The organism is Streptomyces sp. NPDC001568 (assembly GCF_042893755.1).
GTDB lineage: Bacteria > Actinomycetota > Actinomycetes > Streptomycetales > Streptomycetaceae > Streptomyces.
Genome location: NZ_JBIAVF010000002.1, coordinates 55,294 through 109,307, shown reverse-complemented (window position 1 = coordinate 109,307; position 54,014 = coordinate 55,294). Strand labels below are relative to the sequence as shown.

The following is a 54,014-nucleotide window of genomic DNA, read 5'->3' as shown; positions in this document are numbered from 1 at the left end:
GATGCCCCTGTTCAACGCGGCGTTGGCGGCGGGCAGTCACTACCTCGACATGGCCATGTCCCTCTCCCGCCCGCACCCCGAACACCCGCACAGCGAGTGCGGGGTGAAGCTCGGGGACGAACAGTTCGAGCGGGCCGAGGAGTGGGAGAAGTCGGGCCGGCTGGCGCTCGTCGGCATGGGTGTCGAGCCCGGACTCTCGGACGTCTTCGCCCGTTACGCGGCCGACGAACTCTTCGACGAGATCGAGGAGATCGGCATCCGCGACGGGGCGAACCTGGCCGTCGAGGGCTACGACTTCGCCCCGTCCTTCAACATCTGGACGACGATCGAGGAGTGCCTGAACCCGCCCGTGGTGTACGAGCGCGAGCGCGGCTGGTTCACCACCGAGCCGTTCAGCGAGCCCGAGGTCTTCGACTTCCCGGAGGGCATCGGTCCCGTCGAGTGCGTCAACGTCGAGCACGAGGAGGTCCTCCTCATCCCGCGCTGGGTGGGGGCCCGTCGGGTCACCTTCAAGTACGGCCTCGGTGACGACTTCATCGGCAAGCTGAAGACGCTCCACGCCTTGGGCCTTGATTCCACCGAGCCGGTCACGGTCCGCGGCGGGGACGGCCCGGTCCGGGTCTCGCCGCGCGACGTGGTCGCGGCCTGCCTGCCCGACCCGGCCGGCCTCGGCGACCGGATGACCGGCAAGACCTGCGCCGGCACCTGGGTCAAGGGCGTCAAGGACGGCCTGCCCCGTGAGGTCTACCTCTACCACGTGGTCGACAACCAGTGGTCCATGCGCGAGTACGGCTCCCAGGCCGTCGTCTGGCAGACCGCCGTCAACCCGGTGGTGGCCCTGGAACTGCTGGCGACCGGCGTGTGGTCCCGGCCGGGCGTCCTGGGCCCCGAGGCGTTGCCGCCCCTGCCCTTCCTCGACCTGCTCACCGCGTACGGCTCGCCCTGGGGCATGCGCGATCAGGCCGCCACCATCCCGACGACGCCGGGTCGGTGAGGCGCGCGTAAGGATTTCGTCATCGTTGTCCGGTGGCCGTGCCGTCCGCCCACCCCGTTGAATGGGGGAAACGATCAGCGGGTTCGGCAGGGGAGCGGCAGTGGTGAACGGCAAGCGGCGCGGACGGTTCTTCATCGGAGGCCTGGTGACGGCCCTGGTACTCCTGGGCGTGGGCGTGTACTGGTTCCAACCGTGGAAGCTCTGGCAGGACGACCGCGTCGACGAGGCCCTGCCGACGGCTCCGAAGCCCGCACCGTCCGCGTCCGCCCCGCCGTCGGGCGGCGCCGCCCCTGCCGCCCCGACGCTGCGGACCGTGGCCCGGGGGGACCTGATCAGTCACGAGCACGCCACCACGGGCACCGCGAAGCTCATCCGTCTCGCGGACGGCTCGCACACGCTCCGGCTGGAGGACCTCGACACCAGCAACGGGCCGGACCTGCGGGTGTGGCTGACGGACGCCCCGGTGAAGGAGGGCACGGCCGGCTGGCGGGTCTTCGACGACGGCAGGCACGTCAGCCTCGGCAAACTGAAGGGGAACAAGGGCGACCAGAACTACGAGGTACCGGCCGACCTCGACCTTTCCGAGTACAGCAGCGTCACCATCTGGTGCGACCGCTTCGACGTCTCCTTCGGCGCCGCCGAACTGACCAGGGCCTGAGGCCTCCGAGCCGGAGCCGGTCGGTCAGGGGCCCGCAGGCGCGTCCTACAGGGCGAAGCGCACCCCGGTGAGTTCCTCCGAAAGCGTCCACAGCCGACGCGCGGTGGCTCCGTCGTGGACGGCCCGGTCCCGGGTTCGCAGGGCGGGCCGGCCGCGGAGCTGGAACGGTCCGTCCGGTGCGACGTAGCTGCCGCCCGGCAGGTCGGGGACGGTCGCCGCGTACAGGGAGGTCATGGATCCCTCCGCCGTGGGGCGGAAAGCGATCTTCAGGAGGATGCGGGTGAGGCGGTCGTAGGCGCGGCCTCGGGCGCGGTGGGCGCCGCCGGTGAGCACGTTCGTCCGGGTCAGGCCGGGGGCGACGACCATGGACCGCAGGTCCGATCCGGCCGCTTCGCAACGGCGTTGGAGTTCCATGGCGAAGTAGAGGTTGGCGCGCTTGGACTGGACGTAGGCGAAGGCGGACCGGTAGCGGCGTTCGGCGTTCAGGTTGGTCAGGTCGAAGCGGGCGAAGCGCTGGCCCTCGCTGCTGACGGTGACCACGCGGGGGTCGCTCGAAGCCAGCAGGTGCGGCATCAGGAGGCCGGTCAGCGCGAACGTGCCGAGGTGGTTGACGCCGAACTGGGACTCGAAGCCGTCGGCGGTTCGGGAGAACGGCACCATGGCGACGCCGGCGTTGTTGATCAGCAGGTCGATGCGCGGCGGGTTCCACCTCTCGACGAAGTCCCGTACGGACCGCAGGTCGGCGAGGTCGAGCACGCGCAATTCGGCCCGGGCGCCGGGCACTTCGGCACGCAGTCGGGCCACGGCGTCGCAGCCGCGTTCGCGGTCCCGGCAGGCGAGGACGACGTGGGCTCCGCGGCGGGCGAGTTCGCGCGCGGTGACGTAGCCGATGCCGCTGTTGGCGCCGGTGACGACGGTCAGCCGGCCGCTCTGGTCGGGGATGGCGTCGTGGGACCAGTTCGGGGCGGTGCGGCGCGGACGCCGCCGGGCCGGGGACAGGAGGGTGAAGGAGGTCGCTGCGCGTACGACACGGGTCACGGCGGTCTCGTTTCGTTGAGGTTCGGGTGCCGGGCGGCAAGAGCGACAGGGCCGTATCGCAACCATTCGTTGCGATAGGCTCAGGGTGTCGCACATTCGGCCCTCAAAGCAACCAGGAGTTGCAATGGATTCCGCAGGATCCTCCCGACGCCGGACTCCCGCTGTCGGACGGGGCAGCAGGATGCGTGCCGCGGTGCTGGCGGCGACCGTCGACGAACTCGCGGACTCCGGTTACGCGGCACTGACCGTCGAGCGCGTCGCCCAGCGCGCCGGCGTCCACAAGACGACGATCTACCGCAACTGGCAGCACCAGGACCGCCTGGTGGTCGACGCGTTGGCCGGTCACTTCGCCGACGACGTCGCGATCCCCGACACCGGATCGGTCGAAGCCGACCTGCGCGAGCTCGCCCTGTCGCTTGTCGCCACCCTGAACTCCGCCGTTGGACGTGCCCTGTTGGGCGCTGTCCTGACTGACGCCGCACGCGTTCCACAGCTCGCCGAGATCAAGAAGACGCTCTTCGAGGACCGTTTCCGTCGAGCGGAGCCCGTCGTCACTCGGGCCGTCGACCGCGGCGAACTTCCCGCGGACACCGATCCCGTCGAACTCCTCAAGACCCTTGCCGCGCCGGTCTACTTCCGGCTCGCGTTCATCGGTGAAACGGTCGACGAGGCAACCGCCGAGCGTGCGGTGCGGGTCGTACTGGCCGCCGCTCGGGCCCGCGCCCTGTCGCCGATGGACTGAACGCGTCCGCGGATCCGCTCCGCGAGGAGCGGGGGACGTCCAGGAGGGCCCCGACGGCACCACCCGCACCCCGAGCTCCGACGACGCGTTCCGCGCCGCCGGCGTTCCCCCCCCCAGCGCTCCTGGCGGTCGTCGTCCTCCCGTGGTGGGCCCGGAGGCGCACCTACCCGCAGGCCCGATCGGCCGCCATCCTGCCCGCCCGACCACCGGGGTCTGCCCGACCCGCGGACCTCGGGGACATCGTCCGTCACCGCCGGTCCAGCGGTTGCGGAGGGGGCCGGGGGGCGACAGCGTGGAGCCGCAGGGACCCCATCCCATCCTTCACGAGGGAGTCGCCGTCATGGGCGGTATGCAGGACAAGCGCCAGGAGCCGGGCAAGGGCCGCGAGGAGCAGGAGCAGGAGCGCACCGGCCGCCCCGGGCAGGAGCGCACGCGCCGCCCCGAGCAGGACCCCGTCCACCCCGGTACGAGCGCGGTGAAGGCCCGGGGCAAGAGCCCCGAGGAGCTCAAGTACCCCCGCCAGGACGAGAACCCGCGCGAGCGCGACGAGGACGAGAGGCGCGACGGGGAATCCTGACCCGGCACCACACGCCCCACCGTCACCCCGTACGCGGGACCCGGGACCCGGCCGGGTCCCGCGTCCCGCGTACGGGCTCCGGGACGGCTACCCGGTCGCCGGTTCGCCGGGGGTGAAGGTCACCGGCAGGCTCTGCGGGCCGCGCAGTCCGCCCGGGCGCCAGGGGATCTCGTCCGCCGGTACGGCGAGCGCCAGGTCGGGGAGCCGGCGCAGGACGGTACCGATCGCGATCTGGCCCTCCAGCCGGGCCAGCGGGGCGCCCAGGCAGTAGTGGATGCCGTGCCCGAACGCGAGGTGGGCGTTGTCCTGCCGGGTGATGTCCAGGCGCTCGGGATCCGGGAAGCGCGCCGGGTCGCGGTCGGCGAGGGCCGAGCCGATCAGTACGGTCGCGCCGCGCGGCACGGTCACGCCCGCGATCTCGACGTCCTCCCGCGCGAACCGGGCGATGCCGGGGCTGACCGGACCGTCGTAGCGCAGGAACTCCTCGATCGCGCCCGGCAGCAGCGACGGATCGGAGCGCAGCAGCTCGAACTGGTCGGGGTGGGCGAGCAGGGTGGAGATGCCGCCACCGATCAGGTTGACCGTGGTGATGTAGCCCGCCGCCAGCAGCAGGAACACCATGGCGACCAGCTCGTCCTCGGTGAGCCGCTGTTCCTCGTCCCGGGCCGCGACGAGGTCGCTGAGCAGGTCGTCCGCGGGGCGGTCCCGCTTGTCCCGGATGAGCTCGGTGACGTAGGCGCGCATGTGCAGCCACGCCTCGTTCACCACGGCGGGATCCGGCGGCCCCGCGCCCCGCATGATCATGCGGTCGGTCCAGTGCTGGAAGTCGTGACGGTCGTCCACCGGCACCCCCAGCAGCTCGCTGATCACCGTGACCGGGAGCGGCAGCGCGAAGTCCGCGACGAGGTCGGCGCGGCCGGTCGGGACGACCGCGTCCAGCAGCCGGTCGGTGATCTCCTGGATCCGGGGCCGCATCCCGGCCACGCGACGGGCCGTGAACGCCTTGGACACCAGGCGGCGCAGGCGGGTGTGGTCCGGCGGGTCGCTGCGGAGCATGTTGCTCAGCATCGACTCGCGCTCCGTGCCGGGCAGCTGCCGCAGCAGCCGGGTGTCGGCGGCGTCGCGCACGTCGCTGCTGAGACGGGAGTCGGACAGGGCCGCGAGGCCGTCCTCGTAGCGGGTGACGAGCCACGCTTCCAGGCCGCCCGCGATGACGGCGCGGCGCACGGGGCCGTCCTCGCGCAGGTGCCGGTACAGCGGGAACGGATCCGCGAGGAAAGCCGGGTCGGCATAGGGCAGAGGGACCGGCTGCTCAGTCATGTTGCCTCCCGAGGTCAGTCATGTTGCCTCCCGAAGGGTGTCTTCCGGTTCAGCGGGCGCATCGGTGGGGGCGCCCGGGCCGTGGGCGCGGCGGCTCAGCGGAGCGACTCCTTCGGGGGTCGCTCGCGCAGGGCCCCGTAGGCGAGGAAGTACGCCGGGACCCGGTTCAACCACCGGGAGTCGGTGATCAGCTCGGTCATGCGCTTCGCCCGCCGGGGATCGCCGAACGCGGTGCGGCCCGCCAGCAGCGGTTCGATGACCTGGCGGTGGGCGAGGCGCTGGAGCCCCTGGGTGGCGACCGTGGTGGGCATCCGGCGCTGCTGGACGCGGCGCACGTCCCGGAGTCCCACGGCGCCCTCACGCAGCGGCCGTACCAGGTGGCGGGCGGCGGCCACCGCGTCCTGCACGGCGAGGTTGATGCCGATGCCGAAGACCGGCGACATGGCATGGGCGGCGTCACCGATGCACAGCAACCCGGGTCGGTGCCAGCGGCGCAGCCGTTCGAGCCGTACGTCGAGCAGTTTGACCTCGTCCCAGGAGGTGAGGGCGTCGGCCCGGTCGGCGAGCCAGGGGGCGGCCTGCGCGAACCGGGCGTTGAAACGCTCCAGGCCCTCGGCCCGTCGTTCGACATCGGTCCCCTTGGGGATGAGCGCCGCGCACTGCCAGTAGTCGCCGCGATCGATGAGCGCGGTGAAGAACCGGTCTCCCACGCCGCCCACCAGCCCGCTGGGATCGTCCTCGCGGCGCGGCAGGCGGAACCACCAGGCGTCCATGGGACACGGGAAGCCCTCCAGCCCGAGCTCGGGCAGCGCCCTGGCCAGCGAACCGCGACCGTCGCAGGCAACCGTCAGGTGGGCCCGGATCTCGCCCGCCTCGCCGTCAGCGGTCCGGTACCGCACGCCCGTGACCCGTCCGCCCTCGATCAGGAAGGACGTCGCCCCGGTGTTCATGCGCAGGTGGAAGGAGGGCTCGCGGCGCGCCTCGTCGGCGAGGAGGTCGAGCAGGTCCCACTGCGGCACCATCGCGATGTAGTTGTACGGGCCGGGCAGCGCCCCGATGTTCCCGACCATGACGAGCGAGCGGTCCGGTCCGAGGGGCAGCTGGACGGAGGTCACCCGGCGCTGCGGCAGCCGGGCGAACCGTTCCGCGAGCCCGATGTCGGCCAGCAGGGACAGGGTGGACGGGTGCACGGTGTCCCCGCGGAAGTCGCGCAGGAAATCGCCGTGCTTCTCCAGCACGGTCACCTCCACCCCGGCCCGGGCCAGCAGCAGCGCCAGCACCATCCCGGCCGGCCCGCCTCCCACCACGCAGCACGTCGTGCGCTCCACGGCCACCACTCCCTTCGCGGGGACCGGGCTGGCCCCAGAGGACATATACCGCAATTGGGGCTGCGGGACCCGTAAGCCGGAGAGTCCGACCGGCCCGGCCCGGGCCCGACCACATGGGGGCCGCGGGCCTCCCGCCGCGGGTACGCAGTCCAGGCGTGCCGGGGTGCGGCGTGGGTAGGCGCCGGGCATCCCGGGCCCTCGGGACCGCCTGCGTCAGCGCGGGCCGTGCCGCCGAGGGCGTGGGGAACGGACGTGGCCGTCGAGACGAGGAGGACCCATGTCCGCACACATCCCGGACCCGGAGCCGTCGGACCCTGCCCCGCGACCCGCGGCGCCGCCGCCCACCGCCGGCGGGGTGCCGCCGGGTGAGACCCCGCCGGGGGAGTCGAGCACCGGCTCGGGGGCGGGGCCGTACCGGCCGCTCACCCGCGGCTGGGGCATGGGGCCGCTCGTGGTGATATGCCTGCTCGCGTTCGCCTGCGCCCTCTTCTTCCTGGCCTACGCGGTCTTCCTGGACCTCTGAACAGCGTCGTCCGTCAGGTCAGGGCCCGAGCCCCCGGACCGGCAATCGGTCCGGGGACGGCCGAAGGCCGTGCCGCGTGCCCGATCCCGGCGGACACCGGCATATGTTTCACGAGCACCCCCGCATCAGCCTCGACACGCTCAGCCGGACCCCCCCCGCTGCCGCCTCGCAACGAAAGGGCGACGAATGTCCGAGCCCGGTCTTCGGACCCAGCAACCTGCCCCTGCGGCGACCCGGTCGGCGAAGCCGTCCCCGGGACACCACGCGGTCGCGCGGGCCCTGGGCCTGCTGATGGCGTCGACGCCGTGCACGGCCCGGCACGCGCGCCTGATCCTCGCGACGGCCGCCGACCTCGCCCAGGTCTCCGTCCCCGAGCTGGCGGGCGCGATGGCGACGGCGCCCGGCGACGGCCCCGCCCCCGCACCGGGACGCGTCGTGCGCGCCCTCCACCGCGCGGTGGAGGCCGCCCGCACCCCCGCCACGCCGACGACGCCGGACACCGGACCGCCGCCCAGCCGGACCCGGACCGAAGAGGTCCTCTCCCGGTTGCGGGGCTGCCAGGCCCGCCTCACGAACGCCCCGCACGACCCGGGCGCCGTGCGGGCCATGGACGACGCCGCCCACACCCTGTGCGTCCTGATGGGCCGCCCCAGCGCCCACGAAGCGGTGCTGGCGGCGGAGCGCCGGCTGGCCGGAACGACCTGAGGCCGCCCCCCGTGCCTGCCTCGGGCCGCGCTCAGAACGTCAGCCGGAACAACGCGCCCCCGCCCGGAGCGGGCTCCGCCGTCAGCTCCGCGGCGTGGGCCCGCGCGATCTGCCGGGCCATCGCCAGGCCCAGCCCCGAGCCCGGCAGGGCGCGAGCCGCCCCGGCCCGGTAGAAGCGGTCGAAGACGTACGGCAGGTCCTGCGCCGAAATCCCCGGCCCGTGGTCGCGGACGGTCAGCTCCGCGCCCCGGCCCGGACCGCCCGCCACCAGCTCCACCTCCACGGGCAGACCGCCCCGGCTGAACTTGGCCGCGTTGTCGAGCAGGTTCCCCAACAGCCGGCTCAACCGCGCCGGCACCCCCGGCACCACGACCGGCCCCTCGGGCACCCGTACCCGGAACGGGACGTCCGGCCAGTGCGCCCGTGCGGCCTGCGCGCAGTACTCCACCAGCGCGCCGAGACGGACCTGCTCCACCAGAGGCTGCGGCTCCTCGTCGCGCGCCAGCTCGATCAGGTCGTTCACCAGCCCCGTCACCTCCCGCAGCTGCCGGCCCAGCGCGGCCGACGCCCGCTCGCGCTGGTCCGGCGTGAGCCGGTCGCCCCGCGCCAACAGCTCCGCGTTGGTGCGCAGCGCCGTCAACGGGGTGCGCAGCTCGTGCGAGGCGTCCGCGACCAGTCGACGCTGGGCGGTGACCGACTGCTCCAACTCACCCAGCATGGTGTTGAAGCTCCCGGCCAGCCGGGTGATCTCGTCCTCCCGTCCCGGTGGCGGCAGCTCGATCCGGTGCCGCGGGTCCCGGGTCGCGGCGATCCGCTCGGCCGTCGCGGTGAGCCGGGTCACCGGCGCCAGCCCGGTCCGCGACACCCAGTGGCCGAGGAACGCGGCCAGCAGCACCCCGGCCGCCGCCGTCGCCACGAGCCACCGTGCGGCGTCCTCGATGCCGTCCTCCACCGTGTCCGCCCGCAGCGCCACCTGGAGCGCCCGCCCCTTGGCGTAGTCGGTGGTGAGCATCCGGGCGGGATACCCGGACACCGTGATGTTCGTGTAGAACGGGGCCCGCCGACCGGCGGCGACCTCCCGCGCGGCCGCAGCCACGGGCAACAGTCCCGGCGTACGCGGGTCGCCGGCGGGGGTGGCGGCCACCACCTCCGCGCACGCCGGGGCCGCCAGGAAGCGGCACTCCCCGGCCAGGGTGCCCGGCGCCGCCCCCGGTTCGCGCTGGGCGGCCAACCGCGCCGCCTGGGTCAGGCTGAGGTCGAGCTGCTGGTACAGCGCCGACCGGACCACGACGAACGCCGCCGCGCACACCCCGACGGCCACGAAGGCCACGGCGGCGGTGACGGCCAGCGCGAGCCGGGTCCGCAGGGGACGCCGCCTGCGCCAGGCCCCACCGAGCCGCCGCCGGCCCGCGCCGCTCACGCCGCGTCCAGCCGGTAGCCGACCCCGTGGACGGTGTGGACAAGCCGGGGCTCCCCGCCGGCCTCCAACTTCCGGCGCAGGTAGCCGACGTAGACGGCCAGCGAGTTGGAGTCGGGCCCGAAGTCCCGCCCCCACACCAGCTCCAGGATCGACTCGCGCGGAAGCACCTGGCCCGGGTGGCGCAACAGCAGCTCCAGCAGGGCCGCCTCGGTACGGCTGAACTCCAACGGCCGCCCGCCCCGCCGCCCGGTCCGGGTCGCCGGATCCAGTACGAGGTCGGCGAAGCCGAGCGGGGCGTCGCCCGCCGGCCCGGGCGAGGCCCGCCGCAGCAGCGCCCGTACCCGGGCGACCAGCTCGTCCAGCGCGAACGGCTTGACGAGGTAGTCGTCGGCGCCGGCCTCCAGCCCGTCGACCCGTTCGCTGACGGAGTCGAGCGCGGTCAGCACCAGGACGGGCGTACGGTCACCCAGCGCCCGCAACCGCCGGCAGACGGCCAGGCCGTCGAGCACCGGCATCATCACGTCGAGGACGACCGCGTCGGGCTCCCACACCGCCACCTGCGAGAGGGCCGCGAGGCCGTCGCCCGCGCCCCGGACCTCGTACCCCTCGACGCGAAGGCCGTCCTCGACGGCCGCCCGGACCTCGGGCTCGTCGTCGACGACGAGGATCCGCGGCCCGGGGGCGCCGCCCACGCCGCCCGCATCGCCGGTGGTGCCGGGGTGGCCCGTGTTGTCCGAACTGTTCATGGGGAACAGCCTGCCAAAGCCGTCTGAGAGAACCTCTTAGAACGTTCTTAGGGCGCACCGGGAGTGTGCGGCCATGACCACACCACACACATCCGCGGCACTCTCCGTCGTGATCGGTGCGGGCGGCACCGGCGGCCACATCTACCCCGGCCTCGCCCTCGCCGAGGCACTGCGCGCCGCCGTGCCGGGCGCGGTGGTCTCGTTCATCGGGACCGAGCGGGGCCTGGAGACCGAGCTGATCCCCGGCGCCGGATACCGCCTGCACACCGTCGACATGATCCCCTTCGACCCGGCCCTGGGGGCCAAGCGCTACCTGCTGCCGGCCGCCCTGCTGCGCTCCGCGCACCAGGCCCGCGCCGTGATCCGCGGCCAGGGAGCCCAGGTCGTCGTGGGCATGGGCGGCTACCCCAGCGCGCCCGCCGTCCTCGGGGCCCGCCTGGCGGGGCTGCCGGCCGTGATCCACGAGTCCAACGCCGTCCCCGGCCGCGCCAACCAGTTCGCGGCCCGCCTCACCCCGCACGTCGCCGTGGCCTTCGACCGCAGCCGCGGCCACCTGTCGGGCGGCGCCCGGGCGCTCACCACCGGCATGCCGATCTCCGCGGCCCTCGCCGGCCTCGCCGAGCTCCCCGGAGCGCACCGGACGGCCCTGCGGGCCGATGCCCGGCGCGCGCTCGGCGTCCCCGAGGGGCGGCGGCTCGTCGTCTTCAACGGCGGCAGCCTCGGCGCCGTCCGCCTCACCCGCGCCGCGATCGCGCTCGCCGGGCTGTGGCAATACCGGGACGACGTACAACTCCTGGTCAAGACCGGCCCGGCCGCGCTCCCCGACACGGTCGCCGACCTCGCCGCCTCCGGCGGGCAGCGCATCGCCCGGGCCGTGCCGTACCTGGACCGGATGGACCTCGTCTACGCGGCCGCCGACCTCGTGGTGTGCCGCGCCGGCTCGGCGACCGTCGCCGAACTGGCGGCCACCGGCGTCCCCGCCGTCCTGGTGCCCTACCCGTACGCCCCCGGCGACCACCAGACCCACAACGCGCGGGTCCTGACCGACGCGGGCGCCGGACTGCTGCTGCCCGACGCCGAAACCACCGCCGAACGCCTCGCCGGCCTGATCGGCCCGCTGTTGGCCGACCCGGCCCGACTGACGGCCATGGCCGGCGCCGCCGACCCCGGCCCGCACGCGCGGGCCGCCGAACTGCTGGCCGCGGAAGTCCTCCGCGTCGCCGGCTTCGTCCCCACCCCTCACCTGGAGCGCATATGAACCCGAACAGCTGGACCGGCCGCACCGTCCTCGTCACCGGAGCCGAAGGCTTCATCGGATCGACGTTGGTCGACCTGCTGGTGGCCCGGGGCGCGCGCGTACGGGCCTTCGTGCACTACAAGCCGTACGCCGAGAAGGGCCACCTGGCGCGCCACCTCGCCGACCCGGACGGCCCCGTCGAGATGTGGGCCGGTGACGTCCGGGACGCGGGCCGGGTCAGCGACGCCGTCGCCGGCTGCGACACCGTCCTCCACCTGGCGGCGCTGATCGGGATCCCGTACAGCTACGCCTCACCGGGTGCGTACGTGCAGACCAACGTCACCGGCACCCAGAACATGGCCGAGGCCTGCCGCCGCCACGGCGTACGCCGCCTCGTGCACACCTCGACCAGCGAGGTCTACGGGACGGCGCTGACCGCCCCGATCTCCGAGAGCCACCCGCTGCAACCGCAGTCCCCGTACTCCGCGTCGAAGATCGGCGCGGACATGATGGCGCTCTCCTTCCACCACGCCTTCGAACTTCCGGTGACGGTGGTGCGCCCGTTCAACACGTACGGACCGCGCCAGTCGGCGCGCGCGGTCATCCCCACGATCCTCGCCCAACTCCACGCGGGCTCCCGCGAGATCCGGCTCGGGTCGCTCACCCCGACCCGGGACTTCACGTACGTCACGGACACGGCCGAGGGTTTCCTCGCGGTGGCCGAGTGCGACCGGGCACTGGGCGAGGTCGTCAACCTCGGCACCGGCGAGGAGATCTCCGTCGGTGATCTGGCCCAGGCCCTGATCAAGGCCTCCGGCCGGGACGCCGAGGTGGTCGTCGACCCGGCCCGACTGCGGCCCTCGGGCAGCGAGGTCCAGCGCCTGCTGTCGGACAACCGCCGGGCCCGCGACTGGGCCGGCTGGCGCCCCCGGGTCGGCCTGGAGGAGGGCCTGCGCCGCACCTCGGACTGGGTCGCGGCGAACCCCACCCTCTTCGCCCCGAACCGCTACGCGGTGTAGCTCGGCGACGGGGCGGGCGCCGGCGGCCGCCCGCTGCCCGAACCCGGGCGGCCCGAGCCGTGCGTCGTGCCGTGCTCAGAGGGGCTTGAGGCGGGTGCGCAGGAGGCAGAACTCGTTGCCTTCCGGGTCGGTCAGGACGTGCCAGCCCTCGGAGCCGCTCTGGCCGACGTCGGCGGGCCGGGCCCCGAGGGCCAGCAGCCGTTCCAACTCGGCGTCCTGGTCCCGGTCGGTGGGATTGACGTCGATGTGCAGAGGGAGTTTCCCGGACCGGGGATCGGTGCTGGGGCTGAGGACGAGCGTGGGCTGCGGTCCGCCGAAGCCGATGCCGGGCGGCCCGATCTCGATGCTTCCGTCGTCCTCCCGATTGAGTTCGACGTAGCCGAGGACCTCGCTCCAGAACGCGGCGAGCCGCTCCGGGTCGGCAGCGTCGATGACCAGCTCACTGATGCGGGATGCCATGCCCGTCAGTCTAGGTGGGCGGCGCCGACGCGCACGGTGGGGTTCCTACGACCGCGCAACCGTCGGAGGGACCCACACCGTGCCGCGGGCCTCGTACTCGAGCATCGTCTCGACCCCCGTCGCCGCATCGGCGCCCAGCTCCCGGCGTACCAGCCACAGGGCGAGGTCCAGGCCCGAGGTGATGCCGCCCGCCGTGACCAGGTCGCCGTCGTCCACCACGCGCGCGTTCTTCAACAGGCCGCCCTGCCGCTCCAGATCGGGGCGCGCCTTGTGATGGGTGGTGCAGGGGCGGTTCCTCGTCAGGCCGGCGGCGGACAGCAGCATGACGCCCGTGCAGATCCCGCTGATGGTGAGGCCGCGCCGGGCCGCCGAGGCCAGGCTCCGCGGGAGCGTGCCCTTGGCGATCTCGGCGGGAACGCCGGGGCCGCCGGGGCGTGCGTATCCGCCACCGGGTACCACGATGACGTCCGCCGAGCGGGGAGCCCAGGCGTGCTCGACCTCGACCCGTGTGCCGTACGCGGCCCGGACGGTGCCCGGGCCGGAGACCGTCACGTAGCGGACGTCGATCGTGCGGTCCGTGAAGAACCGGGCTGCGGCGAAGACCTCGTAGGGGGCGGCGAAGTCCAGTTCCTCCACGCCGTCGAACATGACGACGTGCACGCGCAGCGGGCCGCCCGCCTCGGCGGCGGAACGCGGTGCGGCGCTCGCCGCCGCGGCCGTGGCCGGCCCGGTGGCCGCGCCGACCGCCGCGGCCGTGGCGCCGATCGCGGTCGAGGCTCGGAGTAGGTCCCTGCGGTTCATCCGGTCGTCCCGTTCCGATCGCGGTTGCCCCGGCCGCCCGCGTGGCGGAGGGGGCCGGGCGGGCGCGAAAGCCCACCCGGCGCGGGTCAGAAGTCGGACCGCGGGGCGGGGGAGTTCCCCGCGCCCGTCGTGTCGTACGCCACATCCGCCCGGGGAGTCATCACGGCCCCGCCCTGCGGTCGGACGTCGGTCAGTCGTCCAGGGCGTCCAACACCTGACCCAGGTCCACGAACTTGAAGCCGGTGGCGGTGCGCGGACCGTCCTCGGGGCTGTCGTGGCCGTCCTGGACCACGAGGAGGCCGCGGGGGAACGCACGGCCGAGGGGCTGGTTCAGGGCCGCGGCGCCGTCGCACTCCTCCGATCCGTCGAGGGTGCGGGAGCGTGCGGTGATCCGTACGCCGCCCTCGTACTCGTGCCCGTCCTCGCGCTCGCGGTCGTAGAAGGCGAAGGTGTCGTCGCCCTGGCTCGACGCCATGAGGTAGCCGTCACCGTCGCCCTCGTCGACGATGGTCAGCCCCTCCACGTCCGCGGACAGGCGACGGCCGCCGAAGCCCGGGTCGGCGCCCGCCGTGCACTCCTCGGTCTCCTCGTCGAATGCGGCGGGGACGCCGTACTCGCGGACCCGGTCCACCAGTACCGGCGCCGAGGTCAGATCGGCGGGCATCCGCCAGATGCCGACGTCCTCCTGGCCGGCGTAGAGCGTGCCGCTCGCCGGGTCGACGACCATGCCCTCCACCTGCGGGCGTTCGCCCGGCTCGCCGCAGGGGGTCCAGGACGTCCCGTTCGGCAGCCGGAAGGAGGAGGGCAGGTCCAGGGTCCGTACCAGGCGGTACCCGACCGTGCCGCCGGCGGAGGCCGCCAGTTCGAGGAGGGCGACGCGGGTCTCGTGGCGGCGGCTGACCAGGGCGTAGTCACGGCCGGTGGCCCGGTCCGTCCAGGTCGCCAGGCCATAGGCGGTGCGCTGGTCGTTGATCTCCTCCTGCGAGCCGGAGAAGACCGGGGGGACGGTCGGCGCGGTGACGTCGGTCAGCGGGCCTCCGGGCCGGTCGCGGTCGATGCGGTAGAAGCGGAGCCGGTCGTTTCCGCGGTCGGTGACGACGGCGAGGTCCGCCCGCCCCGTTGACAGGCGCATCCGGTGGATCAGGTCGACGTTGTTGAACCGCCCCGGCGCGTCATCGGGGCCCGGCCCGCTCGGCGCGGGCAGTGCCTGCACCTGGCGCGCGCCGAGGTCGTAGACGCGCAACCCGCCCTCCTTGGCCGTGGCGACGACCAGGCTGCGGCCGGGGTCGGCGCTGTTGCGCCAGATGGCGGGGTCGTCGGCGTTGGCGTTGCCGCCCTCCTCGTCGTCGAACAGCGTGGCGGTCTCCGCCACCGCGGTGACCGCGGGCAGCGAGCCGCTCCCGCGGCCCTGCGCCGCGGCCGGAGCGGCCGAGGTGAGACCGGCGAGGACGGCGAACGCCGCGGTCAGCGCGAAGGCGGCCGTGACGGGGCGGGCGGGACGAGTACGACGAGGGCGATCAAGGCGGTGAAGTTCCACCGGGCGTCTCCAGCGGTTGGTCGGACACGTACGGGCCATGGCGGCTGAAGACTGGAGCCCTCGCGTTACGGGCGCGTTGTCACCGGGCGACGGACAGCCATGCACGACATGAACATGACGTGCGGCCGAACCGCCCCGACCGGCCGGGTCGCCCGAGCCCGCGTACGAACCACGGAGGCTCCGCGCCCCCGTGGTTGCCGTCCGTCCGTCCTCAGTACGTGTGTCCGACGTGGGCGAGGGCCTGCTTCAGCAGCACTCCGTGGCCGCCGGGCATCTCGCTCTGCACGGCCGGGGAGGCCGCCTCCTGGGGGCTGAACCACACCAGGTCGAGCGCGTCCTGACGGGGGCGGCAGTCGCCGGTCACCGGGACGATGTAGGCGAGGGACACGGCGTGCTGGCGCGGGTCGTGGTACGAGGTGATGCCGGCGGTGGGGAAGTACTCGGCAACGGTGAAGGGCTGGAGGGACGAAGGGATCCGGGGCAGGGCGACCGGGCCGAGGTCCTTCTCCAAGTGCCGCAGCAGCGCGTCCCGGACCCGCTCGTGGTGCAGGACGCGGCCGGACACCAGGGTCCGGCTGACCGTCCCGGCCGGACCCATGCGCAGCAGCAGCCCGATGCTGGTGACTTCGCCGCTGTCGTCCACGCGTACGGGCACGGCCTCCACGTACAGGATCGGCATCCGGGTCCGGGCTGTTTCCAGTTCGTCGGTGGTCAGCCAGCCGGGCGTGGTTTCGGTCGTGTCAGACATTGCTTGAGCATACGTTCCTGGTGGGGCGCCCGCAGTAATCGGGGCCGGTTCGCACAAGGCAGTTCGAGCGGCGTTCGGTCGCCGCCGAGTTCGGTCCTGACGGAGCGGCAGCCGCCCGCGCCATTGGTCGCGGGCGGGCCGACCGGCGCCCGTGGACGGGCGACCCGGCCCGGCGTCAGCGCGCCGCACTCCTCGCGATCACCAGCAGACCGGAGCGGGCCAACGCCAGCAGCGCCGCGCCGCCCTCCTGGGGGCCGGCGCCGGCCGCCGCTGCCGCCCGTGCCCCGGTGCGGGTGCCGTCGCACATCCGGAGCAACTCCCTGGTGCCGGAGTCGAGTCGGAACGCCCGGACCGGCTCCTGCCACGTCCGTTGGAGGGCCACCGGGACCGCTGTGGCGGGCACCACCGCGGGTGCGTCCGGCGCGGTCACGTCGTGGTCGAGATCGAGGACGACGACGGTCGCCGGCACCACCGGCACCCCGTGTTCGACTGCGTCGGCGTCGAGGGCGGCGACCTGCCGCGGCCCGGTCTCGTACCAGTGCCGTGCGGCCCGCACCGCCACCTCGTCCCGGCCGAGCCGGTACCGCTCCAGTTCGAACCGGCCGAACGCCAGCAGGCCCGACGGGAGCCGTCCGGCGGCGAAGTCCAGGAACGCCGTCGCGGACCGCACGGCCCCGACCGGGTCGTCCGGGTGGGCGGGACGGACGGAGCCGGTGACGTACTCCCGCAGCACCGAACGGTGTCGGGCGATGACCTCGGCGACCGTCCCGGGCAGGGCGAGCCCGATCACCACCCGGTGCTTCTCGGCGACGTCCCCGGCCACCATGGCGTACACCGTGTCCGGGACGCCGCTGATCAGCGCGAGGTCCTCCTCGCCGAGGCCGTACCGCCGGCGCACCGCCTCGGGGTCCGCCCGCAGTTCGGCGACGGTGAGCGCGGGGCCGGTCAGCAGGGCCGCCAGCGCGTCGACGAGGGTCATCGGCCGGCCACCCGTCCGGCAGGGAGCACGGCCGCGAGCCCGGGCGCCCGCCGCGGCGCTCCGAACCCGACGATCCGCCGGGCGCGGGCGAGTTCGGCGGTGAGTTCCGTGAAGTCGTCGGGAAAGTCCTGGTCCCGTTCCACCAGGGTGGCCCTGAGCTCGGTCCGGCCGGCGAGTTCGGCCAGGAGCTGCCACACCCGCTCCGGAACGGGCGCGCTGTGGCTGTCCCGAGCCGTGCCGTCCGCGCTCTCGATGCCACCCGCGAGGTGCACCTGTACGACCCGCTCCAGCGGGATCGTGTCGAGGAACTCCCCGACGTCGTAATGGTGGTTGCGGGAGTTGATGTCGAGGTTCGTCAGGTCGAGGAGCAGCCCGCAGTCGCAGTGTTCCATCAGCTCCGTGAGGAACTCGGCCTCGGTCAGCGGGTGCGGCAGGTCGAGGTGGTAGGTGATGTTCTCCAGGATCAACGGCGCGCCCACGGCGGCCTGGACCGCCTGCGCGCGACGGGCGAAGTTGCGGGCGACGCCCCGACTGCGCGGCAGGGGTGTCAGCGTGCCGACGGAGACCCCGCCGGCGCGGGTGAAGCACACGTGGTCGCTGAACCACGGGGCGTCGATCTCCTCGACGAGGGCGGCGAGCGCCTGTACGTAGTGCGGATCGGGTTCCTCCGGCGACCCCAGCGACAACTCCAGTCCGTGCGGCACGAGGGGGCGGTCGCGTCGCAGTGCGCCCAGCGACTCGCGCACGTCCGGCGGAGCGAACAGGTAGTGCTCGGTGATCACTTCGAGCCAGTCGACGGCCTCGCCGGCGGTGGCGACATCCGAGGCGAGCTCCTTGCGGTATCCGAGTCCGGAACCGAGACGGGGCAGGTGTGCGGGCATGGTCACTCCTCAGGCGTGGCGGCGGTCTGCCGGTGCTCCTGGTCCCGAGGCTAGGCAGCCCGGCCCGCCGGCTCCGTCCTGCGAACGGTGGAGCGGGGGGACGGTGGAGCGGGGGGATGCAGGAGAGGGGGGACGCAGGAGCGGCGCCGACGCGGGGCCGGTCGATCCCGGGCCCCACGGATCGCGGTGCGCCCGCGTTCGTCCCCCCGGGTCGTCCCATGGGAGGACAGCGGGCCGTCCCCGTGGTTCCTAGCGTGGGGGACGCCGCTGCTGGTGAGCCACCGGGTCGCCGGGCGGGGGCGCGGGTTCCGGCGGACCGCCCTGCCGGAACCCGGAGCCGGAACGAAGACACCCATTCCGATCGGAGCACACCATGACCACCATGACCGCAGGAGCCCGCCCCACCACCACCGGCGCGACGGAGTTCGGATTCGCCCTGCTGCCGGCCGCGGCCGGAGCACCCTCCCAGGCCTGCCAGAGCTGCGAGGACTGCCTGACCGTCGTTCCGGCCGAGACCCCCGCCCACTCGGCGGCCGCCCGGCCGCGCCGCTGAGAACACGCGCCCCGCAGGGCGGTGGGACCCGCGTCCCGCCGCCCTCGCGCCATGCCCGCGGCCGCTTCCGCGCCCCCTCGTACGGGACGTCGTCCCCCGGCTCGTCCAGCCGGACGACGGGGGCGCCGCGGGCCCCCGCCTACCGTCGAGGTGAGCCCCCGCGGCCACCGGAGCCGACCGGGTACCGGCCCCCGCACCGGTCGCCCCGCACCACGCGGCCCCCTCCAGACACCGCCCCCACCAGGTACCACCCGGCATCGAGGACCCGAGGAGCCACGTCGTGATCACCGCATCGCCGTTCCGCCCGACGAAGGCAGGCGCCGCCCCCCGGCGCACCACAGCTCCCGCTACCACCTCCGTACCGGATCCCGTGCCGGCCGTCGAGGCGAGGGGCCTGACCAAGACGTACGGGGACCTCACCGCGGTCCGCGGCGTCGACCTTCGGGTGCACGCCGGCGAGATCTTCGGATTCCTCGGGCCCAACGGAGCCGGCAAGTCGACCACCATCGGCATGTTGTGCACGCTCGTCGAGCCCACGGGCGGCACCGCCACCGTCGCCGGACACGACGTCGTCCGCGAGCGGGCGGCGACCCGCCGGCAGATCGGCCTGGTGTTCCAGGAGTCCACCCTCGACGGGCAACTCACCGTGGAACGCAACCTCCGCTTCCACGCCCAGATGTACGGGGTCGCCCGTACGGCCATCGACCCGCGCGTCGAGAGGGTGTTGGGCCTCGTGGGCCTGACCGACCGGCGGGGCAGCAAGGTCAAGACCCTCTCCGGCGGCATGCAGCGCCGACTGGAGATCGCCCGCGGGCTGCTCCACGCGCCGCGCGTGCTGTTCCTCGACGAACCCACCGTCGGCCTCGATCCGCAGACCCGCCGCCGACTGTGGACCTGCATCCGCGACCTGCGGCGCACCGAAGGCGTCACGATCTTCATGACCACGCACTACCTGGACGAGGCCGAGGTCTGCGACCGCATCGCGATCATGGACCACGGACGGGTCGCCGCCATCGGCAGCCCGGCGGAGCTGAAGGCCGAACGCGGTGCGGACCGGGTCCGGTTCACCACGTCCGACCCCGAGGCGGCGCTGGCCGCGCTCGGGGAGCGGTTCGGGCTGCGCGGGCGCACCGAGGAGGACGGCGCGGTCGTGGTCCTGGTACCGGACGGGCCGGGCTTCCTGCCCGGACTCGCCCGCGGGCTCGGTGTCCCGGTCCGCTCCATGGAGGTCTCCCGGCCCTCGCTCGACGACGTGTTCCTCGCCTGGACCGATCGCGACGGGCCGCCGGAGAACGGCTCCGACCCCGATGGCGACGCGGGGCCGCGACGCGGACCCGGGGCCGCCCGGCTCGCGCAGGCCGAGCGCCGCCGGAGGACCCGATGACCGCCGTCGGGTACGTCGCCGCCCCCCTCAGCCTCGCCACGCCCGGCCTGGGCCTGCGCGGCCACCTGCGGACGGTCCGCGTCGTCTGGCACCGCGACATGCTCCGCCTGGTCGCCGAACCGGTCCGGATCGCCACCGCCCTGCTCCAGCCGATGCTCTTCCTCTTCGCCCTCGGCGCCGGCCTGGGAGCGCTGACCCGGCCCGTGTACGGGATGCCCTACCAGACCTTCCTCTACCCGGGCGCCCTCGCCATGCCGGTGGTCTTCGCCTCGATCGGGGCGGCCGCGTCCATCGTGTGGGACCGGGAGTTCGGGTTCCTGCGCGAGATGTTGGTGGCGCCGGTGAGCCGGACGGCCATCGTCACCGGAAAATGCCTCGGCGGGATGACCACCGCCCTGCTCCAGGGCACGATCGTGCTGGCCCTCGCCGGCGCGGTCGGCGTTCCGTACGGCCCGAAGCTGATGCTGACGCTGTTGGGCGAGATGGCGCTGCTCGGCTTCACGTTCTCCTGCTTCGGTGTGCTCGTGGCGGCCCGCATGCGCTCCGTCCAGTCCTTCATGGCGTTCACGCAGATGGTGGTGCAACCCCTGTTCTTCCTCTCCGGCGCGCTCTTCCCGCTGTCGCGACTGCCCGGCTGGCTGTCCGTCATCACCCGCTTCGACCCGCTCGCGTACGGGGTGGACCCGCTGCGCCGGGCGGTGTTCGCCGCCGCGGGCGCCACGGCCGCCGCACCCGGAGTCACCTGGGGCGGCTACCGGGTGCCGGTCTGGATGGAACTCCTGCTCGTCCTCGGCGCGGGCCTGCTCATGCTGTGGGCCGCGGCCCGGCTGTTCCGGCGCGGGTGACGGGCGCGGTGGACCGGCGCGGTGGACCGGCTTGGTCCACCGGCCGGGGTGGCCGGCCGGGGTGGCCGGCCCGGTCGACCGGCCCGGGGGTGACGGGCCGGGCGGTTCGCCACGACCTGATCGACGCGACCCGAATCGCCCCGCCTCGCCCCGACAAGGCCCGAACGGACGACGGCCGTTCGGGCCAATGCACGCTCCACTCGAAGGGGGCCGGGGCAACCGCCCCGGCGCACACCGGCCTTCGGGCCCGACCGCGGAGGTCGCACCATGTCCACCCTCCCCACCACCCGCCCCGACGACGCGCGGCCGCTCGCCTGCCTGCGACCGCGCCGCCACGGCCCCCCGCCCGACGCCGGTGAACGGACCGCCGACGTCGTACAGGCCGAGGCCCGCGGCCTGCGCTGCGCCCATCTCCTCGGGCTCCACGCCGACATGCTCGGCTTCGGCGGCGATCCCACCGTCTTCGCCTGCACCCTGCGCCACGCCGACGGCAGCGTGGCCGGCCGGGGTCTGGGCGCCGGGAGCACGGGGACCGCGCGGACCGGCGCGCTGCTGGAAGCCCTGGAGGGCCACGCGGCGCGACGCCGGCAACCGGGCAGACGAGCCGGCGTGCCAAGCCGGGCTCCCGCTCGGGGCCCGGCCGTCGGAGCCGTCGGCGGCACCGGGATCGGTTGCACCGACGCCGAGGCGCTCCTGCACGCGGTGAACGAGGCCGTGGAACGGATGGCGGTGGCCCGCTTCCTGGCCGCCGCCGTCCCCTACGGCCCGAACGCGGGCCCGGCGACGGTGCCGGTGCTGGACCGGGCGACGCTGCCTCCCGGCCTGGCCGACGTCGTGGACCGGACGGAGCACCGGATCGGCGCCCGGGTGGACATCGCGGCGATCGAAGCCCCGGTACCCGTCTTCCTGGCGTACGCGGTGACCACTGCGGGGGAGCCGCCGCGCCTCGGGCTCGGCACCTCCCTGTCGCCGGCGTTCGCCGTGCGGAGGGCCTGCCGGGGACTGCTGGAGGACACCCTGCCCGCGGGTACGGCCTGGGGACGCCATCCGACGGTGGTCTCGGCCGACGCCGCGCACATGACGACCGTACCCGCCGGGGCCCTGCCGCCCTGGGCGGCCGTCCTGCCCCTCGGCGAGCGGGACGGATCGCGGTACGGCTGCACGGGACGGGGCGACGGCGGGCGCGCGGAACCGATGCCTTTCGTCGCCGACGGCGCACCCGCCTCCCCGGCGGCGCACCTGCGACGGATCGTGGACCTGCTCGCCGACCGGGGCATGTCGCTCCGCGTGGCGACGCTCACCGACCTGCCCGCGGGACTGGAACTCGCCCACACCCTGCTCGTCGCACCCCGCACCCCGATCCGATCGGTACCCCGGCCCGCCCCGCCACCCCCGACCGGCGCGCCACCGGCCACCCGCCGCGTGCGCACCGGTCGCGAATCCGTCGGGTGAGGCCTGACGCCCCACGCGCCCCTGCCCCCTTGGAAGCCGCGGCCCGACGGGCCGGTTTTCCAAGGGGGCGGGCAGCGCTTCAGCCGCTTGTGCGGGCGGCCGAACCCAGCCGGCGGACCTCCGCGGTGACCACGTCCACGATCTGCTCGGCCTGAGCGTCGGTGAGCACCAGCGGCGGGGTCAGTCGGATCATCCCGGCGGCGTGCGGGATCAGGACCCCGGCCTCGGCGGCCCGGCCGGGCAGGGCCCGTGCCCGTTCCACCACGGCGGGGTCGGCGCCGAAGTCCACGGCGAGCATCAGGCCGCAGCCGCGCACCTCCCGTACCCAGGGCAACTCCTCCAGCGGGCGCAGGGCCGCGAGCATCCGGCCGCCCGTCCCGGCGGCCCGCCGCGCGAGCCCCTCGCGTTCGATGACGTCCAGGTTGGCCAGCGCCACGGCGGCGCCGGTGGCGTGCCCGCTCGCGGTGAAACCGTGCCGCAGGGGGAACCCGTCCAGCATGTCGAGGACCCGTCGGCCCACGAGTACGGCGCCCATCGGGAGGTAGCCGCTGGTCAGGGCCTTGGCCGTGACGACGATGTCGGGGTTGATCCCGTGGCGGGGAGAGGCGAACCAGTCGCCGGTCCGGCCGTACCCGGTGGCGACCTCGTCCGCGATGAGCAGGATGCCGTGCGCTTCCAGCACCCGGCGGACCGCCGGCCAGTAGCCGGGCGGCGGGACGACGTTGCCGGCCACCCCCATGACGGGTTCGCCGATGAAGGCGCTGATCAGGCCGGGCCCGACCCGTTCGATCGCCCGCTCCAGCTCGCACACCAACATCGGGACCGCGTCCGGACCCAGCGCGTGCGGGTCCGGCCGGGTCAGTCGTACGGTGTGCCGTGACGGCGGGCCGAGCCCCTGGTGCACCTCCGCTCGGGCGGTGACGGCCAGCGCCCCGGCCGTGGCGCCGTGGTAGGAGCCCTCCAGGGCCAGGACGAACGGCCGGTGCTGCCCGCTGTGGTGGAAGTGCGCGAGCCGCGCGAGCTTCAGCGCCGTCTCGACGCCCTCGCTGCCCGAGCTGGTGTAACTGACGCGGCTGCCGGGCGCGGGGGACAGGTCGGCCAGCCGCCGGGCCAGCAGCAGGGCCGGCTCGTTGACCGGGCCGGCGTGCAGCGGGTACGAGGACAGCTCCCGCATCTGGGCGGCGGCGGCCTCGGCCAGTTCCTCCCGGCCGTAGCCGACGGCGCACTGTCCGAGGCCGGCGAGCGTGTCGATCAGGGCCCGCCCCGCGCTGTCCCACAGCACGGCCCCCTTGCCCCGCACCAGGCACAGCCGGGCCGCGGGGGAGCGGCCGACGACGGCGTTGGGAAGAAGGATCGGGTACCCGGTGGCGCGCACCGGGGCCGGGACGCTCACGACCCGGCTCCGGACGCTGGTGCGGGTGCGCAGGCGCAGACGTGGGAGGACGAGCGCGGGTACGGGGCCGGCGTGGACGATCCGGACGGGCCGCGGTGGGCCGTGGGTCCGGGAGTGGCGTGCGGCAGCATGGGGGCCTCCTCGCGTGGCGCTGTGCGGAACGCCTTCACGGTAGGCACCCGCCCCACGACGCCAGGTCATGCGTTCGAGCGATCCGACGGACGACGCGAGCGGCGTACCGCTCGGCAGGCGGATCCGTCACACGACTGCGTCACCCGCCTGCGTCACCCGCCTGTGTCACACGACTCCGTCAGACGAATCCGTCATGCGGACCCGGAAGCAGGACCTCCACCCCGCGCCCCCAGGGGTCCGCGACCACGACCAGCCCCGCCGCGGCCAGGGTGCCCAGCGCCTCGGCGCCCGCGTCCCGCGACACCTCCGCCGCCTCGAGGACCTCCTCGCCGGTCCGGCTGCCGTCGCACAGCCGCATCAACAGGGCCGTGCCCGCCCCCACGCGGTACGTCAGGACCGGCGCGCTCCACCGGCGGTGCAGCAGTACCACCGTCCGCCCGGCGGGGATCTCCGCCGGCGCCCCCACGGCCGTCACGTCGTGCTCGAACACCTCGACGCGCACCGTCGCCGGCGCCATCGGGTACCCCCGCAGAACCCGCTCCGGAGTCCGTCGCAGGGCCGCGGCCTCCCCGGGGGCGATCTCCTCCCAGCGCCGCGCGGCCGAGGCCGCCACCCGGTCCTGGAGGAGTTCGTACTGGCGGAGTTCCAGGCGGGCGAAGTCCCGCAGGTCCGCCGGGAAACGTGCGTCGGGGGAGGCGAGGAAAAGCCGGCCCTCCCGGGCCGCGTCCAGCGGATGGTCGCCGTCCGCCGTCCGCACCGTGCCGGACAGGTAGGACTCCAGGGCGGCCGCGTGGTGGCGCTCCGCCTCCCGGACGGTCTGCGGCATCGCCACCCCCAGGACGACGCGCGCCTTCGCGCTCACCTCGCGCGCCATGGCCTCGTACGCCGCCTGCGGAACGGCCGCGAGGATGCCCAGCTCCTGCTCGGACAGGCCGTAACGGGCGGCCAGCCGGTCCGGGTGCCGGCGCAACTCCGGGCACAGCCGGCCGGGGGCGGCGAGCAGCGCCGCGAACGCGGCCTGCACGCTCATGTCGCCGTCCCCGTCCGTGCGCCTGCCCCCGCTGCCGCGGGACCGGCTCCGCCCACGGGCGCGCTGCCGAGGGGGAGTCCCACGACCGGTCGCGGGGGTGTCAGGGGCTGCTGCTCGTACGCCGGTGCGCACAGGGGACGTTCGGTCATGGGAGTGCCGCCTTTCGGGGATTCGGCGTGGGCCACTGCCGCGCGTACCGCGGTACGGAACCCGCACGGAGCGCCGTACGGGCCGCGCTCGCGGCACCGGACCAGCTCAGCACGCCCCCACCCCCGTCCGGTGTCCTGCGAACGGTCGATCCGCCGGCCCGTCGGGAGATCGCGGGGGCCGCCCCGAACCGGGAGCGGCGCCGGGCCGGCTCGTCCGGATCCCGCCCGACCGGCGAGGTCCGAAAGGGACGGCCCAGGTGTCGTCCCGCGACGGACCGTCCGGAGGACAGGACGCCCGGAGCCACCCTCCTAGCGTGAGAACAGGCGTCCCACCGGACGTCGACCTTCCTACGAAGGAGCCCGCGATGAACGCGTCCGCCCCCACCCCGCACCGGTCGTACGCACCGGCCGCCACCCTGCCCCTCACCCTCGAACTGTGCCCCGGCCGGCGCGCCGACAGCGGTGACAAGCGGCTCTGCTACAGCCCCAACTGCGGCTGCGCCGCCAAGAACAGCGCCGAAGGCCCGCGCCGCGCCGCCTGAACCAGGAGCCCCGTCGGGCCGCTCCGCGCCGTGCGCGGCGCGGCCCCGGCGCGGACGCGTTCCCCACCGAAGGGCGGCATCCCCGTGAGCCAGAACCTCCTGCACCGCATCCTCGACTACGAGAACCGTGCCGACCCGTACCCGCTCTACGAACTCCTGCGGCCCACCCCCGTCCACCAGGAGGCCGACGGCCCGTACGTGATCAGCGCCTTCCGGGACATCCAGGACCTGCTCCACGACCCCCGGGTCAGCTCGGAAGCCCGGAACCTCGCCACCACGGCCGGTGATCCGCTGTCCGAGGCGGAGGCCGCGACCGGATCCGCGGACGCCGGTGAAAACCCCGCCGGAGCCGGGTCCGGACAGCTCCCGCCGAGCTTCCTGCGACTGGACCCGCCGGAGCACGACCGGCTGCGCCGCGCCACGATGAGGCAGTTCGGGCCGCCGCACACCCCGCACCGGGTGAACGACATGCGCCCCGAGCTGGAGGCCGCGGTCGACGACCTCATCGACCGGATCGGCGCCCGGGGGGACCCGGGACACATCGACGTGGTGAGCCAGTTCGCCTACCCGTTCCCGGTGACCGTGATCTGCCGTCTGTTGGGAGTGCCCCGCGAGGACGAGGCGCGCTTCCACACCTGGGCGGACGCCATCGCCGCGAGCCTGGACCCCGACCCGGACGAGCCCGACCCCGCGCGGCGTCAGCACGCTTCCCGCGACGCGCGGCTCGCACTCGGCGGATACCTCGCCGAACTCATCGAGGAACGCCGGCGCCGACCCGGCGACGACATGCTCTCGCAGCTGGCCTCCGCCACCGGCCCGGACGGCCCCCTGAGCACCATCGAACTCCTCACCACCGCCGCTCTGTTGCTCATCGCCGGACACGAGACGACGGTCAACCTCATCGCCAACGGCACCCTCACCCTGCTCCGCCACCCCGAGGCGCTCGACCGGCTGCGGAAGAACCCCGGCTACGCGGCGCCCCTGGTCGAGGAACTGCTCCGCTACGAGCCTCCGGTCCAACTGCTCCCGCAGCGCACCCCGCTCACCGACATCGAGGTACGCGGCACCACCATTCCCCGCGGCGCGTCGATCTGGCTCGTCCTCGCCGCCGGCAACCGGGACCCGGAACGGTTCGCCCGACCGGAGCGCTTCGACCCCGACCGCAAGGACCTGTGCCACCTGGGCCTGGGCAGCGGCATCCACAGCTGCTTCGGCGCCCCGCTGGCCCGGCTGGAGGCACAGATCGCGCTGACCCGCCTCGCCACGCGCCTGGAGCGCCCCCGCCTGCTCGCCGATCCGCCGCCGTACCGCCACAACGCCGTACTGCGCGGCCCGCGCCGGCTCGACATCGCTTGCGACGGCGTCTGCCCCTGACGACACCGGCCGGTCGTACGTCCTCCGCTCACGGGGCCACGGCTGCTGCGAGGTCACGTGTCCCGGATCGGCCCGGCCCCCGCGGCCGGGCCGATCGGGCGAGGCGGCGTTCATCCTGCCGGAGGACCTCCTGGAGGAAGCCGCCGGGCCGCGTCCGTTCCTAAGGTCGAAGAAGTCCGCGGCAAGCAGGCCCGCCACAGGTACGGGGCCACCCGGCTCCGCGGACGGCGTCGCCACCGGCGGAAACCGCCCGCACCCGCAGCCCGGGAAGCGCGCGAGCCGCCGCCGCGGAAGCCACGAACCCACCCCGCCCAGGAGCGTCCGTGCCATGTGCACCGTCCGCAGCACCCTCCGCAGCCCGCTCGCCGCGCTGACCGGCCCCACCCGGGCCCTGCGCACCGCCGCCGCCGGGAAGGGAGCCCTCGCCTCCCGCGATTTCCGACGGTTCCTCCTCTCCCAGTCCGCGGCCGGCGTCGGGACGTGGGTGCAGCGCACCGCGCAGGACTGGCTCGTGCTCCAGCTCACCGGCAGCGTCGCCGCCGTCGGACTGGTCGTGACCGTGCAGTGCCTGCCGGCGCTGCTCTGCGGCCTGGGAGGCGGCGCGATCGCCGACCGCTACCGGCGCCGCCCGCTCATGCTCCTGTGCAACGCGGTCAGCGCGACGCTGGCGCTCGTCATGACCGCACTGGTACTGACCGGCACCGCCCGGATGTGGTCGGTCTGCGTACTGGCCGGACTGCTCGGACTGGTATCGGCCCTCGAGGGCCCCACGCGGCAGGCGCTGATTCCCCAGCTCGTGGCCCCCGAAGCCCGCCGGAGCGCCACGGGCCTGGCGTCGGCGGGCTTCCAGCTCGCCCGGATCGTCGGCCCCGCCCTCGCCGGCCTCGTCATCGCCTGCCTGGGGGTCGGCTGGACGTTCCTGTTCTGCACGGGCCTGACGCTCCTGTGCGCCGTCACCCTGCTCACCGTCCGGCCCGCCGAGAGCCGGAACCACGCACCTGCCGGCGCCCGCACCCCGTCCGCGAGGGCAACCCACCGGCACGGGTCCACCGGGGCAGGGCGCCCCGCGCCGGGCGGCATCCGTGAGGTGGTGGCCCACCCGAAGCTGCGCTGCGTCCTCGTGCTGAGCGGACTCATGGGGCTGGTCGGGCTGAACTTCGCGGTCCTCCTGCCGGCTCTGGCGACCACCGGCTTCGGCGCCGCACCGGAATCGTTCGGCATGCTGAGCACGATGCTGGCCGTCGGCGCGCTCGGCGGCGCCCTGCTCGCCTCACGACTGCGTACTTGTCCGCTCAGGACGCTGGCGGTCAGCGCCCTGGCGCTGGCGGTCCTCCAGACGGTCGCCGGGTTCTCCCCGTCGCTGCCGGCCTTCGGCCTCGTACTGGTGCCGATCGGCGCCGCCGCCCTGTGCTTCACCACGACGGCCAGTACCGCCCTCCAGTTGGGCGCCGGCCCCGCCCTCCAGGGCCGGGTGGCCGGACTGGGCATGCTGTTCACCCTCGGCTCGGCCGCCATCGGCGCACCCCTGACCGGCGCCCTCGCGCAGACCCTGGGCCCCCGGACGGCGTTCTGGCTGGCCGGAGCGGGCTGCGCGGCCCTCGCCGGCACGGCCTTCGCCGCCGCAGCCCGCCACGGCCGTCGGCCCCTGCTCCCGTCCGCCCCCACCCCCACCCCGCCCCCGGCGTTCCCCGTGTTCGCGCGCCCGACCCCCGGACCCGTCCGGTCCCGGCGCGCGGTCGCCGGGGCCTGAACCGCCGACGGACGGGGCGGCGCTCCACCGGGCGCCGCCGAGGGACCGGACGGAGAGCGCTCAGGGGGTCGGGGGATGCGCGGTGAGCCAGTGCCGTGCGATCTGTTCGCGCGTGGCGATCCACGCCCCGCCGCGCGACGCGACGTGGTCCAGGAAGCCGTCGAGCGCCCGGATGCGGCCGGGCCGGCCGATGATCCGACCGTGCAGGCCGACGCTCATCATCCGCGGGCGGTCGGCGCCCTCCGCGTGGAGCGCGTCGAACGTGTCGATGAGGTAGGTGAGCATGTCGTCGGCGGTCGTGAAGCCGTGGACGATCAGGAACTTGAAGTCGTTCGCGTCAAGGCTGTACGGCACCACCAGGTGCGGACGCCCGGCCGCCTCGACGTAGAACGGCAGGTCGTCCGAGTAGTCGTCGGAGTCGTAGAGGAACCCGCCCTCCTCGACGACGAGCCTTCGCGTGTGGGGGCTCGTCCGGCCGGTGTACCAGCCGACGGGCCGGCGGCCGACGAGCCGCTCGATGGTCGCGATCGAGCGGGCGATGTCGGCGCGCTCGACGTCCTCGGGCACGTGCCGGTAGTCGATCCAACGCCGACTGTGGCTCGCCACCTCCCAGCCGGCGGCGGCCATCGCCCGCGCCGCGTCCGGGTTTCGTTCCAGTGCCTGCGCCACGGCGTACACGGTGAGCGGCACCCCGTGCGCGGCGAGCGTGCGGTGGACGCGCCAGAAGCCGGCGCGCGAGCCGTAGGCGAACAGCGACTCCACGTTCAGCTCGCGCCCGCCGACCACGGGCGGCGCGCCCACGAGTTCGTGGAGGAAGCCCTCGGAGGTCGGATCCCCCTCCAGGACGTTCTGTTCGCCGCCCTCCTCGTAGTTGAGGACGAGACTGACGGCGACGCGGGCGCCACCGGGCCAGGCCGCGTGCGGCGGCTCGGCACCGTAACCGACGAGGTCGCGCGGGTAGTCGGACACAGGCGGCAATGTACCGCCGACGACCGGGCGGACGGCGAGTGGCCACGCCGCTGCCGGCCCTGGCGACAGCCCTGCGCCCGGCCCGGCAGGCGGGGACGCGCGGGGCTGCCGGGTCCCGACCGGCCCCGGGGTCGCGACGGCGCGTGCGCGTGGCGTGCAGGGTGCGGCGGAGCCGGCCCCGGCGGATACTGGGCACGGCGGGAGCATCCCGTTATCCCCGGCACTTGGAGGTTGCCATGCTCCGTCGGCCGATCGCCCGCCGTGTCGGGCTCTGTCTCGCGGCGGGAAGTGCCCTGATGCTCGCCGTGACCCTACCGACCGCGGCCACGGCCGCCGTCGGCGACGTGCAGGTCTCCCTGAGCAGTCCCGGGGACGACGGACAGCTCATCACCGCCCCGCGCAAGCTCATCAAGTCTCCGGAGGACGGCCGCTGTTACACCGTCAAGGAACTCTTCCCGGACGCTCCCGCGGGCAGCACCTTCGGCTCGGTCGGCAACCACAGCTCTGCGGCCGTGTTCGTCTACCAGGGCGAGAACTGTTCGGGCGCCCCGTGGGACCCGACGCCGCTCAGCGCCGGAATGGTCACCATCGGCGCCCCGATCCAATCGCTCAAGATCAAGCCGGGGCCATCCCTGGAAACGCCGCCGGTCAGTCCCCCGCCCGCCCGGCCCTGATCGCTGCCCCTCGGCGATGACACGGTTGCCCCTTTTGGCTATCGGGATTCCGTCGATACCGGGTCGAGGAAGAAGAGACACTGGTTCGCTTTGAATTCGCCCACCTCGGCGACAAAGCGGAACGCATCGCCGGCGCGGACGCCGGCGGGGGTGTTCCGGCCGGTCAGCTTCAGTTCGAGGATGTTGACGTCCTCGTACTTGAACGCCGGGCCGATCACCGTCTGCGGGCCCTGGTCGCCCGGGCCCAGGAGGAAGTCGTAGCGGGTGTCGTAGTCACCGTGGGGCGCCATGTGCACGATCGAGCCGTCGAAGGCGACCGTCCTGCCCTTGTACTTGGTCGCGAAGGCCGCGTTCGCGCCGTCGCAGGAGTCCGACGTCTTCAGCAGCGCCGCGAACTCCGGGTTGTTCTGAGTGGTGATCACCTCGGCGGCAGCCGACCCGGCCGCGATCGGAGTCGACGTGGCCGAGGGTTTCGCGCTCGCGGTGGCCGCCGTCGGCTTGTTCGACTCGCCCTTCTTGTCGCCTCCGTCCTCGAGTGCCGCGCCCACGCCGATGATGACGGCCAGGAGCGCGAAGCCGCCGATCGCGGCGCCGATCAAGAGCCGCGGCAGGGGCTTCTTCGGCCGCCGGAATTCGAGCGTGGAGCGCAGCACGCCCGGGGTCTGGTCCACGAGCTCCCAGCCGTCCTCCCGCAGCTTCGAGATCACCGAACTGTCGGTGCCGCGAACTGCCCGCACGGTCTTGTGCTCGTACTTGATCTCGTCGGCCATGCGGCTCCGCGCCCCCTGAAATGAACTGTCCGTACCAACTGCTGCGCGAGCATAAGGGACCGCGCGAGGAATGTGGGTCGCTGTCAGGCCTGCCGGGACGCTGCGGGTGTGGTGAGCTCGGCGTTGGCCCTGGCCGTGACGTGGGCCAGGGCGCGGGCGGCGACCTCTCGTTCGGACGTCGGGAGGTCGCCGTACAACCGCTCGGTCAGTCGGGCCACGGCGTCGGTGAGGGTCTGCTGGACCTCGGCGCCCTTGTCGGTGAGGGACGCTCGGGCGCCGTCGAGCAGTGCGGCATCGGCGAGTTCGTCGAGCAGGGTGCGGGCCTGCGCCGTGTCGACCTTGAGTGTCGAAGACACGTGGTCGATGGCGCCGGCGCGGTCGTGCCCGTCGGCGATCGCCTTGAGGGCCACGGACTGGTGGAAGGTCAGGCCGGAGGAGGCGAGGAGTCGGTCCCGGACGGCTGCGATCGCGTGGTAGGCGATGCCGATGGTCTGACCGACGAGGAGGGGAGCGGGGGAGGAAGGCGTGGTGCTCATGGGTGAATCTCCTTGCGGATTCGGCGCGTTGAAGCTCCGGCCATCAAGCGGAGAGCTCTCCGGTTGGTTGGGTGCAACCTTAAGTGGAGAGCTCTCCGATTCTCAAGGGGTAAACCGGAGAGCTCTCCGCTACGTCCGTTACGCTGCACCACATGACCGCCCCCACCGAGCGCGCCGATGCCGCCCGCAATCGCCTCCGCATCCTCGACGCCGCCCGGCGCCTGCTCGCTGCGGACGGCTTCGCCGAGCTGTCCCTGGACGCGGTGGCCAAGGAAGCCGGGGTGGGGGTCGGCACGGTCTACCGGCGGTTCCACAACCGGGCGGGGCTCGTCTACGCGCTGATCGAGGACAACGAGGTCGGCTTCCAGGAAGGGTTCGCGCGGCGCTGCGCCGACGGGTCCGCCCCGTCGGCCGCCGACCGCCTGCGCGCCTTCCTGCACGGCATGGTCGAACTCGTCGACACGAACCGTGAATTGTTGCTCCTGGCCGAGGCGAGCGCGCCGGCGGGGCGCTATCGCAGCGCCCCGTTCCGTCGGCACCACGAGCAGGTCGTGGGCATGGTCGCGGAGCTCGCCCCCGGTGTGGACGCCGCCTATCTGGCGGACCTGCTGCTCATGGCCTACACGCCGGGCCTCTTCGACCATCAGCGCAGCGAGCGCGGTTGGGACGTGGACCGCGTCAAGCGCGGCCTCGACGTGCTGATCGCCGGCATCGAGGCCGTCGGAGCGGCCGATCCCGATCGGCCGCGGTAGCGCCGTTGGGTCTCGACGCCTGGGATCGCGGACGCCTCCGTTCGGGGGCTCCGTGGTGCACGCTGGAACCAACGGCGGCCCGGGAAGGGTGGTGGTCCACCCCTCCCGGGCCGCGTGCCGCGACGGGTCAGCAGGTGATGGTGCCCTTGCGGAGGGCGTGGCCGCTCGTGTTGCTGTCGTCGGACCAGTAGACGGGTTTGGTCCCGGCGACGCATTCGCCGGCCGGGGCGATCGCGAAGCCCTCGTTGTTCAGGTTCGACATGCCGGTGGGCCGGTTGTGGACGGCCGTCGTCGCGAAGGCGCCCGAGGCGTCGACCCGCAGGGTGTGGTGCCGGCCGGAGCAGGTGTCGTCGCAGACGGCCCACAGGCGGGACGCCTGCGGCTCCCACTGGAGTTCCATCACCGCGGGCATGCCGCTGCCGAGGGCCGCGACGCGGGTGTACGCGCCCGAGTCGGCGAGGACGTAGCCGTAGATCATGCCGGTGCCCTCGACGCCGACGAAGAACACGCCGCCGGTGTGGGCGCCGTAGCGGGCGGGATCGTAGCCGGCCCCGGTCGAGGAGTCCTTGAAGCCCGCGCCGGTCAGGTAGCCGTCCGGGACCCAGGTGACCGCTTCGAGACCGAGGTTGGGGCCGACCGCGGGCAGGTCGGAGGTCAGGTTCCACTCCCGGGTGGCGGTCAGGGTGCCGGCCGAGCCGCTCACGTCGTAGCGCAGGACGGACAGTCGGCTGGTGCCGGAGGCGTCGCCGTTGCGCTCGGAGGCGACGTACACCCCGGCGGCGGCGCCCGAGCCGGTGACGGTGACGCCCTCACTGTCCGGCGCCCCCGAGCCACCGGGGAAGCGCAGGGTCTTGCCGGAGGACCAGCCGCCGGTGGTGTCGGGGGTCCAGCCGCCCGAGCCGTTCGGGACCAGGCGCCACAGCTTGCCGGAGTTCTGGGCGCCCCACATCACGGCGCCGTCCTGCTGGAGCCCGCTCAGGTCCTGGCCGAACACGTTGGAGGCGTCGGCGTTCGCCACCGAGGAACCGCCGGGCCATGCCACGGGGGTGGTGCCGCCGCCGGTGCCGCAGGAGTTGGCGGCGCCGAGGGTCGGTGCGCCGGCCTCGAACGCTCCGGTGCCGTCGGGGCAGCGCGACCACGACGGGTCCGAGTGCTTGCTCCAGATGAAGCTGTCGACGAGCGTGCTGCCGTCCGGCAGGTACAGGCGCGCCTTGTCGGAGGAGCCGAGACCGAAGGAGGAGTGGACGTCGAAGGAACGGAAGGCCCCGGGAGCCAGGGTGGTACCGGAGGCGATCTTGTACTTCGAACTGTTGCTGTCGTCCTTGAGGATCCAGCCCGAGACGTCGACGGCGGCGGCGCCCTTGTTGTACAGCTCGATCGAGTCGTCGACGTCGCCGGTCGTCACCACCTCGTTGATGCGGATGTCATCGGCGGGCGCGGCCTGGGCGGGGGCGCCCGACAGGGCGACGGCCAACGCCGTGGCGGCGACGGCCGGCCAGAGGGCAAGGGTGCGGCGCCGACGGGGTGCGCGCGATTCGGTCACGGTGTACTTCCCGAGGATCGTGGAGCTCGTTCGTGAGCTCAGGACCGCCCGAGGTTCGCGGCCCGGCCCGAACAACCGCCCCCCGCGACATGGGCGGATCATGAACGCCGACGGAACGCGTCGTGCGCCGCCCCCCCGGGCCGCAGCGGCGGCACCCGCGGCAACACCCGCGCGGCAAGGCTCGGGTGTGGGCGGCCCGCATGCCCCGTCGACGTGAAGGCAGCGGCCGGCGCCGTGCGCCCTGACGTGCGCCCGCGCGCCTCCGCACGCCCCCACGGGAGGGATGGCCGCCGTGCGCAACCCCCCTGACGATGAACTGCCGTCGCGTTCCGGCCGGCCGGAACGCGACGGTACGCCGTCCGGCGGTTCGCGCGGCACGGTGCGATCCGGCCGCCGGGCATCGCGGCGCACGACTCCATCAGGCACCACGAACACGACGGGGGAACGATGGGACGACGCTGGCTGATCACGGGATGCTCATCAGGACTCGGGCACGCGCTGGCCACCGCCGCGGCCCGGGCCGGGGACGAACTCGCGGTCACCGCACGCAAGACCGCCGACCTGGAGGAACTCGTGGCGGCCTGGCCCGGCCGCATCGTCGCGGTCCCGCTGGAACTGCGTGACGCCGCCTCCTGCCAGGACGCCGTCCGTACGGCGCTGGACCGTCTCGGGGGCATCGACATCCTCGTGAACAACGCAGGCGTCGGACTGTTCGGCGCGGTCGAGGAGGTGTCGGACGCCGAACTGCACGATCAACTGGAGACCCTCGTCGTGGGCCCGTGGCGGCTCACCCGTCTCGTCCTGCCCCTGATGCGGGCGCAGGGACACGGCCACATCGTCAACGTCTCCTCCGTGGTCGGCCGGATGGCCTTCCCGGGCCTGGCCGCCTACGTCGCCGGGAAGCACGCCCTCGAAGGCATGAGTCAGGCCCTCGCCGTCGAGGCCGCCCCGCACAACATCCGCGTCACCGTAGTGGAACCGGGCATGTTCGCCACGCGCTACGGAACCTCCATGGCCGAAGCCCGCCACAGGGTCCCCGCCTACGACGTGACCAACCGCGAGATGCTCGAAGGAGCGCGCGCCCTCGCGGACAACCCGGAGACGGGGCGGCCCGAGGACTTCGCCGCGCGGGTCCTCGACATCGTCGCCGCCGACACGCCCACACCCCTGCGGATCCCGGTCGGCGACGACGCGTTCGGCTACCTGGACCTGGCGGAGCAGGCCTCCCGCGAGGAATTCGCCGCCGCCCGTGTCCTCATACAGGGGCCGGGGGCCGCCACCGGCGTGACCCCCACCGCGGTGGCGTGAGCCGGTCAGTCCGCGGCGCCGTCGGGGTCCCCGCCCGGTCCCCGGTCCCGCTTCCCGCCCGCGGCGCCCCGCCGCTCGGCCTCACGCGCCGCCCAGGCCGCCGGGTCGATCCGGGAGCGGGAGCCGCCCCTCACCTCCGTCGCGTCCAGGTTGACCGTCCACACCCACAGGACGACGGCCGCAAACAGGAAGGAGCCCGCCAACCCGAGCGTCGAGTCGATGTTCTCGGACACGGACTGCGGGTCGTCCCCGAGGAAGGCGGGAGGACCGTCGACGATCATGCTCACCCACCAGGCGAGGGCCGCGTTGAAGACGAGGAGGGCGATCCAGTACAGGATTCGTGCGGCCTTCGCCGGGCGGCCGTGCAGGGGACGCAGCAGGAGCAGGCGCCGCACCCTGCCCGGTCCGCCCCGGTGGCGCCGGGACGCGGCCTCGAAGCTGCGTACCGACGCGTAGCACTCGTCGAGCCAGTGGCCCGGCTCCGGGTTCGGGACCGAGGTCGGGGCCAGCTTCTTGGCCTCGATCCAGCTGGTGATGAACCGGACCTCCATCTGCGCCCGCTCCAGCCTCCTGCGGTAGTGGTGGTCGGCGCTCCGCGATTCGCGGCGATCCCTGATCAGGAGGCTGATCCCGCCCACCAGGCCGGTGACCACGGGTACGAGGAAGGGCGCGAACGAGGCCAGGGACTCCAGGCCGGCCACCGGCCTCACCTCCTCACCCGGTCGGGCGCCCGTGGGTCACCCTCAGGACCGGCTCCCTCCAGCCTGCATCCCCCGCGGCGGCCCCACCGCTCCGTACGGCCGATCGGGTGGGTCCCCGCCCCGAACTCCGGCTCCGCCGTTCGCGGGACCGGTCCTGCCGGCCCCGGTCCCGGCCATCCCGACCGTCACGACGAGAAGCGAAGGACCGCCGGGACGGCGATCAGGTCGCCGGGTACGGGGCGGCCTTGAGGCGGCGCGCGAGGTGGGCCGTGTTCGCCGCGAGGGTGGCCGTGGTGCCCGCGGTGGCTTCCGGGGTCTTGTCGAGGTCCTGGTAGTCGGTGCCCTGCATGGCTTCGCCGACCCAGTAGGTGACGGCGTTCGGGGCGAGGGAGAAACCGACGTCGTTGAGCCCCTGGAACAGGTCGGCGCTGACCTTGTGGGCGCCGTCCTCGTTGCCGACGACGCAGACCGCCGCGACCTTCCCGTAGGTGAGCATGCGGCCCTCGTCATCGGTTTCGGAGATCTCCGCGTCCAGGCGCTCCAGCACCCGCTGCGCGATGCTGGAGGCGTGCCCCAGCCAGATCGGCGTCGACAGGATCAGGATGTCGGCGCCCAGGATCGTGTCCCGGATCTCCGGCCAGGCGTCACCGTCACCCATGTCCGTCTTCACTCCGGGCCTCACGTCGTGATCCGCGATCCGGATGGTCTTGCCCGTCACCCCGTGCTCGGACAGGGCCGCCATGGTCTGCTCGGCCAGCAACTGGGAACTGGACGGGGCCGGGGAGGGGGACAGGGTGCAGACGAGGGCGACAGCGCGCAGGGGGGTGGTTCCAGTGGTGTCCATGGGGTCCGGCTACCCGCGCACCGGGCAAAGATGTCAGGCGGTGGGGGAGTGTCCCATGAAGGTCAGACGTACCTGGCGCCGCGGATTGTCCCCGTTGGTGTCGACCAGGGTGACCGACTGCCAGGTGCCCAGCTGCAGGACCCCGCCGATCACCGGAAGCGTCGCGTGGGGCGGGACGATCGCCGGCAGGACGTGGTCCCGCCCGTGCCCGGGCGACCCGTGCCGGTGCCGCCACCTGTCATCGGTCGGCAGGAGGGAACCCAGTGCGTCCAGGAGGTCCTCGTCGCTGCCCGCGCCCGTCTCGATGACGGCGAGACCGGCCGTCGCGTGGGGCGTGAAGACGTTGAGGAGACCGTCGCGCCCCCGCGCGGCCTCCTGGAGGAAGGAGTCGATGACCTCGGTCAGGTCGAGGACGGTTTCCCGGCCCCCGGTGGTCACGTCGACCGTGCGCGAAACGAAGGTGTCGAAACTGTCGGCCATGGCCCCATCCTCGTGCCGCGGGCCCGTACGCGTACGGAGCCCGCGGCCTGTGTCGGCAACCTAGCGAGTGCGGGTCTCCCACGGGGGAGGTGCGGTCTGGTCCGTCCAGGCGGTCAGCGCGTCCGCGTCGACGCAGAGGATGTCGCAGGCGGCGGCGTACTCCGTGGCGGGCGCGGTGAACGAGCTGGTCGTGACGACGATCGCGACGTCCGCCTCGTGAACGGCGAAGCAGGTCCCGCCGAAGCGCTGGAGGTCCTGCGAGCCGACCCGGTTGTTCTCGGCGTAGTGCTTGCACTGGAGCACGATCCGCAGCCCGTCCGCGGTCGTCGCGATGACGTCGGCGCCCAGGTCACCCGCGCCGCCGACCACCTCCACCGGGGAGCAGCCGTCGCGCGCGCAGAGCGCGGCCACCGTGTGCTCGAAACCGTCGGCGTCGACCGCGGCGTGGTCCAGCGCCTCGCCCCCGACATCCGGGATGTCCGCGAGCGGTGCGACGTACGGGTCGGGGCCGCTCGGGAGCAACCGGCGGGGGCGGCGGCGGACGGGTGCCACGCTCCACTTCGCCAGGGCCAGGCCGATCACCAGGACGACGACCGTCGCGACGGGAACCAACGGCAACCCCGTCCCGGCTGTCGCCGCGGTCTTCAGGAAGACGGCCAGTCCGCCGGCGCATATGCCCAGCAAACCCACCGCCAGCACCATGTCACGGCCCACGGACGCGGATCCCCGCGCGGACGCCCTCGCGTCCTCCTCGGGTGTCGTCATACGGAAGTCCCCCCATCTCGGTCCCGCGCACCAGGAGGGCGCACTTCCTCATGTGACCGGGAAGCCGCCGCTGAAACGCGGAGGGGAGGAATCAGTGCAGGTCGGGGAGGTCCGTGGGACGGTCCGCCACGTCCAGGGGCATGACGACCTCGATGCGCTTGCCGCCCTGAGGCGTCGGCTTGATCGCCACGCTCCGCGTCAGTCGACGGACCAGGGGCCAGCCGAACCCGCCCGCGCCGACGGTACCGGGCGGTCGGGGCAGGGTCACGGGGTGGTCGCTGTTGGCGTCCGTGATCGCGAGCAGGAGACCGGCGGGCGACACGGAGGCACTGAAATCGACGATCCCGCCCCCGTGCCGGATCGCGTTCGTCACCAGCTCCGACGTGACGAGCAGCGCGTCGGTCAGGGTGTCGCCGCCCGCCCCGCCGTCATCCGTGATCCCGGAGGCCTCGATGAGCGACCGCACACGGTCCCGAGCCTGCATGGCGTTGATCGGTACCGGGTGCGGCGGCGTGCCGTTGTCGGACAGCACCGTTCACCTCCTCGTCGGGCTCGTCACGGGCGGACCGTGTCCGTCTGCCCCGCACGGGCCCCGGCAATCGCAGAGGCAAACGTCCTGCCCGCCCTGTTCGCCGGAAACACGGCTCAGCTCCGCCGGGGCGGGAGCGTCAGGACCGTCGCTTCGGCCACGCTGGGAGCGGTGGCGAACGCCCGGCCCGCGCCCGTGACCTCCAGCAGCCGAGCGAGGCGGCTCGGCACCGTCCCGGCCAGTACCACCGGTCGGTTCAGGGCGGGTTGCAGCATGATGCTGAGGGCGGTCGAATCCACGAACGTCACACCGGAGACGTCCAGGACGAACCGTTCGATGCCGACGACCTCGGGATCCATCGCCGTCCGCAGTTCACCCACCGTGTCCATGTCGAACTCGCCGGCCATCACGACGATCCGTACGTTCCCGTCGGCCCGCGTCTCGACGTAGTTGCGGGCGTCGCCGCTCTGCGTGTCCATGTTCCCCACTTCCTCTTCTGCGCTTTCAGATGGCACGGGGCAACTTCACCACGGTGACGAAGAAATCGTCGATCTGCTGGATCGCCCGGATGAACTGGTCGAGGTCCACCGGCTTCGTCACGTACGCGTTCGCGTGCAGCTTGTAGCTCCGCAGGATGTCCTCCTCGGCCGCCGAGGTGGTGAGCACGACCACCGGGATGTGGCTCAGCTCCGGGTCCGTCTTGATCTGTTCGAGGACCTGCCTGCCGTCGTACTTCGGCAGGTTCAGGTCCAGCAGGATCAGGTCCGGGCGGGGCGCGCCGGCGTGTGCGCCGCGGCGGTAGAGGAAGTCCAGCGCCTCCAGCCCGTCGCGTACGACGTGCAGGACGTTGCCGATCCTGTTGTCCTCGAACGCCTCTCGGGTCATGAGTTCGTCGCCGGCGTCGTCCTCGACGAGCAGGATCTCCGCGGGCGCCGTCGACGGCTTGGAGGGGGGCGTGGTCATCGGTTGGTTCCTTCGTCGACTGCGGATTCGGGTGCGGAGGCCGGTCCGGCCACGGCGGTGTCCGTGGCGAGCACGGGCAGGGTGAACAGGATCCGGGTGCCCGGGGTGTGGGCCGTGTCGATCCAGATGCGCCCCCCGGAGTGCTCGACGATCTTCTTGCAGAGCGAGAGACCGATTCCGGTGCCACCGTACGTCTCCCGGGCGTGCAGCCGTTGGAAGATGACGAACACCTTCTCGGCGAACTCGGCGGGAATGCCGATGCCGTTGTCCGTGACGGCGAAGGTGTGGAACCCGGGTTCCGTCGCGCCGTCGAGCAGCGAGACCTCCACGTGCGGAGCGAGCCCGGGGGAGTGGAACTTGACGGCGTTGGCGACCAGGTTCTGCCAGAGCATCGTGAGGAGGGTCGGGTCGCCGAGGACTTCGGGGAGCCGCTCCGGCCGCTCGACCTCGGCGGAGTGCTCCTCCACGGCGGCGGCCAGGTTGCGCATGGCCCGGTCCAGGGTGGAGTCCAGGGCGACCGTCTCGCGCGCGTCCTGCACCCGGCCCACCCGGGAGAAGGCCAGCAGGTCGTTGATCAGCACCTGCATCCGCTTGGCGCCGTCGACGGCGAACGCGATGTACTGGGTTCCGCGCTCGTCCAACTGCTCCCCGTAGCGCTTCTCCAGCAACTGGCAGAACGAGGCGACCTTGCGCAGCGGCTCCTGGAGGTCGTGGGAGGCGACGTACGCGAACTGCTCCAACTCGGCGTTCGAGCGCCGCAGTTCGCCCGCCTGCGCATCGAGTTCCGCGGCCGTTCGGTTCAGTTCCCGCTCGTTGAGCTGCGAAGCCGTCAGCTCCGCGACGGTCCGCCGGCGCATGGCCTCCACCGCCTCGGCGAGCGAGCGCAGGTCGGCCGGGCCGCGGACGGGGATCCTCTCGTCGAAGGAGCCGTCCGCCACCCGCTGGGACGCCGTCCGCACCAAGGAGAGCGGACGCAGGACGCCCACGTGGAGCAGGATCCCGAGACAGGCACCCGCCAGCAGGAACGCCACCACCATCACCAGGAGCACGCGGTCGCGTTCCGAGCGGGCCTCCCCGAAGGTGGTGCGGGCGTCCGTCTGGACCCGGTCCAGTCGGGCCTGCTGCTCCGCGAGCCGCACCCGTACCTCGTCGAACTTTTCCTTGCCCACCTGGACGGAGGGCGGCTCGCCGCCGCCGCGGACCGCGGCTATGGCGGGGGTAGCGAACTCGTCCTGCCAGACGCGCGCGGCGTCCTTCACGGCGACCAGGTCGTCCTGCACCCCGTCGTCGTCGCCCAGGACCAGTGCCAGCCTGCCGCCCGCCGCGCGCCCGCTCTCCAGGCCGCGGTCGTACGGTTCCAGCAGGGCCGGATCCCGGGCCAGGAGGTAGCCGCGGACCCCGGTCTCCTGGTCCAGCAGGGCCGCCTCCAGTCGGAGCGCGTCCCGCTGGGCCGGGAGGATCCCGTCGACGAGCCGGTCGCCCGTCTCGGTGGTGTTCGCCAGCAGGGCCGCCCCCACCATGCCCGTGCCGACGACCATCAGGGTCAGTACGGCCAGGACGGTCGTGAGCCAGGCCCGCAGACTCGGACCGCCGTGACCGGACCCGGCGGGCTCGGCCTTCGCGGGCTCGGCCGCGGGCTCGGGCTCGGCCGCGGGCTCGGCCTCGGCTTCGGTGGAGGGGACCTCGTCCGGCGTGACCCCCACAGGGGGGAGCTCGCCGGCAGGGGTCTCGGTTCGTTCTCGGGCGTTCACGAGGGGGTGTTCCATTCGAGGTGGAGTACGGCGACGTCGTCGGCCAGCCCGCCCCAGTCCGCGGCCCGGCTCTGCGCCGCGTGGATGACGGTGTCGACGAAGGTCTCGGCGGGCAGCCCGGCGTGCCGGCGGGCGATCTCGAGCAGGCCCGTCTCGTCGAGGCGTTCGGACCCGGGGCCGACGCGCCCCTCGATCAGGCCGTCGGTGAAGAGCATCACGGCGCCGTCCGGGTCCATGGGGACCTCGGTCACGGGCCAGTCCGCGCCCCAGCCGGGCATGATGCCGAGGGCGGGTCCCCCGGGCACCTCCATCAGGTCCACCCCCGCCGCCGACCGGACCAGGAAACCGGGGTGACCGGCGCGCTGCACGGAGATGCCGTCGGCGCCCGGAGAGCGGGTGACGGCGATGAGTGTGGCAAAGATCTCGGGCCCGGACCGCTCCGCGAGGAGGATCTCCTCCAGGAGCTCGAGCAGCTGCTCGCCCCGCGCGCCCGCCATCACGAAGGCCCGCCACGCCACGCGCAGGCACACCCCGAGGGCGGCCTCGCCCGGCCCGTGCCCCGACACGTCGCCGACCACGGCGTGCGTGGCCCCGTCGCGGGTCTGCACGACGTCGTAGAAGTCCCCGCCGAGCAGTGCCTGGGCGCGGCCGGGCCGGTAGCGGGCGCAGACCGTGACGCCGTCGTCCAGGAGGAGCGGCGTCGGCAGCAGGCCCCGCTCCAGGCGGGCGTTCTCCTCGGCGCGCAGCTTGCTCGCCTGCAAGGAGACGGCGGCGAGCTCGGTCCGCTTGCGCTGGATCGCGTACCTGATGGCCCGGACGAAGACGTCGGCCTCCAGGCGGCCCTTGACCAGGTAGTCCTGGGCCCCCGCCGCCACGGCGGCGAGTCCCGCCTGCTCCTCGGAGAGGCCGGTGAGCACGACCACGGCGGCCTCGGCGGACGCGGCCAGCACCTTGGTGAGGCCGTCGAGTCCCTGGGCGTCGGGCAGGTGCAGGTCGAGCAGGACGCACTGGGGCGGCTCGTTCTCCAGCAGCGACAGGGCGTCCGCGAGGGAGCGGGCCCGGCCGAGGCGCAGGTCGACCCCGCTGTCCTCCACCAGTTCCTCGACGAGGAGGGCGTCGCCCTCGTCGTCCTCGATCAGCAGGACGTACGGCGGAAGCCCGCTCCACAGGGCGAGGGAGCGGTCCTCCTCCACGGAGGTGGCGGGCCGGGGTGCGTTCGCCGCGGGTGGTGTCCGGTCGGCGGACTGCGGTGACCCCAGGCCGATCGTGCTCCCCATGGCGCGCCTTCCCCTCTCGCCACGGAGCGCGTGCGCCCGGGGGACGCCCGGTTGCGTCGGGGGTGAGCTTAGAATGATCATTTGCCGTTAGGCAATATTTGAACCGGTCAATTACCCTGTGCGCTGCTCCCGCGCGTCTGCGCGCCGGGCCGGCCGTGCCAGTCGAGGCAGACGACCATGGCGTCGTCCGAGGCCTGGACCTCGCCCCGGTGCCGGGTCAGCTCGTCCAGGATCGCCTGCGGCACCTGGGAGGGCGGAAGCAGCCTGGTGTTCATGACGGCCCGGCCCAGCGCCCGCACACCGTACGCCTCCCCACTCGGGGAAGCGACGTCGTAGACCCCGTCGCTCAGCAGGAAGAGCCGGTCCCCGGGCAGCACCCGCAAGCGCTGGCAGGTGTAGACGGTGTCCTCGAACATGCCGAGCGGAAGCTGAGCCTCCAGCTCGATCCTCTCCACCGTCCCCTGCCGGAGCCGCCAGATCCGGGGTGAGCCGGCGTCGATGACCTCGACCTCACCCGTGTCCAGCTCGAAGCGGAGCAGGAGCATGGCCAGGTGCAGGCGCCCCTGGTACTGGCCGTGGACGGCCTGGTCGGCCAGGGAGGCCTGGTCGACGAGGTCGAGACCGCTCCGGCGGGCATTGCGCAGGGCGCTGACGGCGAGGCTGGTCAGCAGCGCCGCGTCGATCCCGTCGCCCATGCCGTTGTTGACGGTCAACGTCAGGTGCTCGGCGGACGCCGACCAGTCGAAGCAGTCCCCGAAGATCGCGTAGGCGGGCTCCAGCTGGCCCCCCAGCGCGTATTCGGGTCGGGAAGCGGACCGGCCGGGCAGCAGCTCCCACTGCATCTCCGCGGCGAGGGTGAGCCGGGTGGCCCGTCTCGCCCGCAGGAAGAGGTCCGTGTCGCGGTCGGCGACGAGGATCTCGTGGCCCAGGGCGTCGGCCACGTCCCGCAGCCCCCCGAGCAGCCCGGGCGCGTACGCGTCCGCGGGGAAGTCCACGCTCAGCACCGCGAGGCGGTCGCCCCGTACGCTCACCGGCAGGTGGACGGTCACCTCGGACCCCCGGGAGACCACGTGGGCCTCCTGCGAGCCGAAGGCCCGCCCCGGCGCACTCGTACGCACCGACACGGATCCGGCGCCTTCCGGCCCGTCCGTGACGGGCCGCAGGCGGGCCAGGGCGTAGTCCGCCATCAGCAGTTCGGCGCCGGCCGCACGGTAGTCGCGGGCCAGCAGATCACGGACCTCCGCGACCAGCGCGTGCGGCGCGGCACGCCGCAAAATCCCCGCGACTTCCTCGGGTCGTGCCACCGTCATGGATCCTGCCTCTCCGGCGAACTGTTTAGATGGGGGAGCCACGAAGCCGCCGGGTCCGCCCGTGAGGGGCAGCCAGTACGTCCGGTAGGGAGTGTCACATGAGTCCGGGGCCGATCCACTCCCCCCGCGCCCCGTCGGCGGTCGTGGGGATGAGCGATCTGATCGAACTGCTGGAGATCGTCTGGGAACGGGGCCGCGACTCGGTCTCCGCGCCTCCCGTCTCCTCCTCCCAGGCCAGGGTCCTCTTCCTGATCGAGCGGAACGAGGAGATCAACCTGCGCATGCTCGGAGAACTGCTGGGCGCCGCTCCGCCGTCGGTGACCCGGCTGTGCGACCGGCTCCAGGCCGCCGGGTTCCTGGAACGCCGCACGCGGCCCGACGACCGTCGCGAGCTGCGACTGGAGCTGACGCCCGCGGGGCGGAGGTACCTGGACGAGCTGCGGGCCCGCAGGGAAGCGGCCCTGACGGAGGCGATGGCCACCATGCCGGCCGCCTCCCGCGCCGCCCTGGCCCTCGGCCTCGCCGACTTCCATGCCGCCGTCGCCGGACCGCTGCGGCTCGCGCCCCCGCAGAGCCCGGCGGCCCGGAGCGCCTGACGGCGCGGACCGGGCCGCTCATCGCGCAGTACCGACGGGTGCTCAGTCGGCGGTGCGCAGGCCCTGGGTGTGCTCCCGTACCTGCGCGGGCGTGAGGTAGCGGTCGGTCCGCTCGAACTCCCGCAGCGTGGGCGGCCGCCCCGACTGGAAACCGGTGCGCACGAAGTCGTCCCCGGCGACCGCGTTGAGCAACCAGTTGGTCATGACCCGGGTCTTGGCCACGTTCGTGCGCAGCGCCGACCAGTGGTACCCCCGCGCCACCGCCTGGGCGGCGATGCCGCGCAGCGGGATCCCGAGCGGCTTGGACACGGCGTCGGTGCCCCCGAGGTCGACCACCAGGCCGAGGTCCTTGTGCACGTACGGACGCAGCGGTCGGCCTCGCAGCGAGGCGATCACGTTGTCGGCCAGCGTGCGGCCCTGCCGCAGGGCGTGCTGGGCCGTGGGCGGGCAGATCGTGCCGCTCCCGCCCTTGGCGAGGTCGGGTACGGCCGCCGCGTCGCCCAGGGCGAAGGCCCCCGGGGCGTCCGGCACGGTCATTTCGGGGGTCACCACCAGGCGCCCCCGCTCGGTCTCCGCGTCCATGGTGCCGATCAGCGGGCTCGCGGCCACGCCGGCCGTCCAGATCAGGGTCCGGCTGGGCAGGACGCGCCCGTCGGTCAGCGTCAACTCCTCGGGGCCCGCCTTGGCGACGCTCACCCCCAGCGACACCTCGATGCCCCGGCGCCGCAGGATGTCCAGGGCCGCCTGCCCCAACGATTCGCCGAGTTCGGGCATCAGCCGGGGCGCCATGTCCAGCAGGTGCCAGCTGATCTGTCGCCGGTCCAGCCGCGGGTAGCGCTTGACCGCGTGGTCGGTCAGCCGCTGGAGGCAGGCCGCCGTCTCGGTGCCCGCGTACCCGCCGCCGACCACGACGAAGCACAGCCTGGCGGCCCGCTCCGCCTCGTCCTGGCTGGCGTCCGCCAGGTCGAGCTGCGCGATCACGTGGTCGCGCAGGTAGGCGGCCTCCGCGAGGGTCTTCATGCCCCGCGCGTGTTCCAGCAGCCCGGGGATGTCGAAGGTGCGGGTGACGCTGCCGGGCGCCAGCACGAGGTGGTCGTACGCGTGATCGGTCACCTCACCGGTGATCTTGCGGACGACGCAGACCTTGGCCTTGGTGTCGATGCCGATGGCCGTGCCGGGGACGATCCGGGTCCGGTGCCGGCTGCTGCGGCGCAGCGAGACGGCGATGGACTGCGGCGTCAGGACACCGGAGGCCACCTGGGGGAGCAGCGGGAGGTACAGCTGGTAGGAGTTCGGCGTGACCACGGAGATGTCGGCCTCGCCGGGGGACAGCCTGCGCTCGAGCCGGCGTACGCACTCCACCCCCGCGAAGCCTGCGCCCACCACGAGGATCCTCGGTCGTGTCACGGTTCGCGTCCTTTCTCGGGGCAGCCGGGTCACCTGTCCCCCTGCCCAGTCCGACGGGGTTCAGCTGTCCGACGGCACCACGAATGCCGTGGCGGCCACCGCACCGCTGCGCCGGAAGTGCAGGACGAACGGAACGGTGTCCCCCTCCCGCAGCCGGGTCCGCACCTTCACCGCCAGGTCCAGGGAGGTCGGCGTCATGGTCAGGGTGCCGCGCGCCGGGACGGTCACCGAAGCCACCGGGCGCGTCGCGCCGGCCCGCTCGCCCGTCCCCGCGCCGGCCCGCTCGTGGCGGTTCAGCACGGCCTCCTCGGCGGCCGGGGAGGTCACGGAGAGCAACTGGTCGTCGGCATCACCGGTGTTCGTGATCCTGAACACCGCGGTGGTGCGTTCCTCGTCGGCCCGGGGGAGCAGCAGGTGTCCGACGCCGGGCTCGATCCGTGGCGGGCCGCCCGCGGCCCCCGCCGTGGTCCACACCGTCAGGCCGACCAGGGCCGTCAGACAGGCCGTCACGGGGACGACGGCCGCGATCAGACCCTCGCGCACGCGTCGCCGTCCGCTCGGCCGCCCGTCCGTCGCCGGGGTCGAGCCGGGGGAGTCGGTCATCGTCCCAAGACCTTTCGTACGGGGGCCACCCAGCGGTTCGGCGCGGGCCGCCAGGCCCGCAGGCGCAGGCTGTTGGCCACGACGAGCAGCGAACTGGCGGACATGGCGGCGGCCGCCACCATCGGACCCAGCCACCCCACGGCCGCCAGCGGGAGGGTGACCGCGTTGTAGCCGAACGCCCAGACGAGGTTGAGGCGGATCGTCGCCAGCGTGCTGCGGGCCAACCGGACCGCGGTGGCGACCACCTCGACGTCGCCCCGTACGAGCGTCACGTCGGCCGCCCCGATGGCGGCGTCCGTGCCGGTGCCCATCGCGATCCCCAGATCGGCCTCCGCCAGCGCCGCGGCGTCGTTGACGCCGTCCCCGAGCACGGCGACCCGGCGGCCCCGCCCCTTCAACTCCCGCACCAGCGCCGCCTTGCCCTCCGGGGAGCAGCCGGCGTGCACCTGCGTGATGCCGAGCGCCGCGGCGACGGCGCGCGCGGCGGCCTCGCGGTCGCCGGTGGCCAGGACCGGTTCCACACCGAGCGCCCGCAGCCCGTCGACGGCCCGGCGGCTGCCGGGGCGCAGGACGTCGCCCAACGCGATGAGGGCCTCGTCGACGCCGTCCACCCGGACCAGGACGGGGGTCAGCGCGGCGGCCTCCGCCTCGGCCAGAGCCGCCGCCAGGGCGTCGGGCAGGCCGTCGCCCGGGGCGCACACCTCGACCCGGCGGCCCTCCACGACTCCGGTGACTCCGGCGCCGGGGGTGGCCAGGAAGCCGGTGACCTCCGGCAGTCGGCCCCCGGGCAGCACACGCCGCGCGTACGAGAGCACCGCGCGGCCCAGCGGATGCTCGGACCCCTGCTCCACCGCCCCGGCCAGCCGGACGATCTCGTCCCGATCGGCACCGCCGGCGGCCGGCGTCACTCGTACGACGGAGAGCCGGCCTGAGGTCAGGGTGCCCGTCTTGTCCAGGACGATCACGTCGACGTGCCGCAGGGCCTCCAGTGCCCGCGGTCCCCTGACCAGGATGCCGAGCCGGGCGCCCCGACCGGTGGCGGCCATCAGCGCGGTCGGCGTGGCCAGGCCCAGCGCGCACGGGCAGGCGACGACGAGGACCGCCACCGCCGCGGTGACGGCCGCCTGCGGATCGGCGCCCGCACCGAGCCAGAACCCGAGGACCGTGGCGGCCAGGGCGAGCACGGCCGGGACGAAGACGCCCGCCACCGTGTCGGCCAGGCGCTGGGCGCGCGCCTTGCCCGCCTGCGCTTCGGTGACCAACCGCGTGATCCGGGCGAGCCGGGTGTCGGCGCCGACCGCGGTGGCGCGGACGAGGAGCAACCCGCCCGCGTTGACGGCGCCACCGACCACCGCCCGGCCCGGGCCCACCTCGACGGGGTCGCTCTCCCCGGTCACCAGCGAGAGGTCCAGGGCGGAGTTCCCCGACACCACCACCCCGTCGGTGGCGACCCGTTCACCGGGCCGGACGACGAACTCCTGGCCGCGCAGGAGCGCTTCGATCGGCCGCCTGTGCTCCGCGCCGCCCTCACGGACGATCACGTCCTTGGCGGCGAGCCCCGCCAGGGCCCGCAGGGCCGCACTCGTGCCGTGCCGGGCGCGCGCCTCGAGGTGGCGACCGAGGAGGACGAAGAGGGGGACGCCGACCGCCGCTTCGAGGTAGACGTGGGCGACCTCGGACCCCGCCGAGGGAAGGAGGGTGAACGGCATGCGCATGTCCGGATCGCCCGCACCGCCCAGGAACAGCGCGTACAGGGACCAGCCGAACGACGCGAGGACGCCGAGGGAGACCAGCGTGTCCATGGTGGCCGCGGAGTGCCGCAACCCGCGCGCCGCCCGCCGGTGGAAGGGCCAGGAACTCCACACCGCCACCGGGGCGGCCAGCACCAGACACAGCCACTGCCAGGAACGGAACTGGAGGGCGGGCACCATCGACAGGACGAGTACGGGCAGGCAGAGCGCGGCGGTGATCAGCAGCCGCTCGCGCTCGGCGCGCGCGGGGTCGTCGGTGCTGTCGCCGTCGCTGCCGGTGTCGGTGCTCGCGCGGCTGTCGGGCGGCGCTACGGGCGCCACCGGCTCCGCCGTGTACCCGGCACGCTCCACGGCGGCCACCAGCTCCTCGACGGTGACGTGCGCGGGGTGCCGCAAACGGCCCCTCCCCGTGGCGAGGTTGACCGTAGCGGTCACGCCGTCGAGCCGGGCCAGCCTCTTCTCCACCCGACTCACGCAGGCGGCGCAGGTCATGCCCCCGATGACCAGGTCGGTGGTCAACGGGGCGGTGCTCGTCGCTTCCGCGGACTCCGCGCCCGGCGCCGCCTCCGCCGTACGTGCCGGTTTCGCCGTCACCGCGCACCGCCGCCGGAGCCCGTACCGGCCGCGCCCTCGGCGCCCATGTCGCCTTCGTGCGGGACGGAGCTCCCGGGGGTGCCGGTGCGGTCCGGTCGGATGCCCGGCGCCACGGGGCCGGCGGCCGTCCCGACCCCGTAGGACAGGGCGAAGACGGCGAGCAGCAGCAGGACGAACCCGGTCAACGCCGCTGGTGGCGCCCACCGTCGGAGGTAGGCGGACACCCGGGCTCCGGCTGCGGACAGTTGCTCTTCGGCCATCGACGTTCCCTGCTTCGAGGATACGAACGCGGAGCCCCCACCCGATGGGCTCCGGGGAGGTGGTCGTCCTACGCCGGCGAGGAGTTCCCGCGGATGTTCAGCCGGTGATGCGGCCGTCGACGGCCGCGGCGGCGGGATCGGCGTTGAACCAGTAGTCGCCGGCGGCGAGCGGCCGCCCGTCGCGGCCCGCCTCGCGGGGCAGCCGGAGGGTGACGGCACGGGTGTCGCCGGGCAGGACGACGGTGATGGCGGTGGGGTGCTCGTACTGCTGTCGTTCCGGCACGCTGTGCTCCTTGGGGAGGCGGGGAGGCCCGAGTGTCACTCCGGGTGTCGTCCCAGTGTGCGCCCTGTGACTTTCCGTGTCAGCTTGGAGGTCTGGACCACCGGCGCACCAAGGAGAGTCCGATGGGCGGCACGCACGACGCGCTCACCGACGACGTCATCGACGACGCCCGACGTCGCGACGACGACGATCTTCCCCTCGACGATCCCGAGGACGGCGCGGAGGATCCCTACGACGCCTCGTGAGGCGTCCCGAACCGGGTGCCCGGCCGGCGTCGACCACCCGGCCGGGCATCCGCTCCGCCACGCGCACCGCGGCGGGTGTGACGAAGGTGTCGCAGGACGGCCCGAAAAGGGTGACATGAACTGTCACCTTTGGCGTGCACGGTGAAGACATGCAGCATCACACGGAAACCCAGCACACCAACGGCCCGGGCCCGCTCACCGGGCGGATCGCGCTCGTCGCCGGCGCCACCCGCGGAGCGGGACGGGCGCTCGCCATAGAACTCGGCCGCGCCGGCGCCACCGTCTACGTCACCGGCCGCACCACCCGCGAGCACGTCAGCGAGGTCGGCCGGACCACCGAGACCATCGAGGAGACCGCGGAACTGGTCACGGCGGCGGGCGGTGCGGGCATCGCCGTCCCCACCGACCACCTGGACGTGGACCGGGTGCGCGCCCTCGTCGAACGGATCGACCGCGAACAGGGACGGCTCGACATCCTCGTCAATGACCTTTGGGGCGGCGAACACCTCCTGTCCGAGTCGGTCTTCGGCAAGAAGAGCTGGGAGACGCCGCTCGCCGACGGGCTGCGGATCCTCGAACTCGGTGTCCGCTCGCACGTGATCACCGCGGCGCTCCTGCTGCCGCTCCTGATCCGCTCGGACGCACCGCTGCACGTGGAGGTCACCGACGGCACCGCGGTGTCCAACCGTCGTTACCGCGAGAACCTCTACTACGACCTCGCCAAGAACGCCCCGATCCGCATCGCCTTCGGGCTGGGCGAGGAAATCGCGGAGTACGGGGGCACGGCGGTCGCCGTCACTCCCGGCTTCCTGCGCTCCGAGCAGATGCTCACCCACTTCGGCGTGACCGAGGAGAACTGGCGCGACGCCGTCGCCCGGGAGCCTGCCTTCGGCATCGCCGAATCACCGCACTACCTCGCGCGCGCCGTCGCCGCGCTCGCCGCCGACCCGGACCGGGCCGCCCGCTGGAACGGGAAGTCCACCTCCAGCGCGGAGCTCGCCAGGACCTACGGCGTGCACGACGTGGACGGCAGCCGGCCCGATGCCTGGGGGTACTTCGAGGACGTCGTGTACGGCGGCAAGAACGGCTCGCCCGACGACTACCGCTGAGCCTCGGGGCCTTCGGGGCCTTCGGGATCCGCTGGATCCGCCGCGTACAGGTCGCCGAGGGCCCGCGCGCGCTCGCGGAAGCGGGCCCGTAGGCCCTCCGGGGCCAGTACCTCCGCCTCCGCGCCCAGTTCGGCCAGCGTGGCGAAGGCGACGTCCTCGGACTCCACCGGCAGGTCGAGCGTGACGCGCCCGGCCGGGTCGGGTGCGCCCGCGGAGCCGAGGGCCTCGCAGATGCCCGCCGGGTCCGCCACCGCGGGCAGCCGGCGCAGCCCGCGTTCGCTCAGACGCAGGGTGACGGTCGCGCGCAACAGTGCCCGGGCGAACCCGGCGGAGTGGGCCTGCCAGTGCGCGGCCAGGTCGAAGGACGGGTCGCGGACGAAGGGCGCCCCCGGATCGTCGTCGCCGGCGGTTCGGGAGGGCGCGGCGAGCGCCGTGACGCGGTCGACGCGGTAGGTGCGCCAGGCGCCGCCGCTCCGACCCGCGCCGAAGCCGTCGCCCTCGTCCGGGACGCGGCCCACGACGTACCAGACCCCCGCCTTCAGGACGAGCCCGTACGGCTCCAGCAGGCGGGTCACCCTACGGGGCGGTGCGTCGTCCCGGCCCGGCCGGGCGTAGGTCAGCTCGACGGGGCGGTCGGACCACACGGCGCGGGCCAGCTCCGGGAGCAGTTCCGGTGCGGACGGCTCGCGGAACCAGGCGGGCGCGTCGAGGTGGAAGCGGTGCGCCGAGGACTCGGCCGCCGCGCGCAGGGACGGCAGCATGGTGGCCGACAGCTTCAACCGTGCGGTGTCCGCGGCGTCGGACAGCCCGAGATCGCGCAGGGCCGAAGGCAGGCCGGAGAGGTAGAGGGTCTCCGCCTCGGTGGGGTGGAGCGTGGTGAGCCGGGTCCGGTGGCCCGGCGCCAGGTGGTAGCCACCCGACCGGCCGCGCTCGGAGCGGATGGGGACACCCGCCTCCTGCAGGGCCTGGGCGTCGCGGATCACGGTGCGTTCGGAGACCTCCAGCTCCCGGGCGAGGGCGGCGGCGGTCAGGCCGGGACTCGACTGGACGAGCAGGGCCATGCGGATGAGGCGGGCGGCGCGCATGCCCCCATGATCGACGACCCGGGGTCCCGGGGGACCGTCGACCCGTGGGCTCGGCGCGACCGCCTGCCGGATGACCGCCGCCGCGGCATGACGGGATGCGCGAGAGCCGAGCGCGTGTGCGCGGCAGGGCGCATGGGTCGGGCGGGCGAGGGCAAACGGGCGGTAGTGACGGTCGGTTGCTGAGGAGGTGGCGGCGGTGCGCCGTGCGAAGGTGTTGGAGTCCTTTCCCGCCGGTGATCCGTACGGCAGCTGGCCGGCGGAGGAGTACGCGGCCCGCTGCCGGTCGCGGGGCGAGCGGGCGAGCGTCGTGATGGACCTGGAGCGGGACGCCTTCCTCGTCGTCGCCGACACGGACGCGGCGGAGGCGGCAGCGGCGTAGCGAACGGGTCCCGTCCCGGCCATCGCCCGGGCGGGACCTGAAGCCGTCAGCCCTCCCAGTGCACGCGCCCGTTGTGGATCAGCCGGAGCTGACTGCGGGCGGTGCCGGTGACGGTCGCCCAGTCCTCGCCGCGCAGTGACGCGGTCAGGCACGCCGAGGCCGTCATGAACATGTGGTCCACCAGCAGCCTGGACAGCATCGTCAGGTCGTCGGCATCCCAGCCCGCGCTGACCGGGTCGGTCGCGAGCGCGGAGCCGATCTCGCCGGCGAAGGCGTCCAGTTGCCCCGCGATGGCTTCCCGTACGGTCGTGACCCCACCGTGCCTCTCGCGCACGAGGAAGCGCACGTGCGCCGGCCGAGTGCGGACCAACTCGGCGATCAGGCGCACCGCGGCGTCGCCGCGCTCGTCCGCGTCCCCCGTCGAGTCGAGGATGTCCCGCACCGTCTCGTGCAGGCTGGCCAACGCCTCCTCGACGAGCGCGATCCCGAGCTCGTCCATCCCCCGGAAGTGGCGGTAGAAGGCGGTGGGGGTGACTCCGGCGGCCCTCGTCACCTCCCTGAGCCCGAGGCTGCTGAGGCTCTGCTCCTCCAACTGCGACAACGCCGCGTCGAGCAGGGCGCGTCGGGTGCGGCGGCGTTGGGCCTCGCGGACACCGGTGTTCTGGCTCATGGCATCAGTCAACCGCGTCACACTCGCGGTCCGCCGGCATGAGTCGTACTGTACTGGGTAGTCAGTTGACAACTGTTACCTCAAAGTAGGAGGAACTCTCGTGCTCTTCCTCGTAGCCGCACTGCTCGTCATGGGTGTCGCCCTGGGAGCCGTGGCCCACGTGCCGGTGCCGGTCAGCCTGGCCGCGGGCCTCGCGATCGCCGCCTGGCTCGCCCTCTTCGCCGCACGCGAACGCCTGTCGGGCCGCCGGCACGGACGCGCCGACCACGGTCGAGGAGGCCTGTGATGGACACGGACACGCGATCCGCGGTCGAGGCCCCGGCCCGTACCCGCACCCGTAAGCGCCCCGGCACGCGTGACGCCGACGCGATGGCCGTCACCGCGTTCGTCCTCGGCCTGGCCGGGCTCCTCGTCCTGAACCTCGTCCTCGGGCCGACCGCCGTCGTCCTCGGCTCCCTCGCGCTGTGGCGGAAGACCGCGCGGCCCGGCCGTGCCCGGCTGGGCATCGCCCTGGGCGTCGCCGACCTCGTGATTCTGGCCTGCCTCGTCACCGCCGACGGCACCTGGTCCTGGAGCCTGACCTGAGCCGCCGCGCCCGGTGTGCGTCAGGCGCCGTTCCTGAGCCGGTCGCGCTGGACCTGACGCGCGAGCGCCCGCCGCACCGGGGCGGCTCCGGGGGAAGCGGACCGTGAGGGGACGTCGAGGCCGCGGGCGATCTCGTCGTACGCGGCCTGGTGCGCGCCGGAGGATCGCGGCCGGTGGAGCGCCAGGTCCGCTTCGAGGAGGCGTCGCAACTCGTCCACGCTCTCGGGCGTGAAGCGCTTCCTGCCGCGGGCGATGGCGTGGACGTGCCGGGCGCAGCGCGCCGCTTCGAAGGTCTCCGCGATGTCCTCGGCGAGTCCCCACAGGCGGCCTTCCAGCCACGGGGCGTCGTGCTGGTCGAGGTCGAGGTCCATGGTGGGACGCGGCTCGTCCGCCGCGTACTTGGTCACCTGCTTGGACACCGCCGGCTGACTCATGTCCGTGAGGCGGGCGATCTTGTCCTGGGTCCAGCCGAAGTCGACGAACAGTTTGATCATCTCGGAGCGCAGTTTGCGCATGTCCTCTCCGGCGCGGATGACCTCGTTCATCTCGGCGAGCATGCTCTCGGCCTGCTGCTCGGTCAGGGCCTCGGGGCGGGGAGCCGGCCGCGGGGGCCGGTGAGGGTGCGTTTCGCCTTCCATGGGTCGGTTATACACCCCGGCACCGCCGCTCCATAACCTGGTTGTACAACCTGGTTATGGCCGGCAGTATCCAAGGCCATGCCCACCTTCACCGCTCCTGACGGAACCCGCCTCGCCTACCGCACGCACGGCGAAGGGGAGCCGCTCCTCTGCCTCCCGGGAGGCCCGGCGGACTCCCGCTACCTCGGCGAGCTCGGCGGCCTGTCCGCCCGGCGCCTGCTGATCCTGCCGGACCTTCGCGGCACCGGCCGATCCGCCGTCCCCGACGACACGTCCTCCTACCGCTGCGACCGCCTGGTCGACGACGTGGAGGCCCTGCGC

At 73.8% G+C, this 54,014-nt stretch carries 60 protein-coding genes (2 of these 60 only partly in view); 25 read left to right on the top strand and 35 right to left on the bottom strand.

Annotation, left to right across the window (positions count from 1 at the left end; genetic code table 11):
• Positions 1–994, top strand: partial view of a saccharopine dehydrogenase family protein gene (locus tag ACFY0I_RS03580; protein ID WP_388889598.1) — the 3' portion only. 257 nt of this gene lie to the left of the window's left edge; the window shows 994 of its 1,251 coding nt (coding positions 258–1,251); its start codon lies beyond the left edge, outside the window; it ends in the stop codon at positions 992–994.
• A gap of 100 nt (positions 995–1,094) precedes the next feature.
• Complete coding sequence (locus tag ACFY0I_RS03575) at positions 1,095–1,652, top strand: DM13 domain-containing protein (RefSeq protein ID WP_388889596.1); 558 nt, start codon at positions 1,095–1,097, stop codon at positions 1,650–1,652.
• A 45-nt stretch (positions 1,653–1,697) separates the two neighbouring features.
• Here the strand turns inward: ACFY0I_RS03575 and ACFY0I_RS03570 are convergent, their stop codons facing one another.
• Positions 1,698–2,651 (bottom strand): oxidoreductase, encoded by a 954-nt coding sequence (locus ACFY0I_RS03570; RefSeq protein ID WP_388890631.1) that lies wholly within the window; start codon positions 2,649–2,651, stop codon positions 1,698–1,700.
• A gap of 220 nt (positions 2,652–2,871) precedes the next feature.
• On the opposite strand from ACFY0I_RS03570, the gene ACFY0I_RS03565 reads away from it, so the two are divergent.
• Positions 2,872–3,432, top strand: a complete 561-nt coding sequence (locus tag ACFY0I_RS03565) for a TetR/AcrR family transcriptional regulator (protein WP_388889594.1) — start codon at positions 2,872–2,874, stop codon at positions 3,430–3,432.
• A gap of 340 nt (positions 3,433–3,772) precedes the next feature.
• On the top strand, positions 3,773–4,009 hold the full coding sequence (locus tag ACFY0I_RS03560) for a hypothetical protein (protein WP_388889591.1): 237 nt from the start codon (positions 3,773–3,775) through the stop codon (positions 4,007–4,009).
• A gap of 87 nt (positions 4,010–4,096) precedes the next feature.
• Here ACFY0I_RS03560 and ACFY0I_RS03555 read toward each other — a convergent pair whose 3' ends face one another.
• Both ACFY0I_RS03555 and ACFY0I_RS03550 read right to left on the bottom strand, forming a co-directional pair.
• Entirely contained in the window at positions 4,097–5,329 is a 1,233-nt protein-coding gene (locus ACFY0I_RS03555; protein ID WP_388889588.1) for a cytochrome P450, read from the bottom strand.
• 95 nt (positions 5,330–5,424) lie between these two features.
• Positions 5,425–6,657, bottom strand: coding sequence for an FAD-dependent oxidoreductase (locus ACFY0I_RS03550; protein ID WP_388889586.1), 1,233 nt, complete (start codon positions 6,655–6,657; stop codon positions 5,425–5,427).
• Between the two features lie 277 nt (positions 6,658–6,934).
• Between ACFY0I_RS03550 and ACFY0I_RS03545 the strand changes: the two genes are divergently transcribed.
• On the top strand, positions 6,935–7,180 hold the full coding sequence (locus ACFY0I_RS03545; protein ID WP_388889583.1) for a DUF6480 family protein: 246 nt from the start codon (positions 6,935–6,937) through the stop codon (positions 7,178–7,180).
• A 186-nt stretch (positions 7,181–7,366) separates the two neighbouring features.
• Positions 7,367–7,885 carry a DUF5133 domain-containing protein gene (locus ACFY0I_RS03540; RefSeq protein WP_388889580.1) on the top strand — a complete coding sequence of 173 codons (519 nt, stop codon included), beginning with the start codon at positions 7,367–7,369 and terminating at the stop codon, positions 7,883–7,885.
• Between the two features lie 31 nt (positions 7,886–7,916).
• Here the strand turns inward: ACFY0I_RS03540 and ACFY0I_RS03535 are convergent, their stop codons facing one another.
• Together ACFY0I_RS03535 and ACFY0I_RS03530 are read right to left on the bottom strand one after the other, a co-directional pair.
• Positions 7,917–9,305, bottom strand: coding sequence for a sensor histidine kinase (locus tag ACFY0I_RS03535; protein ID WP_388889578.1), 1,389 nt, complete (start codon positions 9,303–9,305; stop codon positions 7,917–7,919).
• Positions 9,302–10,051, bottom strand: coding sequence for a response regulator transcription factor (locus tag ACFY0I_RS03530; protein WP_388889575.1), 750 nt, complete (start codon positions 10,049–10,051; stop codon positions 9,302–9,304). The genes ACFY0I_RS03535 and ACFY0I_RS03530 overlap by 4 nt, the downstream gene beginning before the upstream one ends.
• Before the next feature lie 73 nt (positions 10,052–10,124).
• Here ACFY0I_RS03530 and ACFY0I_RS03525 point away from each other — a divergent pair, with 73 nt between their 5' ends.
• Together ACFY0I_RS03525 and ACFY0I_RS03520 are read left to right on the top strand one after the other, a co-directional pair.
• Positions 10,125–11,309, top strand: a complete 1,185-nt coding sequence (locus ACFY0I_RS03525) for a glycosyltransferase (RefSeq protein WP_388889572.1) — start codon at positions 10,125–10,127, stop codon at positions 11,307–11,309.
• Positions 11,306–12,307 (top strand): SDR family NAD(P)-dependent oxidoreductase, encoded by a 1,002-nt coding sequence (locus tag ACFY0I_RS03520; protein WP_388889570.1) that lies wholly within the window; start codon positions 11,306–11,308, stop codon positions 12,305–12,307. Before ACFY0I_RS03525 ends, ACFY0I_RS03520 begins: the two co-directional genes overlap by 4 nt.
• A gap of 75 nt (positions 12,308–12,382) precedes the next feature.
• On the opposite strand, the gene ACFY0I_RS03515 is transcribed toward ACFY0I_RS03520, so the two are convergent.
• The 6 genes from ACFY0I_RS03515 to ACFY0I_RS03490 form a co-directional block, all read right to left on the bottom strand.
• Positions 12,383–12,766, bottom strand: a complete 384-nt coding sequence (locus tag ACFY0I_RS03515) for a VOC family protein (protein WP_388889568.1) — start codon at positions 12,764–12,766, stop codon at positions 12,383–12,385.
• A gap of 45 nt (positions 12,767–12,811) precedes the next feature.
• Entirely contained in the window at positions 12,812–13,567 is a 756-nt protein-coding gene (locus ACFY0I_RS03510; protein ID WP_388889565.1) for a DJ-1/PfpI family protein, read from the bottom strand.
• A gap of 190 nt (positions 13,568–13,757) precedes the next feature.
• Positions 13,758–15,104, bottom strand: a complete 1,347-nt coding sequence (locus ACFY0I_RS03505) for a phytase (RefSeq protein WP_388889562.1) — start codon at positions 15,102–15,104, stop codon at positions 13,758–13,760.
• A 211-nt stretch (positions 15,105–15,315) separates the two neighbouring features.
• Complete coding sequence (locus ACFY0I_RS03500; RefSeq protein ID WP_388889559.1) at positions 15,316–15,852, bottom strand: NUDIX hydrolase family protein; 537 nt, start codon at positions 15,850–15,852, stop codon at positions 15,316–15,318.
• Between the two features lie 175 nt (positions 15,853–16,027).
• Positions 16,028–16,831 carry a hypothetical protein gene (locus tag ACFY0I_RS03495; RefSeq protein WP_388889557.1) on the bottom strand — a complete coding sequence of 268 codons (804 nt, stop codon included), beginning with the start codon at positions 16,829–16,831 and terminating at the stop codon, positions 16,028–16,030.
• Positions 16,828–17,712, bottom strand: coding sequence for a DUF692 domain-containing protein (locus ACFY0I_RS03490; protein ID WP_388889555.1), 885 nt, complete (start codon positions 17,710–17,712; stop codon positions 16,828–16,830). Before ACFY0I_RS03490 ends, ACFY0I_RS03495 begins: the two co-directional genes overlap by 4 nt.
• 373 nt (positions 17,713–18,085) lie before the next feature.
• On the opposite strand from ACFY0I_RS03490, the gene ACFY0I_RS03485 reads away from it, so the two are divergent.
• The 4 genes from ACFY0I_RS03485 to ACFY0I_RS03470 all read left to right on the top strand — a co-directional run bounded on the left by ACFY0I_RS03485 (position 18,086) and on the right by ACFY0I_RS03470 (position 21,946).
• Positions 18,086–18,265 (top strand): hypothetical protein, encoded by a 180-nt coding sequence (locus tag ACFY0I_RS03485; protein WP_388889553.1) that lies wholly within the window; start codon positions 18,086–18,088, stop codon positions 18,263–18,265.
• Between the two features lie 280 nt (positions 18,266–18,545).
• Positions 18,546–19,649, top strand: coding sequence for an ATP-binding cassette domain-containing protein (locus tag ACFY0I_RS03480; protein ID WP_388889551.1), 1,104 nt, complete (start codon positions 18,546–18,548; stop codon positions 19,647–19,649).
• Positions 19,646–20,494 carry an ABC transporter permease gene (locus tag ACFY0I_RS03475; protein WP_388889549.1) on the top strand — a complete coding sequence of 283 codons (849 nt, stop codon included), beginning with the start codon at positions 19,646–19,648 and terminating at the stop codon, positions 20,492–20,494. Before ACFY0I_RS03480 ends, ACFY0I_RS03475 begins: the two co-directional genes overlap by 4 nt.
• 267 nt (positions 20,495–20,761) lie before the next feature.
• Positions 20,762–21,946 (top strand): YcaO-like family protein, encoded by a 1,185-nt coding sequence (locus ACFY0I_RS03470; protein WP_388889547.1) that lies wholly within the window; start codon positions 20,762–20,764, stop codon positions 21,944–21,946.
• Positions 21,947–22,025: 79 nt separating this feature from the next.
• Here ACFY0I_RS03470 and ACFY0I_RS03465 read toward each other — a convergent pair whose 3' ends face one another.
• Entirely contained in the window at positions 22,026–23,339 is a 1,314-nt protein-coding gene (locus ACFY0I_RS03465) for an aspartate aminotransferase family protein (protein ID WP_388889544.1), read from the bottom strand.
• Between the two features lie 310 nt (positions 23,340–23,649).
• Positions 23,650–24,501 (bottom strand): hypothetical protein, encoded by an 852-nt coding sequence (locus tag ACFY0I_RS03460; protein ID WP_388889542.1) that lies wholly within the window; start codon positions 24,499–24,501, stop codon positions 23,650–23,652.
• 514 nt (positions 24,502–25,015) lie between these two features.
• Here ACFY0I_RS03460 and ACFY0I_RS03455 point away from each other — a divergent pair.
• The 3 genes from ACFY0I_RS03455 to ACFY0I_RS03445 all read left to right on the top strand — a co-directional run bounded on the left by ACFY0I_RS03455 (position 25,016) and on the right by ACFY0I_RS03445 (position 28,316).
• Positions 25,016–25,192, top strand: coding sequence for a hypothetical protein (locus ACFY0I_RS03455; protein WP_388889540.1), 177 nt, complete (start codon positions 25,016–25,018; stop codon positions 25,190–25,192).
• An 84-nt stretch (positions 25,193–25,276) separates the two neighbouring features.
• The gene (locus ACFY0I_RS03450; protein ID WP_388889538.1) at positions 25,277–26,566 is read left to right on the top strand and encodes a cytochrome P450; all 1,290 of its coding nucleotides are present in this window, start codon (positions 25,277–25,279) and stop codon (positions 26,564–26,566) included.
• A 328-nt stretch (positions 26,567–26,894) separates the two neighbouring features.
• Positions 26,895–28,316: an MFS transporter gene (locus ACFY0I_RS03445; RefSeq protein ID WP_388889535.1), complete on the top strand. Its 1,422-nt coding sequence runs from the start codon at positions 26,895–26,897 to the stop codon at positions 28,314–28,316.
• Positions 28,317–28,376: 60 nt separating this feature from the next.
• On the opposite strand, the gene puuE is transcribed toward ACFY0I_RS03445, so the two are convergent.
• Positions 28,377–29,285: an allantoinase PuuE gene (puuE, locus tag ACFY0I_RS03440; protein ID WP_388889533.1), complete on the bottom strand. Its 909-nt coding sequence runs from the start codon at positions 29,283–29,285 to the stop codon at positions 28,377–28,379.
• Between the two features lie 296 nt (positions 29,286–29,581).
• On the opposite strand from puuE, the gene ACFY0I_RS03435 reads away from it, so the two are divergent.
• The gene (locus tag ACFY0I_RS03435) at positions 29,582–29,959 is read left to right on the top strand and encodes a hypothetical protein (protein WP_388889531.1); all 378 of its coding nucleotides are present in this window, start codon (positions 29,582–29,584) and stop codon (positions 29,957–29,959) included.
• A 38-nt stretch (positions 29,960–29,997) separates the two neighbouring features.
• On the opposite strand, the gene ACFY0I_RS03430 is transcribed toward ACFY0I_RS03435, so the two are convergent.
• Entirely contained in the window at positions 29,998–30,729 is a 732-nt protein-coding gene (locus ACFY0I_RS03430) for a DUF4839 domain-containing protein (RefSeq protein ID WP_388889528.1), read from the bottom strand.
• Between the two features lie 83 nt (positions 30,730–30,812).
• Positions 30,813–31,265 carry a hypothetical protein gene (locus tag ACFY0I_RS03425; protein ID WP_388889526.1) on the bottom strand — a complete coding sequence of 151 codons (453 nt, stop codon included), beginning with the start codon at positions 31,263–31,265 and terminating at the stop codon, positions 30,813–30,815.
• Between the two features lie 152 nt (positions 31,266–31,417).
• Between ACFY0I_RS03425 and ACFY0I_RS03420 the strand changes: the two genes are divergently transcribed.
• Positions 31,418–32,017, top strand: coding sequence for a TetR/AcrR family transcriptional regulator (locus ACFY0I_RS03420; protein ID WP_388889524.1), 600 nt, complete (start codon positions 31,418–31,420; stop codon positions 32,015–32,017).
• A 127-nt stretch (positions 32,018–32,144) separates the two neighbouring features.
• Here the strand turns inward: ACFY0I_RS03420 and ACFY0I_RS03415 are convergent, their stop codons facing one another.
• Entirely contained in the window at positions 32,145–33,560 is a 1,416-nt protein-coding gene (locus ACFY0I_RS03415; protein WP_388889522.1) for a lamin tail domain-containing protein, read from the bottom strand.
• Positions 33,561–34,007: 447 nt separating this feature from the next.
• Between ACFY0I_RS03415 and ACFY0I_RS03410 the strand changes: the two genes are divergently transcribed.
• Entirely contained in the window at positions 34,008–34,868 is an 861-nt protein-coding gene (locus ACFY0I_RS03410) for an SDR family oxidoreductase (RefSeq protein ID WP_388889520.1), read from the top strand.
• Between the two features lie 5 nt (positions 34,869–34,873).
• On the opposite strand, the gene ACFY0I_RS03405 is transcribed toward ACFY0I_RS03410, so the two are convergent.
• From ACFY0I_RS03405 to ACFY0I_RS03360, 10 genes are all read right to left on the bottom strand, one after another.
• A complete protein-coding gene (locus tag ACFY0I_RS03405) occupies positions 34,874–35,569 on the bottom strand; it encodes a hypothetical protein (protein WP_388889518.1) in 696 nt (231 codons plus the stop codon).
• A 220-nt stretch (positions 35,570–35,789) separates the two neighbouring features.
• The gene (locus ACFY0I_RS03400) at positions 35,790–36,413 is read right to left on the bottom strand and encodes a flavodoxin family protein (RefSeq protein ID WP_388889516.1); all 624 of its coding nucleotides are present in this window, start codon (positions 36,411–36,413) and stop codon (positions 35,790–35,792) included.
• A gap of 33 nt (positions 36,414–36,446) precedes the next feature.
• On the bottom strand, positions 36,447–36,893 hold the full coding sequence (locus ACFY0I_RS03395) for a secondary thiamine-phosphate synthase enzyme YjbQ (RefSeq protein ID WP_388889514.1): 447 nt from the start codon (positions 36,891–36,893) through the stop codon (positions 36,447–36,449).
• Positions 36,894–36,953: 60 nt separating this feature from the next.
• Complete coding sequence (locus tag ACFY0I_RS03390; RefSeq protein ID WP_388889511.1) at positions 36,954–37,658, bottom strand: restriction endonuclease; 705 nt, start codon at positions 37,656–37,658, stop codon at positions 36,954–36,956.
• Between the two features lie 91 nt (positions 37,659–37,749).
• Positions 37,750–38,190 (bottom strand): ATP-binding protein, encoded by a 441-nt coding sequence (locus ACFY0I_RS03385; RefSeq protein WP_388889509.1) that lies wholly within the window; start codon positions 38,188–38,190, stop codon positions 37,750–37,752.
• A 113-nt stretch (positions 38,191–38,303) separates the two neighbouring features.
• The gene (locus tag ACFY0I_RS03380) at positions 38,304–38,666 is read right to left on the bottom strand and encodes an STAS domain-containing protein (protein WP_388889506.1); all 363 of its coding nucleotides are present in this window, start codon (positions 38,664–38,666) and stop codon (positions 38,304–38,306) included.
• 25 nt (positions 38,667–38,691) lie between these two features.
• Positions 38,692–39,150, bottom strand: coding sequence for a response regulator (locus ACFY0I_RS03375; RefSeq protein ID WP_388889504.1), 459 nt, complete (start codon positions 39,148–39,150; stop codon positions 38,692–38,694).
• Positions 39,147–40,853 (bottom strand): ATP-binding protein, encoded by a 1,707-nt coding sequence (locus ACFY0I_RS03370; RefSeq protein ID WP_388889502.1) that lies wholly within the window; start codon positions 40,851–40,853, stop codon positions 39,147–39,149. Before ACFY0I_RS03370 ends, ACFY0I_RS03375 begins: the two co-directional genes overlap by 4 nt.
• Before the next feature lie 44 nt (positions 40,854–40,897).
• The gene (locus ACFY0I_RS03365) at positions 40,898–42,178 is read right to left on the bottom strand and encodes a PP2C family protein-serine/threonine phosphatase (RefSeq protein WP_388889499.1); all 1,281 of its coding nucleotides are present in this window, start codon (positions 42,176–42,178) and stop codon (positions 40,898–40,900) included.
• A gap of 107 nt (positions 42,179–42,285) precedes the next feature.
• Positions 42,286–43,488, bottom strand: coding sequence for a PP2C family protein-serine/threonine phosphatase (locus ACFY0I_RS03360; protein ID WP_388889496.1), 1,203 nt, complete (start codon positions 43,486–43,488; stop codon positions 42,286–42,288).
• Between the two features lie 98 nt (positions 43,489–43,586).
• Between ACFY0I_RS03360 and ACFY0I_RS03355 the strand changes: the two genes are divergently transcribed.
• The gene (locus ACFY0I_RS03355; RefSeq protein WP_388889495.1) at positions 43,587–44,084 is read left to right on the top strand and encodes a MarR family winged helix-turn-helix transcriptional regulator; all 498 of its coding nucleotides are present in this window, start codon (positions 43,587–43,589) and stop codon (positions 44,082–44,084) included.
• A gap of 42 nt (positions 44,085–44,126) precedes the next feature.
• On the opposite strand, the gene ACFY0I_RS03350 is transcribed toward ACFY0I_RS03355, so the two are convergent.
• The 5 genes from ACFY0I_RS03350 to ACFY0I_RS03330 all read right to left on the bottom strand — a co-directional run bounded on the left by ACFY0I_RS03350 (position 44,127) and on the right by ACFY0I_RS03330 (position 48,982).
• Positions 44,127–45,491 carry an NAD(P)/FAD-dependent oxidoreductase gene (locus tag ACFY0I_RS03350; protein WP_388889493.1) on the bottom strand — a complete coding sequence of 455 codons (1,365 nt, stop codon included), beginning with the start codon at positions 45,489–45,491 and terminating at the stop codon, positions 44,127–44,129.
• A gap of 60 nt (positions 45,492–45,551) precedes the next feature.
• Positions 45,552–46,094, bottom strand: coding sequence for a copper chaperone PCu(A)C (locus tag ACFY0I_RS03345; RefSeq protein ID WP_388889490.1), 543 nt, complete (start codon positions 46,092–46,094; stop codon positions 45,552–45,554).
• Complete coding sequence (locus tag ACFY0I_RS03340; RefSeq protein ID WP_388890629.1) at positions 46,091–48,337, bottom strand: heavy metal translocating P-type ATPase; 2,247 nt, start codon at positions 48,335–48,337, stop codon at positions 46,091–46,093. The genes ACFY0I_RS03345 and ACFY0I_RS03340 overlap by 4 nt, the downstream gene beginning before the upstream one ends.
• Positions 48,338–48,435: 98 nt before the next feature.
• Complete coding sequence (locus ACFY0I_RS03335) at positions 48,436–48,699, bottom strand: hypothetical protein (RefSeq protein ID WP_388889487.1); 264 nt, start codon at positions 48,697–48,699, stop codon at positions 48,436–48,438.
• A gap of 97 nt (positions 48,700–48,796) precedes the next feature.
• Positions 48,797–48,982: a hypothetical protein gene (locus ACFY0I_RS03330; RefSeq protein ID WP_388889484.1), complete on the bottom strand. Its 186-nt coding sequence runs from the start codon at positions 48,980–48,982 to the stop codon at positions 48,797–48,799.
• Between the two features lie 122 nt (positions 48,983–49,104).
• On the opposite strand from ACFY0I_RS03330, the gene ACFY0I_RS03325 reads away from it, so the two are divergent.
• Entirely contained in the window at positions 49,105–49,227 is a 123-nt protein-coding gene (locus tag ACFY0I_RS03325; protein ID WP_388889482.1) for a hypothetical protein, read from the top strand.
• A gap of 149 nt (positions 49,228–49,376) precedes the next feature.
• On the top strand, positions 49,377–50,336 hold the full coding sequence (locus ACFY0I_RS03320; protein ID WP_388889479.1) for an SDR family oxidoreductase: 960 nt from the start codon (positions 49,377–49,379) through the stop codon (positions 50,334–50,336).
• Here the strand turns inward: ACFY0I_RS03320 and ACFY0I_RS03315 are convergent.
• The gene (locus tag ACFY0I_RS03315; RefSeq protein ID WP_388889476.1) at positions 50,327–51,421 is read right to left on the bottom strand and encodes a helix-turn-helix transcriptional regulator; all 1,095 of its coding nucleotides are present in this window, start codon (positions 51,419–51,421) and stop codon (positions 50,327–50,329) included. The genes ACFY0I_RS03320 and ACFY0I_RS03315 overlap by 10 nt on opposite strands.
• A 196-nt stretch (positions 51,422–51,617) precedes the next feature.
• Here ACFY0I_RS03315 and ACFY0I_RS03310 point away from each other — a divergent pair, with 196 nt between their 5' ends.
• A complete protein-coding gene (locus tag ACFY0I_RS03310) occupies positions 51,618–51,800 on the top strand; it encodes a hypothetical protein (RefSeq protein ID WP_388889474.1) in 183 nt (60 codons plus the stop codon).
• Positions 51,801–51,846: 46 nt separating this feature from the next.
• Here ACFY0I_RS03310 and ACFY0I_RS03305 read toward each other — a convergent pair whose 3' ends face one another.
• Complete coding sequence (locus tag ACFY0I_RS03305; RefSeq protein WP_388889471.1) at positions 51,847–52,470, bottom strand: TetR family transcriptional regulator; 624 nt, start codon at positions 52,468–52,470, stop codon at positions 51,847–51,849.
• A gap of 100 nt (positions 52,471–52,570) precedes the next feature.
• On the opposite strand from ACFY0I_RS03305, the gene ACFY0I_RS03300 reads away from it, so the two are divergent.
• Positions 52,571–52,756 (top strand): hypothetical protein, encoded by a 186-nt coding sequence (locus tag ACFY0I_RS03300; protein ID WP_388889468.1) that lies wholly within the window; start codon positions 52,571–52,573, stop codon positions 52,754–52,756.
• Positions 52,756–53,055 (top strand): DUF4190 domain-containing protein, encoded by a 300-nt coding sequence (locus ACFY0I_RS03295; RefSeq protein WP_388889465.1) that lies wholly within the window; start codon positions 52,756–52,758, stop codon positions 53,053–53,055. The genes ACFY0I_RS03300 and ACFY0I_RS03295 overlap by 1 nt, the downstream gene beginning before the upstream one ends.
• Before the next feature lie 20 nt (positions 53,056–53,075).
• Here the strand turns inward: ACFY0I_RS03295 and ACFY0I_RS03290 are convergent, their stop codons facing one another.
• Positions 53,076–53,693: a sigma-70 family RNA polymerase sigma factor gene (locus ACFY0I_RS03290; RefSeq protein WP_388889462.1), complete on the bottom strand. Its 618-nt coding sequence runs from the start codon at positions 53,691–53,693 to the stop codon at positions 53,076–53,078.
• Positions 53,694–53,771: 78 nt separating this feature from the next.
• Here ACFY0I_RS03290 and ACFY0I_RS03285 point away from each other — a divergent pair, with 78 nt between their 5' ends.
• Positions 53,772–54,014: the start of an alpha/beta fold hydrolase gene (locus ACFY0I_RS03285; protein ID WP_388889459.1), read on the top strand. 585 nt of this gene lie beyond the right edge of the window; only the first 243 of its 828 coding nucleotides appear in the window; the start codon lies at positions 53,772–53,774; the stop codon falls past the right edge of the window.

Excerpts from the sequence above, each read along its gene's own strand:
- ACFY0I_RS03565 (WP_388889594.1), top strand. The coding sequence starts at position 2,872 with ATGCGTGCCGCGGTGCTGGCGGCGACCGTCGACGAACTCGCGGACTCC.
- ACFY0I_RS03560 (WP_388889591.1), top strand. The coding sequence starts at position 3,773 with ATGGGCGGTATGCAGGACAAGCGCCAGGAGCCGGGCAAGGGCCGCGAG.
- ACFY0I_RS03555 (WP_388889588.1), bottom strand. The coding sequence starts at position 5,329 with ATGACTGAGCAGCCGGTCCCTCTGCCCTATGCCGACCCGGCTTTCCTC.
- ACFY0I_RS03545 (WP_388889583.1), top strand. The coding sequence starts at position 6,935 with ATGTCCGCACACATCCCGGACCCGGAGCCGTCGGACCCTGCCCCGCGA.
- ACFY0I_RS03540 (WP_388889580.1), top strand. The coding sequence starts at position 7,367 with ATGTCCGAGCCCGGTCTTCGGACCCAGCAACCTGCCCCTGCGGCGACC.
- ACFY0I_RS03530 (WP_388889575.1), bottom strand. The coding sequence starts at position 10,051 with ATGAACAGTTCGGACAACACGGGCCACCCCGGCACCACCGGCGATGCG.
- ACFY0I_RS03525 (WP_388889572.1), top strand. The coding sequence starts at position 10,125 with ATGACCACACCACACACATCCGCGGCACTCTCCGTCGTGATCGGTGCG.
- ACFY0I_RS03520 (WP_388889570.1), top strand. The coding sequence starts at position 11,306 with ATGAACCCGAACAGCTGGACCGGCCGCACCGTCCTCGTCACCGGAGCC.
- ACFY0I_RS03515 (WP_388889568.1), bottom strand. The coding sequence starts at position 12,766 with ATGGCATCCCGCATCAGTGAGCTGGTCATCGACGCTGCCGACCCGGAG.
- ACFY0I_RS03510 (WP_388889565.1), bottom strand. The coding sequence starts at position 13,567 with ATGAACCGCAGGGACCTACTCCGAGCCTCGACCGCGATCGGCGCCACG.
- ACFY0I_RS03500 (WP_388889559.1), bottom strand. The coding sequence starts at position 15,852 with ATGTCTGACACGACCGAAACCACGCCCGGCTGGCTGACCACCGACGAA.
- ACFY0I_RS03495 (WP_388889557.1), bottom strand. The coding sequence starts at position 16,831 with ATGACCCTCGTCGACGCGCTGGCGGCCCTGCTGACCGGCCCCGCGCTC.
- ACFY0I_RS03490 (WP_388889555.1), bottom strand. The coding sequence starts at position 17,712 with ATGCCCGCACACCTGCCCCGTCTCGGTTCCGGACTCGGATACCGCAAG.
- ACFY0I_RS03485 (WP_388889553.1), top strand. The coding sequence starts at position 18,086 with ATGACCACCATGACCGCAGGAGCCCGCCCCACCACCACCGGCGCGACG.
- ACFY0I_RS03475 (WP_388889549.1), top strand. The coding sequence starts at position 19,646 with ATGACCGCCGTCGGGTACGTCGCCGCCCCCCTCAGCCTCGCCACGCCC.
- ACFY0I_RS03470 (WP_388889547.1), top strand. The coding sequence starts at position 20,762 with ATGTCCACCCTCCCCACCACCCGCCCCGACGACGCGCGGCCGCTCGCC.
- ACFY0I_RS03460 (WP_388889542.1), bottom strand. The coding sequence starts at position 24,501 with ATGAGCGTGCAGGCCGCGTTCGCGGCGCTGCTCGCCGCCCCCGGCCGG.
- ACFY0I_RS03455 (WP_388889540.1), top strand. The coding sequence starts at position 25,016 with ATGAACGCGTCCGCCCCCACCCCGCACCGGTCGTACGCACCGGCCGCC.
- ACFY0I_RS03445 (WP_388889535.1), top strand. The coding sequence starts at position 26,895 with ATGTGCACCGTCCGCAGCACCCTCCGCAGCCCGCTCGCCGCGCTGACC.
- ACFY0I_RS03435 (WP_388889531.1), top strand. The coding sequence starts at position 29,582 with ATGCTCGCCGTGACCCTACCGACCGCGGCCACGGCCGCCGTCGGCGAC.
- ACFY0I_RS03430 (WP_388889528.1), bottom strand. The coding sequence starts at position 30,729 with ATGGCCGACGAGATCAAGTACGAGCACAAGACCGTGCGGGCAGTTCGC.
- ACFY0I_RS03425 (WP_388889526.1), bottom strand. The coding sequence starts at position 31,265 with ATGAGCACCACGCCTTCCTCCCCCGCTCCCCTCCTCGTCGGTCAGACC.
- ACFY0I_RS03420 (WP_388889524.1), top strand. The coding sequence starts at position 31,418 with ATGACCGCCCCCACCGAGCGCGCCGATGCCGCCCGCAATCGCCTCCGC.
- ACFY0I_RS03410 (WP_388889520.1), top strand. The coding sequence starts at position 34,008 with ATGGGACGACGCTGGCTGATCACGGGATGCTCATCAGGACTCGGGCAC.
- ACFY0I_RS03400 (WP_388889516.1), bottom strand. The coding sequence starts at position 36,413 with ATGGACACCACTGGAACCACCCCCCTGCGCGCTGTCGCCCTCGTCTGC.
- ACFY0I_RS03395 (WP_388889514.1), bottom strand. The coding sequence starts at position 36,893 with ATGGCCGACAGTTTCGACACCTTCGTTTCGCGCACGGTCGACGTGACC.
- ACFY0I_RS03390 (WP_388889511.1), bottom strand. The coding sequence starts at position 37,658 with ATGACGACACCCGAGGAGGACGCGAGGGCGTCCGCGCGGGGATCCGCG.
- ACFY0I_RS03380 (WP_388889506.1), bottom strand. The coding sequence starts at position 38,666 with ATGGACACGCAGAGCGGCGACGCCCGCAACTACGTCGAGACGCGGGCC.
- ACFY0I_RS03375 (WP_388889504.1), bottom strand. The coding sequence starts at position 39,150 with ATGACCACGCCCCCCTCCAAGCCGTCGACGGCGCCCGCGGAGATCCTG.
- ACFY0I_RS03365 (WP_388889499.1), bottom strand. The coding sequence starts at position 42,178 with ATGGGGAGCACGATCGGCCTGGGGTCACCGCAGTCCGCCGACCGGACA.
- ACFY0I_RS03360 (WP_388889496.1), bottom strand. The coding sequence starts at position 43,488 with ATGACGGTGGCACGACCCGAGGAAGTCGCGGGGATTTTGCGGCGTGCC.
- ACFY0I_RS03355 (WP_388889495.1), top strand. The coding sequence starts at position 43,587 with ATGAGTCCGGGGCCGATCCACTCCCCCCGCGCCCCGTCGGCGGTCGTG.
- ACFY0I_RS03345 (WP_388889490.1), bottom strand. The coding sequence starts at position 46,094 with ATGACCGACTCCCCCGGCTCGACCCCGGCGACGGACGGGCGGCCGAGC.
- ACFY0I_RS03340 (WP_388890629.1), bottom strand. The coding sequence starts at position 48,337 with ATGACCTGCGCCGCCTGCGTGAGTCGGGTGGAGAAGAGGCTGGCCCGG.
- ACFY0I_RS03335 (WP_388889487.1), bottom strand. The coding sequence starts at position 48,699 with ATGGCCGAAGAGCAACTGTCCGCAGCCGGAGCCCGGGTGTCCGCCTAC.
- ACFY0I_RS03325 (WP_388889482.1), top strand. The coding sequence starts at position 49,105 with ATGGGCGGCACGCACGACGCGCTCACCGACGACGTCATCGACGACGCC.
- ACFY0I_RS03320 (WP_388889479.1), top strand. The coding sequence starts at position 49,377 with ATGCAGCATCACACGGAAACCCAGCACACCAACGGCCCGGGCCCGCTC.
- ACFY0I_RS03315 (WP_388889476.1), bottom strand. The coding sequence starts at position 51,421 with ATGCGCGCCGCCCGCCTCATCCGCATGGCCCTGCTCGTCCAGTCGAGT.
- ACFY0I_RS03305 (WP_388889471.1), bottom strand. The coding sequence starts at position 52,470 with ATGAGCCAGAACACCGGTGTCCGCGAGGCCCAACGCCGCCGCACCCGA.
- ACFY0I_RS03295 (WP_388889465.1), top strand. The coding sequence starts at position 52,756 with ATGGACACGGACACGCGATCCGCGGTCGAGGCCCCGGCCCGTACCCGC.
- ACFY0I_RS03290 (WP_388889462.1), bottom strand. The coding sequence starts at position 53,693 with ATGGAAGGCGAAACGCACCCTCACCGGCCCCCGCGGCCGGCTCCCCGC.